Annotated in this window: 53 protein-coding genes (1 of these 53 running past the window's edge); 28 read left to right on the top strand and 25 right to left on the bottom strand. The window is 68.2% G+C overall.

Going from position 1 to position 55,315, the window contains the following annotated elements:
- The 9 genes from J2W36_RS14530 to J2W36_RS14490 form a co-directional block, all read right to left on the bottom strand.
- On the bottom strand, window positions 1-643 hold the beginning of the coding sequence (locus tag J2W36_RS14530; RefSeq protein ID WP_307690458.1) for an acyl-CoA dehydrogenase family protein. The gene continues 1,088 nt to the left of window position 1, outside the view; only the first 643 of its 1,731 coding nucleotides appear in the window; the start codon lies at window positions 641-643; its stop codon lies beyond the left edge, outside the window.
- A 14-nt stretch (window positions 644-657) separates the two neighbouring features.
- Entirely contained in the window at window positions 658-2,370 is a 1,713-nt protein-coding gene (locus J2W36_RS14525) for a tannase/feruloyl esterase family alpha/beta hydrolase (RefSeq protein WP_307690457.1), read from the bottom strand.
- A 97-nt stretch (window positions 2,371-2,467) separates the two neighbouring features.
- Entirely contained in the window at window positions 2,468-3,220 is a 753-nt protein-coding gene (locus J2W36_RS14520; protein WP_307690456.1) for an ABC transporter ATP-binding protein, read from the bottom strand.
- Window positions 3,220-5,043: a branched-chain amino acid ABC transporter ATP-binding protein/permease gene (locus J2W36_RS14515; RefSeq protein WP_307690508.1), complete on the bottom strand. Its 1,824-nt coding sequence runs from the start codon at window positions 5,041-5,043 to the stop codon at window positions 3,220-3,222. The genes J2W36_RS14520 and J2W36_RS14515 overlap by 1 nt, the downstream gene beginning before the upstream one ends.
- A gap of 1 nt (window position 5,044) precedes the next feature.
- Window positions 5,045-6,085, bottom strand: coding sequence for a branched-chain amino acid ABC transporter permease (locus J2W36_RS14510; RefSeq protein WP_307690455.1), 1,041 nt, complete (start codon window positions 6,083-6,085; stop codon window positions 5,045-5,047).
- Window positions 6,086-6,118: 33 nt separating this feature from the next.
- On the bottom strand, window positions 6,119-7,252 hold the full coding sequence (locus J2W36_RS14505; RefSeq protein ID WP_307690454.1) for an ABC transporter substrate-binding protein: 1,134 nt from the start codon (window positions 7,250-7,252) through the stop codon (window positions 6,119-6,121).
- Between the two features lie 50 nt (window positions 7,253-7,302).
- Window positions 7,303-8,088 (bottom strand): SDR family NAD(P)-dependent oxidoreductase, encoded by a 786-nt coding sequence (locus tag J2W36_RS14500; protein ID WP_307690453.1) that lies wholly within the window; start codon window positions 8,086-8,088, stop codon window positions 7,303-7,305.
- 31 nt (window positions 8,089-8,119) lie between these two features.
- Window positions 8,120-10,024: a feruloyl-CoA synthase gene (locus tag J2W36_RS14495; protein ID WP_307690452.1), complete on the bottom strand. Its 1,905-nt coding sequence runs from the start codon at window positions 10,022-10,024 to the stop codon at window positions 8,120-8,122.
- 37 nt (window positions 10,025-10,061) lie between these two features.
- Complete coding sequence (locus tag J2W36_RS14490; RefSeq protein WP_307690451.1) at window positions 10,062-10,835, bottom strand: crotonase/enoyl-CoA hydratase family protein; 774 nt, start codon at window positions 10,833-10,835, stop codon at window positions 10,062-10,064.
- Window positions 10,836-10,947: 112 nt separating this feature from the next.
- Between J2W36_RS14490 and J2W36_RS14485 the strand changes: the two genes are divergently transcribed.
- The 5 genes from J2W36_RS14485 to J2W36_RS14465 all read left to right on the top strand — a co-directional run bounded on the left by J2W36_RS14485 (window position 10,948) and on the right by J2W36_RS14465 (window position 19,990).
- Window positions 10,948-11,826, top strand: a complete 879-nt coding sequence (locus tag J2W36_RS14485) for an amidohydrolase family protein (RefSeq protein WP_307690450.1) — start codon at window positions 10,948-10,950, stop codon at window positions 11,824-11,826.
- Window positions 11,827-12,019: 193 nt separating this feature from the next.
- Window positions 12,020-13,183, top strand: coding sequence for a non-hydrolyzing UDP-N-acetylglucosamine 2-epimerase (gene wecB, locus J2W36_RS14480; protein ID WP_307690449.1), 1,164 nt, complete (start codon window positions 12,020-12,022; stop codon window positions 13,181-13,183).
- A gap of 22 nt (window positions 13,184-13,205) precedes the next feature.
- Window positions 13,206-15,446: a cellulose biosynthesis cyclic di-GMP-binding regulatory protein BcsB gene (locus tag J2W36_RS14475; protein WP_307690448.1), complete on the top strand. Its 2,241-nt coding sequence runs from the start codon at window positions 13,206-13,208 to the stop codon at window positions 15,444-15,446.
- 33 nt (window positions 15,447-15,479) lie between these two features.
- Window positions 15,480-17,177, top strand: a complete 1,698-nt coding sequence (locus J2W36_RS14470) for a glycosyl transferase family protein (protein WP_307690447.1) — start codon at window positions 15,480-15,482, stop codon at window positions 17,175-17,177.
- Complete coding sequence (locus J2W36_RS14465; RefSeq protein ID WP_307690446.1) at window positions 17,174-19,990, top strand: NfrA family protein; 2,817 nt, start codon at window positions 17,174-17,176, stop codon at window positions 19,988-19,990. The genes J2W36_RS14470 and J2W36_RS14465 overlap by 4 nt, the downstream gene beginning before the upstream one ends.
- On the opposite strand, the gene J2W36_RS14460 is transcribed toward J2W36_RS14465, so the two are convergent.
- From J2W36_RS14460 to kefF, 3 genes are read right to left on the bottom strand one after another with little or no spacing between them, the layout of a single operon-like run.
- Window positions 19,984-20,937, bottom strand: a complete 954-nt coding sequence (locus J2W36_RS14460; protein WP_307690445.1) for a DUF4434 domain-containing protein — start codon at window positions 20,935-20,937, stop codon at window positions 19,984-19,986. The two genes, J2W36_RS14465 and J2W36_RS14460, sit on opposite strands and share 7 nt — an antisense overlap.
- Window positions 20,927-22,774 carry a glutathione-regulated potassium-efflux system protein KefC gene (gene kefC / locus J2W36_RS14455; protein WP_307690444.1) on the bottom strand — a complete coding sequence of 616 codons (1,848 nt, stop codon included), beginning with the start codon at window positions 22,772-22,774 and terminating at the stop codon, window positions 20,927-20,929. Before kefC ends, J2W36_RS14460 begins: the two co-directional genes overlap by 11 nt.
- A gap of 2 nt (window positions 22,775-22,776) precedes the next feature.
- Complete coding sequence (gene kefF, locus J2W36_RS14450; RefSeq protein ID WP_370869325.1) at window positions 22,777-23,433, bottom strand: glutathione-regulated potassium-efflux system oxidoreductase KefF; 657 nt, start codon at window positions 23,431-23,433, stop codon at window positions 22,777-22,779.
- Window positions 23,434-23,549: 116 nt separating this feature from the next.
- On the opposite strand from kefF, the gene J2W36_RS14445 reads away from it, so the two are divergent.
- Window positions 23,550-24,011, top strand: a complete 462-nt coding sequence (locus J2W36_RS14445; protein WP_307690442.1) for a MaoC family dehydratase — start codon at window positions 23,550-23,552, stop codon at window positions 24,009-24,011.
- 113 nt (window positions 24,012-24,124) lie between these two features.
- On the opposite strand, the gene J2W36_RS14440 is transcribed toward J2W36_RS14445, so the two are convergent.
- Window positions 24,125-24,406: a DUF4148 domain-containing protein gene (locus J2W36_RS14440; RefSeq protein WP_307690441.1), complete on the bottom strand. Its 282-nt coding sequence runs from the start codon at window positions 24,404-24,406 to the stop codon at window positions 24,125-24,127.
- 186 nt (window positions 24,407-24,592) lie between these two features.
- Here J2W36_RS14440 and J2W36_RS14435 point away from each other — a divergent pair, with 186 nt between their 5' ends.
- The gene (locus tag J2W36_RS14435; protein ID WP_307690440.1) at window positions 24,593-25,504 is read left to right on the top strand and encodes a LysR family transcriptional regulator; all 912 of its coding nucleotides are present in this window, start codon (window positions 24,593-24,595) and stop codon (window positions 25,502-25,504) included.
- A 39-nt stretch (window positions 25,505-25,543) separates the two neighbouring features.
- On the opposite strand, the gene trmL is transcribed toward J2W36_RS14435, so the two are convergent.
- Together trmL and J2W36_RS14425 are read right to left on the bottom strand one after the other, a co-directional pair.
- Complete coding sequence (gene trmL, locus J2W36_RS14430) at window positions 25,544-26,005, bottom strand: tRNA (uridine(34)/cytosine(34)/5-carboxymethylaminomethyluridine(34)-2'-O)-methyltransferase TrmL (protein WP_307690439.1); 462 nt, start codon at window positions 26,003-26,005, stop codon at window positions 25,544-25,546.
- Window positions 26,006-26,037: 32 nt separating this feature from the next.
- Window positions 26,038-26,754, bottom strand: a complete 717-nt coding sequence (locus J2W36_RS14425) for a ComF family protein (protein WP_307690438.1) — start codon at window positions 26,752-26,754, stop codon at window positions 26,038-26,040.
- Between the two features lie 23 nt (window positions 26,755-26,777).
- Between J2W36_RS14425 and J2W36_RS14420 the strand changes: the two genes are divergently transcribed.
- The 8 genes from J2W36_RS14420 (at window position 26,778) to J2W36_RS14385 (ending at window position 33,223) form a co-directional block, all read left to right on the top strand.
- Window positions 26,778-27,704 (top strand): methyltransferase domain-containing protein, encoded by a 927-nt coding sequence (locus tag J2W36_RS14420; protein ID WP_307690437.1) that lies wholly within the window; start codon window positions 26,778-26,780, stop codon window positions 27,702-27,704.
- A gap of 194 nt (window positions 27,705-27,898) precedes the next feature.
- Window positions 27,899-28,375: a DUF2244 domain-containing protein gene (locus J2W36_RS14415; RefSeq protein ID WP_307690436.1), complete on the top strand. Its 477-nt coding sequence runs from the start codon at window positions 27,899-27,901 to the stop codon at window positions 28,373-28,375.
- 69 nt (window positions 28,376-28,444) lie between these two features.
- Entirely contained in the window at window positions 28,445-29,626 is a 1,182-nt protein-coding gene (gene coxB, locus J2W36_RS14410; protein WP_307690435.1) for a cytochrome c oxidase subunit II, read from the top strand.
- 43 nt (window positions 29,627-29,669) lie between these two features.
- Complete coding sequence (ctaD, locus tag J2W36_RS14405; RefSeq protein ID WP_307690434.1) at window positions 29,670-31,313, top strand: cytochrome c oxidase subunit I; 1,644 nt, start codon at window positions 29,670-29,672, stop codon at window positions 31,311-31,313.
- Window positions 31,314-31,332: 19 nt separating this feature from the next.
- On the top strand, window positions 31,333-31,443 hold the full coding sequence (locus J2W36_RS14400) for a cytochrome oxidase small assembly protein (protein WP_307690433.1): 111 nt from the start codon (window positions 31,333-31,335) through the stop codon (window positions 31,441-31,443).
- 13 nt (window positions 31,444-31,456) lie between these two features.
- Entirely contained in the window at window positions 31,457-32,077 is a 621-nt protein-coding gene (locus J2W36_RS14395; protein WP_307690432.1) for a cytochrome c oxidase assembly protein, read from the top strand.
- Window positions 32,074-32,289, top strand: coding sequence for a DUF2970 domain-containing protein (locus J2W36_RS14390; protein WP_307690431.1), 216 nt, complete (start codon window positions 32,074-32,076; stop codon window positions 32,287-32,289). The genes J2W36_RS14395 and J2W36_RS14390 overlap by 4 nt, the downstream gene beginning before the upstream one ends.
- Window positions 32,290-32,341: 52 nt before the next feature.
- Entirely contained in the window at window positions 32,342-33,223 is an 882-nt protein-coding gene (locus tag J2W36_RS14385) for a cytochrome c oxidase subunit 3 (RefSeq protein ID WP_307690430.1), read from the top strand.
- Window positions 33,224-33,297: 74 nt separating this feature from the next.
- Here J2W36_RS14385 and J2W36_RS14380 read toward each other — a convergent pair whose 3' ends face one another.
- The gene (locus J2W36_RS14380; RefSeq protein WP_307690429.1) at window positions 33,298-33,519 is read right to left on the bottom strand and encodes a twin transmembrane helix small protein; all 222 of its coding nucleotides are present in this window, start codon (window positions 33,517-33,519) and stop codon (window positions 33,298-33,300) included.
- 36 nt (window positions 33,520-33,555) lie between these two features.
- Between J2W36_RS14380 and J2W36_RS14375 the strand changes: the two genes are divergently transcribed.
- The 5 genes from J2W36_RS14375 to J2W36_RS14355 are packed head-to-tail and all read left to right on the top strand — an operon-like array spanning window position 33,556 to window position 37,930.
- Window positions 33,556-34,506 carry an SURF1 family protein gene (locus J2W36_RS14375; protein WP_307690428.1) on the top strand — a complete coding sequence of 317 codons (951 nt, stop codon included), beginning with the start codon at window positions 33,556-33,558 and terminating at the stop codon, window positions 34,504-34,506.
- Window positions 34,451-35,170, top strand: a complete 720-nt coding sequence (locus J2W36_RS14370; protein WP_307690427.1) for an SCO family protein — start codon at window positions 34,451-34,453, stop codon at window positions 35,168-35,170. Before J2W36_RS14375 ends, J2W36_RS14370 begins: the two co-directional genes overlap by 56 nt.
- 6 nt (window positions 35,171-35,176) lie before the next feature.
- The gene (locus J2W36_RS14365) at window positions 35,177-36,388 is read left to right on the top strand and encodes a COX15/CtaA family protein (RefSeq protein WP_307690426.1); all 1,212 of its coding nucleotides are present in this window, start codon (window positions 35,177-35,179) and stop codon (window positions 36,386-36,388) included.
- Entirely contained in the window at window positions 36,385-37,299 is a 915-nt protein-coding gene (cyoE, locus tag J2W36_RS14360) for a heme o synthase (protein ID WP_307690425.1), read from the top strand. The genes J2W36_RS14365 and cyoE overlap by 4 nt, the downstream gene beginning before the upstream one ends.
- A 25-nt stretch (window positions 37,300-37,324) precedes the next feature.
- Window positions 37,325-37,930 carry an SCO family protein gene (locus tag J2W36_RS14355; protein WP_307690424.1) on the top strand — a complete coding sequence of 202 codons (606 nt, stop codon included), beginning with the start codon at window positions 37,325-37,327 and terminating at the stop codon, window positions 37,928-37,930.
- Window positions 37,931-37,942: 12 nt separating this feature from the next.
- Here the strand turns inward: J2W36_RS14355 and J2W36_RS14350 are convergent, their stop codons facing one another.
- The 7 genes from J2W36_RS14350 to ftsY all read right to left on the bottom strand — a co-directional run bounded on the left by J2W36_RS14350 (window position 37,943) and on the right by ftsY (window position 46,501).
- A complete protein-coding gene (locus J2W36_RS14350) occupies window positions 37,943-38,929 on the bottom strand; it encodes a Bug family tripartite tricarboxylate transporter substrate binding protein (protein ID WP_307690423.1) in 987 nt (328 codons plus the stop codon).
- A gap of 142 nt (window positions 38,930-39,071) precedes the next feature.
- Complete coding sequence (locus J2W36_RS14345; RefSeq protein ID WP_307690422.1) at window positions 39,072-40,241, bottom strand: GAF domain-containing protein; 1,170 nt, start codon at window positions 40,239-40,241, stop codon at window positions 39,072-39,074.
- An 85-nt stretch (window positions 40,242-40,326) separates the two neighbouring features.
- A complete protein-coding gene (locus tag J2W36_RS14340) occupies window positions 40,327-41,454 on the bottom strand; it encodes an NAD(P)-dependent alcohol dehydrogenase (RefSeq protein WP_307690421.1) in 1,128 nt (375 codons plus the stop codon).
- Window positions 41,455-41,476: 22 nt separating this feature from the next.
- Window positions 41,477-42,940 (bottom strand): benzaldehyde dehydrogenase, encoded by a 1,464-nt coding sequence (locus tag J2W36_RS14335; RefSeq protein WP_307690420.1) that lies wholly within the window; start codon window positions 42,938-42,940, stop codon window positions 41,477-41,479.
- Window positions 42,941-43,002: 62 nt separating this feature from the next.
- Window positions 43,003-44,070, bottom strand: a complete 1,068-nt coding sequence (locus tag J2W36_RS14330; RefSeq protein ID WP_307690419.1) for an alpha/beta hydrolase — start codon at window positions 44,068-44,070, stop codon at window positions 43,003-43,005.
- Window positions 44,071-44,181: 111 nt separating this feature from the next.
- Window positions 44,182-45,123, bottom strand: coding sequence for an RNA polymerase sigma factor RpoH (gene rpoH / locus J2W36_RS14325; RefSeq protein ID WP_307690418.1), 942 nt, complete (start codon window positions 45,121-45,123; stop codon window positions 44,182-44,184).
- A 130-nt stretch (window positions 45,124-45,253) separates the two neighbouring features.
- Window positions 45,254-46,501 carry a signal recognition particle-docking protein FtsY gene (gene ftsY, locus J2W36_RS14320; RefSeq protein WP_307690417.1) on the bottom strand — a complete coding sequence of 416 codons (1,248 nt, stop codon included), beginning with the start codon at window positions 46,499-46,501 and terminating at the stop codon, window positions 45,254-45,256.
- 29 nt (window positions 46,502-46,530) lie between these two features.
- On the opposite strand from ftsY, the gene J2W36_RS14315 reads away from it, so the two are divergent.
- The 7 genes from J2W36_RS14315 to pxpA are packed head-to-tail and all read left to right on the top strand — an operon-like array spanning window position 46,531 to window position 53,162.
- Complete coding sequence (locus tag J2W36_RS14315; protein ID WP_307690416.1) at window positions 46,531-48,045, top strand: M16 family metallopeptidase; 1,515 nt, start codon at window positions 46,531-46,533, stop codon at window positions 48,043-48,045.
- A 30-nt stretch (window positions 48,046-48,075) separates the two neighbouring features.
- Window positions 48,076-49,434 (top strand): M16 family metallopeptidase, encoded by a 1,359-nt coding sequence (locus tag J2W36_RS14310; protein ID WP_307690415.1) that lies wholly within the window; start codon window positions 48,076-48,078, stop codon window positions 49,432-49,434.
- Window positions 49,435-49,491: 57 nt separating this feature from the next.
- Entirely contained in the window at window positions 49,492-50,142 is a 651-nt protein-coding gene (locus tag J2W36_RS14305; protein WP_307690414.1) for an RsmD family RNA methyltransferase, read from the top strand.
- Between the two features lie 46 nt (window positions 50,143-50,188).
- The gene (gene coaD / locus J2W36_RS14300) at window positions 50,189-50,689 is read left to right on the top strand and encodes a pantetheine-phosphate adenylyltransferase (RefSeq protein ID WP_307690413.1); all 501 of its coding nucleotides are present in this window, start codon (window positions 50,189-50,191) and stop codon (window positions 50,687-50,689) included.
- A gap of 43 nt (window positions 50,690-50,732) precedes the next feature.
- Entirely contained in the window at window positions 50,733-51,383 is a 651-nt protein-coding gene (pxpB, locus tag J2W36_RS14295; RefSeq protein ID WP_307690412.1) for a 5-oxoprolinase subunit PxpB, read from the top strand.
- Window positions 51,380-52,435: a 5-oxoprolinase subunit C family protein gene (locus J2W36_RS14290; RefSeq protein ID WP_307690411.1), complete on the top strand. Its 1,056-nt coding sequence runs from the start codon at window positions 51,380-51,382 to the stop codon at window positions 52,433-52,435. Before pxpB ends, J2W36_RS14290 begins: the two co-directional genes overlap by 4 nt.
- Window positions 52,425-53,162 (top strand): 5-oxoprolinase subunit PxpA, encoded by a 738-nt coding sequence (gene pxpA, locus J2W36_RS14285; RefSeq protein ID WP_307690410.1) that lies wholly within the window; start codon window positions 52,425-52,427, stop codon window positions 53,160-53,162. Before J2W36_RS14290 ends, pxpA begins: the two co-directional genes overlap by 11 nt.
- Window positions 53,163-53,210: 48 nt before the next feature.
- Here pxpA and J2W36_RS14280 read toward each other — a convergent pair whose 3' ends face one another.
- Entirely contained in the window at window positions 53,211-53,936 is a 726-nt protein-coding gene (locus J2W36_RS14280) for an alpha/beta fold hydrolase (RefSeq protein WP_307690409.1), read from the bottom strand.
- Window positions 53,937-54,043: 107 nt separating this feature from the next.
- Here J2W36_RS14280 and J2W36_RS14275 point away from each other — a divergent pair, with 107 nt between their 5' ends.
- Complete coding sequence (locus tag J2W36_RS14275) at window positions 54,044-54,718, top strand: histidine phosphatase family protein (protein WP_307690408.1); 675 nt, start codon at window positions 54,044-54,046, stop codon at window positions 54,716-54,718.
- Window positions 54,719-54,764: 46 nt separating this feature from the next.
- Here J2W36_RS14275 and J2W36_RS14270 read toward each other — a convergent pair whose 3' ends face one another.
- Window positions 54,765-55,301 (bottom strand): Rrf2 family transcriptional regulator, encoded by a 537-nt coding sequence (locus J2W36_RS14270; protein ID WP_307690407.1) that lies wholly within the window; start codon window positions 55,299-55,301, stop codon window positions 54,765-54,767.
- Window positions 55,302-55,315: the final 14 nt, after the last annotated feature.

Here is a 55,315-nt window from a genome sequence, read left to right as displayed (position 1 = left end):
GGCACAACACGAGGTGAACGATGTTGGCCGTCAGGTCGTGCTCGCCGCCCGAGATGAAGATCTTGCTGCCGCTCACGCGGTGGCTGCCGTCGGCCTGTGGCACAGCGCGTGTGCGCACCTGGCCCAGGTCGCTGCCGGCGTGGGCTTCGGTCAGGCACATGGTCGCGAGCCATTCGCCGGTGGCGATCTTCGACAGGTAGCGCTGCTGGAGCGCGTCGCTGCCGTGGTGGCGCAGGCACTCGTAGGCACCGTGCAGCAGGCCGGGCGCCATGGTCAGCCCATGGTTGGCACCGCTCATCCATTCGTAGAGCACCGCTTCGAGCACTGCGGGCAACCCCTGGCCGCCATCGGCCGGCGATGCCGCCAGTGCCGGCCAGCCGCCTTCGACGAAGGCCTGGTAGGCGGCGCGGAAGCCCGGTGGCGTGTGGACCTCGCCAGCCTCGAAGCGGCAACCGATCTCGTCGCCGCTGCGGTTCAGCGGCGCAATCACCTCACCGACGAAGCGTGCCGCACCTTCGAGCACCTGGGCCTGCAGTGCGGTGTCGAAGTCGGCGAACGGGGCGAGCGCACTCAGACGTGGCGTGGCGCCGAGCACGGCATTCAGCACGAATTCGACGTCGGCGGGGCGGGGCTGGTAGTCCATGTTTCGATTTTCGTTCAGCCGGGCTGCCGGCAAGTGAAGCTGCCGGCCTTTTCGGTGTCGCCGCCGGTGTAGGCGGCCACTTGCGGGTAAGGGCACAGCGGGCGGGTGCGCTGGGGCGACCAGGACGCTGGCACTTCGGGGTTGGCGTTGGGCGTGCCGGCACCCCGTGCGCTGGCCGTGACCGATGCGGGCGCGTGGCCCTGCTCGACCCAGTCAACCAGCGCGCTGAGCATGTCGAACTGGTCGGTGGCCGGACCGCCGGCGCAATGGTTCATGCCCGGCACTGGAAAGTAGCGTGCAAAGGCCGAGGCGTCGCCGCCATTGGCCGCCTGCACCCGCTCGTACCAGGCGGCCGTGTCGTCCGAGGAGAACACCGGGTCGCTGGTGCCGTGGTAGACGATCATGCGGCCGCCGCGGTCGCGCAGCGCGCTCAGGTTGGCGGCGTCGGGCGGCGTCATGAACGACAGCGCCGATTCGCCGAAGACGCCACTGGTTGCCTGGATGCGCGGTGCATCCCGGTCCATGTCGAAGCCCAATGCAAAGGGCAGGCCCTGCGGCCGGTCGGCCAGCGGCGGCGTGGCGAAGATGAAGCCGACGGCACCGGTGTCGCGGCTCTGCGAGCTGTTGAACTTCCAGTCGCGCCAGTTGCTGCCGCCGATGCCGGCGTCAAAAGGAAAGCTGCTGTAGAGCGGCGCACCTGCGCTGTCGCGCGCGCCGGCGAACACTTTGGCAAGCGCATTCTTCTGCGGCGCGCTCAGGCACTGGCCGTCGCGCGTGCCGGCCGCGCAGGTTGGCACGTCGGTGGCGATGTTGAAGCGTGTCTGGCAGGCCTTGACGTCCGAGACGATGCCGTCGGCCAGGCCGTCGAGCGCGTCGCAGCGCGCGAGCACCCGCTCGGACACCAGCTGGAGTTCGGCCGGCGTGAAGGCGCTTTGCAGGTCGGGCAGGCCGGCGGGCGTCTGCGCACTGGCCACGCTGGCGTACTGCTGGGCGCCGTAGAGCTGGGCCACCGCGGCCTTGGGCAGGTTGTAGCCCGGGTCCCCCGCCAGGATGCCGTCGTAGTCGCCGGCCGAACGCACGGCGGCGACCATCGCGTGGCGCCCACCGTTGGAGCAGCCGCCGAAGTAGGAGCGATCGGGCGGCCGGCCGTAGGCCTTGGCGATGAGGTTCTTGGCCATCGGGGTGAGCTGTGCGACCGCGTTGTAGCCGTAGTCGAGCCGTGCCTGCGGGTCGAGCCCGAAGCGCGGTCCCATTGAGCCGGCATGGCCCGCGTCGGAACTGATCACGGCAAAGCCCATCTCCAGCGCACTGCTGCGCGGGCCGCCACCGCCGATGCCGCCCAGCGCGGGAATGACGACGCCATCGAGGCCACCATTGGCCTGGTAGAAGAAGCGGCCGTTCCAGGCCACCGGCAGGCGCATTTCGAAGCCGATGGCGTAGCGCTGGCCGTCGACCGGACTGGTGCGTTCGTTCATGCGGCCCTGCACCAGGCAGTGCGCAGGCGCGGCCATGGCGGTGTTGCCGACCGTCACATTGCCGGCAGGCATGGCGACAACCTGCGTGTAGACCGTGCCCGGCAGCGCCGCACGCGCGGCGAGGTCCTGGCAGGCCTGCAGCGTGCCGGGGCGCGCGGCGGCCAAGGTCGCAGGCGCGGCCGGTCGTCCACCTCCTGAGCAGGCGGCCAGCAGCGCGGCAGCGCCAAGGGTGCCGGCGCCCAGGGTGAGCATGGTGAATGGGCGTGAAGGGGCTGTCTGTGGTGCCTTGCGCATGGAGTCTCCTTGGCAGCCGAGCCGCCGGTGATGGTGTGTCGTTGCCGTCGGGCGCTCAGCGCGCCTTGGCCGCGCCGAGGTAGGTGTCGATCACGCGGGAATCGACCGCCAGGTCTTCCGCGCGGCCCGACAGGCTCACGCTGCCCATCTCGAGCACGTAGCCCTGGTCTGCGACTTCGAGCGCGGCGCGCGCGTTCTGCTCGACCAGCAGGATGGTCACGCCGGTCGCGCGCAGCGCGTCGACGGTGCGGAAGATCTCTTGCACCACCAGCGGCGCCAGGCCCAGGCTGGGCTCATCGAGCATCAGCAGTGTGGGGCGCGACATCAGCGCGCGGCCTACGGCCAGCATCTGGCGCTCGCCGCCCGAAAGCGTGCCGGCGAGCTGCGCGCGGCGTTCCTTGAGCCGAGGAAACAGGGTGTAGACGTGGTCGAGCTGGTCGCGCCACTGCCGGTTGCGCAGGCGCACCTGCCGAAAACCGCCCAGCACCAGGTTGTCTTCCACCGGCATCGTGCCGAAGAGTTCTCGCTTCTCGGGCACCAGGGCGATGCCCAGCATCACGCGCTCTTCGAGCGACAGTGCGGCGACGGGCTGGCCCATGTACTCGATCGTGCCCTTGGCCGGCAACACGCCCATCAGCGCGTTGAGCAGGGTCGACTTGCCCGCGCCGTTGGGGCCGATCACCGTGACCACGCTGCCCTTGTCGGCTTGCAGGTCGATGCCGTGCAGCACCTCGGCGCGGCCGTAGCCGGCGTGCAGGTCGCGGATGCGCAGCAGCGGTGTGGCCGAAGAAGTGGGGGTCGTCGTCATCAGTGTTCCGTTCCCAGGTAGGCCGCACGCACCTTGTCACTGCGTTGCACGTCGGCCGGCGACCCCTCCATCAGGTGGGTGCCGAATTCCATCACCACGATGTGGTCGCAGATGTCCATCACCAGGCCCATGTCGTGTTCGACCAGCAGGATGCTCATGCCCTCGTCGCGCAGCGTGCGCAGCACCTGGCCGAGCGCTTCCTTTTCCTTGTGGCGCAGGCCGGCGGCCGGCTCGTCGAGCAGCAGCAGGGCCGGGTCGGCGCACAGCGCGCGCGCGATCTCCAGCAGGCGCTGCTGGCCCATGGCCAGGTTGCCGGCGGTCTCGTGCAGGTAGGCGCCCATGCCCACGCGCTGCAGCTGGCGCTCGGCCTCCTTGAAGAGCGCGCGCTCTTCGTTGCGGTCCAGGCGCAGCATCGCCGACACGGCGCCCTTGCCGCCGCGCAGATGGGCGCCCAGCGCCACGTTCTCCAGCACCGTCATGTCCGCCACCATCTTCACGTGCTGGAAGGTGCGCGACACGCCGCGCTCGGCGATCTGCCGTGCGCTCAGGCCCCCGATGGGCTGGCCGCGGAACTGCACAGCGCCGCCCGACAGGCTCAGCACGCCGGTCACCAGGTTGAAGGTGGTCGACTTGCCCGCGCCGTTCGGGCCGATCAGGCCGACGATCTGGCCGGCGCGCGTCTGGAAGCTGATGTCGTTGACCGCCACCAGTCCGCCGAAGGTCTTGCGGATTGCCTGCACGTCGAGCACCACTTCACCCGCGGCGGGCTTGCCGCGGGCGGGCAGCGCGGGCGCGTCCTGCCAGTCGACCGCACGAAAGGGCCTGGGCAGGCGCTGGTCGATGAAGTTCCAGAGCCCGTCCGGGAGGTACTTGAGCACCAGCACGATCATGATGCCGAAGACGATGAGTTCGTAGTTGCCGCTGGTGCCGATGAGCTTGGGCAACAGCACCTGCAACTGGTCTTCCAGCAGCTTGACCACGCCCGAGCCCGCAATAGCGCCCCAGACATGGCCCGAGCCGCCGAGCACCGCCATGAACAGGTACTCGATGCCCATCTTGATGCCGAAGGGCGAGGGGTTGACCGTGCGCTGGAAGTGCGCGAACAGCCAGCCGGAGATCGAGGCGAGCAGCGCCGCCAGCACGAAGATGCCGATCTTGAAGCGCAGCGTGTTCACGCCCATCGCCTCGGCCATCTGTGAACCGCCGGCCAGCGCGCGGATCGCACGGCCGCTGCGCGAGTCGAGCAGGCGGATCACCGCAAAACAGGCCACGATCGCAAAGGCCCAGACCACGCCGTAGAACGCGCGCTGCTGGCCGAACTCGAAGCCGAACAGCGACAGCCCCTTGACGCCCAGGATGCCGTCGTACTTGCCCAGCGCATCGAGGTTGCCCATCAGGTAGTAGAGCGACAGTGCCCAGGCAATGGTGGCCAGCGGCAGGTAGTGGCCCGACATGCGCAGCGTGAGCGCGCCGATCAGCGCCGCGCTCACACCGGTGAGCACCAGCCCGATGAAGAGCGTGAGCCACGGCGAGATGCCGTAGTTCACGCTCAGGTAGGCCGTGGTGTATGCACCGATGCCCACGAAGGCCGCCTGGCCGAAGGAGGTGAGGCCGCCCACGCCGGTCAGCAGCACCAGGCCCAGCACCGGCAGCGTGTAGATGCCGATGTAGTTGAGCTGGATGATCCAGAAATCGGGCAGCGGCAGCAGCGGCAGCGCGATCAGCACCACGACCAGCGCGAGCGGGCCCCAGGTGCGCAGCAGGCTCTTGCGTGGCGCGTTGCCCGCCGGTGCAAGCGAGGATGGATTCACGAGCGCTTCCATTTCAGTGGTCTTCATCGGAATGGCCGCTGCGCAGCGAACGCCACAACAGCACCGGCAGGATGATGGTGAACACGATCACTTCCTTGAAGGAACTGGCCCAGAAGGAGCCGAAGGCCTCGATCACGCCCACGGCGAGCGCGCCGAGCAGCGCGCCGGGGTAGCTCGCCAGGCCACCGATCACTCCGGCGACGAAGCCCTTGAGGCCGATCAGGAAGCCCGAGTCGTAGAACACGGTGGTGGTCGGGCCGATCAGCAGGCCCGAGAGCGCACCGATGAGGCCGGCCATCGCGAAGGTCAGCTGGCCTGCAGCCTGGGTCGAGATGCCCATGAGCCGGGCGCCCAGGCGGTTGACTGCGGTGGCGCGCAACGCCTTGCCGTACAGGCTGCGCTCGAAGAACAGCCACAGCAGCACGATGAGCGCAGCCGAGGCACCGAAGATGATGATCGCCTGGCCACTCAGCGTGAGCGGGCCGAGCGACAGGCGGGTGTCCAGGAAGGGCGGGTTGCGAAAGCCCTCCGCACCGAAGAACAGCAGGCCCAGGCCAGTCATGGCGAAGTGCACGCCGACCGACACGATCAGCAGCACCAGCGAACTGGCGCCCGCCAGCGACTGGTAGGCCACGCGGTAGACCAGCGGCCCGAAGGCCGTGACGATGCAGATGGTCAGCAGCGCCTGCACCGGCAGCGGCAGGTTGCGCGGCCCGGCCCAGGCCGAGACTGCGCACACCACCGCTGGAATGGCAAAGGTGCGCAGCGCCGCTTTCAGCGCGGCAGCCGCACTGGCGCGGTAACGCCAGGTGGTCACCAGATCCATGAGCGCGGCCACGCCGGCGAGGATCAGCAGCAGCCATACCGTGCCCGGCGTCTTGCCGGTCTGGAAGATCGCCAGCGTCAGCGCGCCGTACGCCACGAACTCGCCCTGGGGAATGAAGATGACACGGGTCACCGTGAAGACCAGCACGATCCCGACCCCGAGCAGGGCATAGATCGCGCCGTTGGTGAGTCCGTCCAGCGTCAGGATGCTGGCGATTGAAAAGTCCATGGTGTGAGGCTTTGCGACGCGCCGGTACGGCGTTTACTGTTCGACCTTGAACTTGCCGTCGACGACCTTGAGCATCACGCCCGTCTCGGTCGTGTAGCCCCAATGGTCCTGGGCCGTCCAGTTCAGGACGCCGTGGGCCAGCACGGTGCGGCCCATGCCTTCGAGCGCGTCGCGCAGCGCGGCACGGAACTCCGGTGTGCCGGGCTTGCCCTTCTTGAGTGCGACCGGCACGGCTTTCTCCAGCACCGTGAGCGCGTCGGCGGCATGGCCGGCGAACTGGTTGCGCGAACCGGGACCGTAGACCTTCTCATAGCCCTGCACGAAGGCCACTGCGGAGGCCTTGGACGGATGGCTGTCGGGCAACTGCTCGGCCACGGTCGCCGGGCCGGACACCACATAGGTGCCCTCGGCGTCCTTGCCCGCGGTGCGCATCAGGTCCTGCGTGGCGGCGGCATGTGTCTGATAGACCTTGCCCTTGTAGCCGCGCTCCATCACCGCTTTCTGTGGCATGCCCGCGCCGCTGCCCGAGGCGACGATCAGGATCGCGTCGGGGTTGGCTGCATTGAGCTTGAGCACCTGGCCGGTGACGCTGGTGTCGGCGCGCGCGAAGCGTTCGGTCGCCACGATCTTGATGCCGTTCTTCTCGGCCTCGGCGGTCATGGCCTTGAGCCAGAGCTCGCCGTAGGCGTCGGTGTAGCCCAGGAAGCCGACGGTCTTCACGCCATGCGCCTTCATGTGCTTGACCACTGCGAAGGCCATCACGTCGTTGGACTGCGGCAGGCGGAAGAACCATTTGTCCTTGCCCGGCGGCAGGCCGGCTGGCGAGGTCGCCAGCTGCGGCGTGCCCGATTCGGCGGTGACGTCGGCCATCGGCGTGGCGACCGGCGTCGCGCTGGAGCCGATGATCACATCGGCCTTGTCTTCGGTGACCAGGCGCTGCGTGTTCTTCACGCCCAGCGTCGGGTCCGAGGCGTCGTCGAGCACCACGACCTTGAGCGTTTCGCCCGCGATCGTCTTGGGCCAGATCATGATGCCGTTCTTCACGGGAATGCCCAGGCCCGAGGCCGGGCCGGTCAGCGGCTGCACCACGCCGATGGTGAGGTCGGCATGGGCAGCGCCCATGACCATGAAGGCGAGGGCGGCAAGGGTGGTTTTGGTGAAGGTCATGTCGGTCTCCGGTTTGTTGTGGGCAAGGGTTTGAGGGCAGCAGGCAGGAGTCAGCGCGGCGCCATGCGCAGTGCGCCGTCCAGGCGGATCACCTCGCCGTTGAGGTGGCCGTTGGTCACGATCTGGCAGGCCATTTCGGCAAATTCCGAAGGTTTGCCCAGGCGCGGCGGGAAAGGAATTGATGCGGCCAGCGACTGCTGCACCGCCTCGGGCAGCTCCAGCAGCAGCGGCGTGGCGAACAGGCCGGGCGCCACGGTGCACACGCGAATGCCGTGCTGCGCGAGGTCGCGCGCCATCGGCAGCGTCATGCCCACCAGGCCGCCCTTGGACGCGCTGTAGGCCTGCTGGCCGACCTGGCCGTCGAAGGCCGCGACCGAGGCGGTGAACATCATCACGCCGCGCTCGCCGCCCTCCAGCGGCTCGAGCCGGGCACACGCGGCGGCGAACAGGCGGCTCATGTTGTAGGCGCCGATCAGGTTGACGTTGACCACGCGTACGAAGTCTTCCAGCGGTGCGGCGTTGCCGTCGCGTCCCACGATCCGCTTGGCGCTGCCGATGCCCGCCACGTTCATCAGGATGCGGGCCGGGCCGTGCGCGGCCGCCGCGCGTTCGAGCGCGGCCTCCACGCTGGCGCTGTCGGTGATGTCGCAGGCGCAGGCCACGGCGCGGTCCGCGCCATGGGCCTCCCCGATCTCGCGGGCCACCTTCTGCGCGAGTTCGGCGTTGCGGTCGAGCACCGCCACCCGGGCACCCAGGCGTGCGAGTTCGCGGGCGGTGGCTTCGCCCAATCCCGAGGCGCCACCGGTCACCAGTGCGCTGTGTCCTTCGATCTTCATGCGATGTCTCCTTGTGCGTGTGAGGCTGTGGTCAGTTCGGCTTGAGCGTGAAAGCCAGCGTGTCGGCATGCAGCGCTTCGGCCAGGGCTGCGCGGTGCTTGAGCACGGCGCGCTGGTTGATGGAGCCCTTGTCGGTCACCTCGCCCTTGTCGAGTGCGGGGGGCTCGGCCATCAGGTGCGCGCGCGCAATGCGGTTGGCGCTGCCCGTGGCGTCGCGCGCCAGGTCGTCGAGCACCTGCTGGAAGTGCGCCTGCACGGGCGCGCTTTCCAGCACCTGCTGCAGGGGCGCATCAGCGGGCAGGCCTGCGAGCTGGCGCACGGCCTGTGTCGGGAAGATCAGCGCACCGACCTCCTTGAGGTTGATGCCGGTGAGCACGGCATCGGCCACGTAGGGCGCACCGGCCGCAATGATGCGCGCGCGCAGCGGGCCGACGCTCACGAAAGTGCCGGTGGCGAGCTTGAAGTCCTCGGCAATGCGGCCGTCGAAGCGCAGGCCGCGGTGGATGTCGGCCGGGTCGATCCAGGTCACCGCGTCGCCGCTGCAGAAGAACCCCTCGTTGTCGAAGGCCTCGCGCGTGGCCTCGTCCGAGCGCCAGTAGCCCGGCGTGATGTTGGGGCCGCTGTAGCGCACTTCGGTCTTGCCGTCGACGTCCACCAGCTTCAGGCGGATGCCTGCGGCCGGCAGGCCCAGGTCGCCGGAGGTGACCTGCGGGCCTGTGATGTAGAGGGCAAAGGGCGCGGACTCGGTCATGCCCAGGCCAGTGCCCATGACGATGCGTTCGCCGATGGCCGCCTCCTGAATGCGGTGCAGCTTGTCCCACACCGCCTGCGACAGCGCCGCGCCAGCGTAGAAGAACATCTTCACGCGCGACAGCAGGGTGTCGCGCAGCAGCGTGTCGGTTTCCATCGCGTCGGCGATGGCCTCGAAGCCGGTCGGCACGTTGAAGTACACCGTCGGCGCAATCTCGCGCAGGTTGCGCAGCGTCTCGGCGATGCCGTTCGGCGTGGGCTTGCCCTCGTCGATGTAGAGCGTGCCGCCGTTGTAGAGCGCGATGCCCAGGTTGTGGTTGCCGCCGAAGGTGTGGTTCCAGGGCAGCCAGTCGACCATGACCGGCGGCTCGTCGCCCAGCGCCGGAATCGACTGCAGCAACTGCTGCTGGTTGGCGCACATCATCCGGTGGTTGTTGATGACTGCCTTCGGATTCTTGGTCGAACCCGAGGTGAACAGGAACTTGGTGAGGGTGCCGGGGTGCGTCGCATGCATGGCGGCATCGACGGCCGGCGTGGCCTCGGTGGCGGCGAACGCGTCCCAGGCCAGCGTGGCACGACCGTCGAGTGTGCCTTCGCCGAGCACCACCTCGACATCGTCGCCCAACGTGGCGCGGATGGCTCGGCCATAGCGCTTGGCATCGGCGGCGAACACCAGACCGGGCGTGAGGGTGCCGATGACGTGGCGCAGCTTCTCGAAGTCCTGGCTCACCGTGGCATAGGCCGGCGACACCGGGCTGTAGGGCACGCCAGCGTAGAGGCAGCCGAGTGCCAGCAGCGCATGTTCGATGCTGTTCTCGCTGAGGATGGCCACGGGACGGTTTTCATCGAGCCCGCGGTCGAGCAGGGCCTGGCCGATGCGACGTGCATGCTGCAGCGCCTGCGCGTAGCTCACATGCACCCAGTCGCCGGTGCGGCCGTCGGCCAGGCGCTCCCGGCGTGCGATGAAGGTGCGCTCGGGGGTGGCCTCGGCCCAGTGCAGCAGCCGGTCGGTCAGGCGATGCGCATAGGCGCCCAGTGGCTGTTCGGCCTGCAGGTACTGCACCCCGGCCTCGCCCTGACTCAGCGTGGCGCGTGTGATGCCGAAGGCGAGCGGCCGGTAGCGCGGGCTGGCGGTGGTGGCTGGGCTGGCCAGGTTGGGCCGTGAAAGGGTGCTTGTCTCGCTCATGGTGGATGGTTCCGGTTTTTCTATGAAGCGCAGGACGTCAGTCCTTGGACACCTTGGCCGCGCGCCCTTCGAGGAAGTCGCGCACCCGCTGCTTGGCCTCCGGCGCGTTCTGTGCGATGCCGGCCATCAGCGCTTCGGTGAAGAAACCATGGTCGGCCGGCTGTTCGGCGATGCGCGGCAGGGCGTGCATCAGCGCGTAGTTGGTCAGCGGCGCGTTGGTGGCCACGCGCCTGGCGAGTTCGAGCGCCTTGTCGAACGCGGTGCCTTCGGGCACCAGATACTGGGCGAAGCCGGCACGCTCTCCTTCTTCGGCCTTGTAGACGCGGCCGGTCATCATCATGTCGGTCATGCGGGCCGCGCCAATGAGTTTGGGGATGCGCACCGATCCGCCGCCGCCCACGAAGATGCCGCGCGAGCCTTCGGGCAACGCATAGAACGTGGTGCTGTCGGCCACGCGAATGTGGCAGGCGCTCGCCAGTTCCAGGCCGCCGCCTACCACCGCACCGTGCAGTGCCGCGATCACGGGCACCGGACCGAACTGAACGCGCTCGAGCGCGCTGTGCCACATGCGCGAGTGGTGCACGCCCTGGCCGGCGTCGCGCTCCTGCAGTTCGCTCAGGTCGAGGCCCGCGCAGAAGTGAGGGCCTTCGCCATCGATCACCGCGGCACCGATGGTGGCAGGGAAGTTTTCGAACGCGTCGCGCAGTGCGAGGATGATCCCGTCGGACAGCGCATTGCGCTTGGCACCGCGGGCGAGCCGCACCACGGCGACGTTGTCTTGGAGCTCGATGTGAAGGTCAGGGTGAGTCATGATTGCGTTCCGATCTGGCTTCGATTATGGTTATGAGAGATAACCAATTCAAGCCGCATCGGGCCGCTTGGCATGGGGACTTACCCGCAGTGCAAGGACGCAAGGAGACAGCATGGACCATCAGAATCTGATCGCGATCGACACCCACACGCATGCCGAGGTGAGTTGTTGGAACCCCTTCGACAACTACGGTGAGGAGTACGACCGTGCCGCCGACAAATACTTCAAGGCCGGCCGGCGCCCGACCATCCAGGAAAGCGTCGACTACTACCGCGAGCGCAGGATCGGGCTGGTGATGTTCATGGTCGATGCCGAGTCGAACATGGGCCGGCGCCGCATCCCCAACGAGGAAATCGCCGAGGCGGCGCAGAAGAATTCGGACATCATGATCGCCTTTGCCAGCATCGACCCGCACAAGGGCAAGATGGGCGCGCGCGAAGCGCGCCGGCTGATCGAAGAGTACGGCGTGAAGGGCTTCAAGTTCCATCCGACCGTGCAGGGTTTCCATCCCTACGACCGCATGGCCTGGCCGATCTACGAGGTCATCAACGAATACGGCCTGCCCGCGGTCTTCCACACCGGCCACAGCGGCATCGGTTCGGGCATGCGCTGCGGTGGCGGCCTGCGTCTGGAATACAGCAACCCGATGCACCTGGACGACGTGGCCATCGATTTCCCCGACATGCAGATCGTCATGGCGCATCCGAGCTTCCCGTGGCAGGACGAGGCGCTGAGCGTGGCCACGCACAAACCCAATGTCTGGATCGACCTGTCGGGCTGGAGTCCGAAGTACTTCCCCAAGCAGTTGGTGCAGTACGCCAACACGTTGCTCAAGGACCGTGTGCTGTTCGCCAGCGACTACCCGCTCATCACGCCCGATCGCTGGCTCAAGGACTTCGAGGACGCCGGCTTCAAGCCTGAGGTCATGCCCGGCATCCTGAAAGGGAATGCCGTGCGGTTGCTCAAGCTCGACGTCCCTACAGCTGCCTGAAATCGAGAATTAGTTCACGTAAAGCGCCTGAATGAAGGCGCGGCGCTGGCTTTGTATTGTTTCTTTTGGCAACGATTGTTAAAGTTAGCGTATCGAGGGTCAGTCGGCGCAGATCGTCCCGCCCGCGAGGGGTACTGAAACCCCTTCCATGGTTCGCTAGCGCCGGTATGGGCGCGGCTTTCTGGCGCCTCGAATGCACGTTCTCTCTATCTTCGGGACCCGGCCCGAAGCCATCAAGATGGCACCCCTGGTCATTGCGCTGCGCAATGAACCCCACCTGCGCAGCAGTGTGTGCGTCACGGGCCAACACCGCGAGATGCTGGCGCAGGTCATGCAGCTGTTCGACCTGCATACCGACCATGCCCTGGACGTCATGCGGCCAGACCAGACCCTCAATGGCCTCTATGCACGGCTCATCGCCAGCGTCGACGAGGTGCTGGCGACGGTCCGTCCGGACTGCGTGCTCGTCCATGGCGACACCACCACCGCCACGGCCTGTGCCATGGCCGCCTTCCACCGCCGCATCCCGGTCGGCCATGTGGAGGCGGGCCTGCGCAGCGGCGATCTGCAGTCGCCCTTTCCGGAGGAGATGAACCGCCGCTTCGTCGACGCGGTCGCTACCTGGCTGTTCGCACCCACGGTCACCGCGCGTGACGCGCTGCAGGCCGAGCGGCTGCCCGGCCGGATCTGGGTCACCGGCAATACGGTGATCGACGCGCTGGCCACCACGGTGGCACGGCTGGCCGCCGACGCTGGGCTGGCCCGCACGCTGGCGCAGCGTCATGGCTGGCTCGACCCGCGCCGCAAACTGGTGCTGGTCACCGGCCATCGGCGCGAGAACTTCGGCGAGGGCTTTCGCGGCATCTGCGCCGCACTGCGCACGCTGGCCGGGCGCAGTGACGTGCAGATCGTCTACCCGGTGCATCTCAACCCCCAGGTGCACGACGTGGTCCGAGCTACGCTTTCGGACCTGGACAACGTGCACCTGATCGCACCGCTCGACTACCTCGACTTCGTCTGGTTCATGCAGCGTGCCCACCTGATCCTGACCGATTCGGGCGGGGTGCAGGAAGAGGCGCCGCACCTGGGCAAGCCGGTGCTGGTGATGCGCGACGTGACCGAGCGGCCCGAGGCCGTGGCGGCCGGCACGGTGCGACTGGTGGGCACCTCGCCCGAGCGCATCTTGACCGAGGCCGCGCGCCTGCTCGACGACGACGCGGTGCATGCCGCGTTCGGTGATCGAGGCAACCCCTACGGGGACGGCCATGCCTGCGGACGCATCGTCGACGCGCTGTGCGGGCGCCCGGTGGCCGAGCTTGCAGCCACCCCCACACCGAACCGGGTTCGATTTTCCTGAGATTTTTGGCGGAGTTGTTCTGATGGTTTTGCGTTTTCTGTCTTTGCGGCGCCCGGCGGCACTGCTCGCCGTGGCCGGCTTCACGGTCTCATTCGCGGCATCGGCCAGTCCGGCCGGCGACGCGCTGCTGCGCCTGCGCAGCGAGCCCTGGATCACCCGCAGCTACACCCTGGCCGACCTGGGCATCACCGAGCCGGTGGTGCTCAGCGGCAGCGACGCGCGCCAGGAGTTCTTTCTGCCGGTGCCGCGCAGCCTGCCTCTGAGCGACGCGACGCTGGAATTCAGCGGCCGTTTCCAGAAGACCGAAGAGGGGCGCACTTCTCTGTTGCTGTACGTGGCCGGCAAGCCGGTGTTCTCGCGCCGCGTCGAGGGCGCCGAGGGCGACGCGAGCCAGACGGTGAAGCTCGATGCGCTGGCGCGCGGCACCGGCTTCGTGCGCCTGGGCGTGAACTGGTCATCGACCGTCAAGCTCAATGCCTGCGAGGCCGATCGGCCGACCGGCAACGTGCTTTCCATCGGTCCGGACACGCGTCTGAGTTACCGCTTCCACAACGATGCGCTCACCAGCCTGGCCGACGCCTGGGTCACGCTGCCGGCCCGGCCCGTGCTGCTCGTCGCATCCCGCCAGGTGTCCAAGGAAAGCTTCGACACGGCCTGGCGCCTGGGCGTGGCGCTCGACCTGGCACGCCGCCAGGTCGAGGTGCGTGCCTTTCCGGCGGCGGGTGACGTCATCGACACCAGTGGCCTAAAAGTGCCGGCCCCGCTCGCCGCGCTGCCCGCCTTCGCGGGACTCGCTGCGGGCGACCCCCGCTACGTGCTCAAGGACGCGGCCGAAGCGGGTGCGCTCGTGGTCCTCGGCGCCTCGGTGGCCACCGGCGACATCGCCGTGGCCGATGCCGCGTTGCAGCAGCAGACGGCGCAGGCGCTCGACGCACTGGGTGCGCAGTTCGCCGGCGACGCGGATGCGATCCGCGCGCTGGCCGAGTGGCGTGGCGCCCAGACGGCGCTGTCCGGCGGCGCGCTGGCCAGCCACCAGATTCGCCTGGGCACGCTCGGCACGCGGCCCGTCATCCAGGTGGCCGAGGACGCCGGCGCGCAGGCTGCGGGGGTGTTCGCCGAGGCCTGGCGCGGCATCCTGAATGCGCGCCAGGTCGGTGTCGAGCGTGCCGATGTACCGCAGGGTGGCGACGGTGCGGCGATCCGACTGAGTACATTGGGTGGCAGCGACGCCACCTTCGACGTGACCGTGCGCGGCGACTGGACCGCCACGCTGGGCTTGGGCGCCGTGGGCGGCAAGGGCGGCGTGCCGTCGGCCCTGGTCGTCGATGTGGCCGCGGCGCCAGGCGCCTCGTCGACCCGCCCCGTGGCATCGGTGTATTGGAACAACATCCTGCTGTCGGCCAAGCGCCTCGATGCCGACGGCCGGCCTGAGCGGCTGGATGCGCGCATCCCCGGTTATGCGCTCGGGTTGAGCAATGTGGTGCGCGTGTCTTTCCAGCGCCAGCCGTATTCCAACGACTGCAACGAGACGCCCCAGGGTTATCCGGTCAGCGTGCTGCCCACCAGCCTGGTGCGTCTGGGCGACTCCCACCCCGACGGCACCTTCGTCGGCCTGATGCCGTTGATGTCGGCGGCGCCGCAGCTCATCGTGCCGCAGGCCTACCTGGCCGACGCGCCCACCCACCTGGCGCGTGTGGTGCGCATGGCGCTGGCCGGCGGCGTGACGCCGCTGCGCGCCGAGCTTCTGGTGGCCCCGGCGGGCAAGGCCGTCACGCCCAGCCGGCCCTTCATGTCGCTGGAGGTTCCGGTGGATGGCGCCAGCACCAAGGTCGAGGTCGAAGGCGAGCGCCTGCGCATCAACGGACGCGACACGCCCTGGCTGGATGTACGCGGCCTGGCGGGTCTGAGTGCCGTCGAAGTGACGCGCGCCCATGGCCACGACGGCCTGCGCTGGCAAACGCTTGGGGCCTCGCCTGGTGCACCTGCCGCGGTCGCCGTGTCGGGTGTGATCGCCGAGCAGAAGCCTTTCGTGCTCAACCGCGGCGATATCGCGCTGCTGGGCCCGCAGGGCCCCGTGAGCTGGATCGACAGCAGCGACCCCGACGCAGGCCAGCCGCCGCGCGCCGGCGAGAGCGTGTTCCACGAATGGCGGCGCTACCTGTCGTGGGGCGTGCCCCTTGTCGGCCTGGGCCTGCTGGGCTTCCTGGTGATCATGGTGCTCGCCTACCGCGCACGCAGCCGGTCTGAAAAGAAGGCGCCCTGAGCGCGCATCCCACGCATCGACGACGGTTGTGGCATGGACTCGCCCCTGAACTCTCTCTACTGGCCCTACTTCTTTGCAGACTACTACCGCGGGCTCGAACTCGTGACGGCAGTCGTCGGAGTGACCATCCTGCTGTCGAGCATCGACGATCTGTTCGTCGACGCCTGGTACTGGATCCGCGAGGTCTTCCGCGCGCTCACGGTACGGCGAAAGCACAAGCGCCTGACGGCCGCGCAACTGCGCGCGCCCGACGAGCAGCCGATGGCGATCATGGTCCCGGCCTGGCTCGAATACGACGTGATCGCGCCGATGCTCACCAGCATGGTTGCCACGCTGGAGTACAAGAACTACACGATCTTCGTGGGCACCTACCGCAATGACGCACGCACCATCGCCGAGGTCGAGCGCATGCGCCGGCGCTATCGGCAACTGGTGCGCGTGGAGGTGCCGCACGACGGCCCCACCTGCAAGGCCGACTGCCTGAACTGGGTGGTGCAGGCGATCTTCCGCCACGAACAGCAGCTGCCGGCACCCTTTGCTGGCGTGGTGCTGCACGACAGCGAAGACGTGCTGCACCCGCTGGAGCTCAAGTATTTCAACTACCTGCTGCCTCGCATCGACTTCATTCAGTTGCCGGTGTCCTCGTTGGAGCGCAACTGGTTCGAGCTGGTGGCCGGCACCTACATGGACGAGTTCGCCGAATGGCACAGCAAGGACCTCGTGGTGCGCGAGAGCCTGTCGAACATGGTGCCCTCGGCGGGCGTGGGGACCTGCTTTTCGCACCGTGCGCTGTACGACCTGTCGGTGGAAATGGACAACCAGCCCTTCAATGCCGACAGCCTGACCGAGGACTACGACATCGGCGCACGGCTGGCACGGCGCGGCATGCGGCAGATCTTCGGCAAGTTCAACGTGGAGTACGTCACCCGCCGCATTTCGTGGTTCGGCCTGGGCCGCGAGAAGGTCGGCAGCATCCGCATGCCGATGGGTGTGCGCGAGTATTTCCCTGACACCTTCCGCACCGCCTACCGGCAGAAGGCACGCTGGACGCTGGGCATCGGCCTGCAGGGCTGGGAGCAGGTCGGCTGGGCGGGTTCACTGGCCACGAAATACCTGCTGTTTCGCGACCGCAAGGGTCTGGTGACGGCCTTCGTGGCGTTGCTCGGCTACCTGCTCATGGCCAATTTCCTGCTGTTCTTCGCGGCCGAGTTGCTCGGCTGGTGGACGGTGCACTATCCGCCCCTGTTCCAGGTCGGCGGCTGGCTCATGACGGTGATGGGCCTCAACGCCGTGGCGCTGGTGCTGCGCGTGGTGCAGCGTGTGTACTTCGTGTCCAGCATGTACGGCTGGGAGCACGGCCTGCTCTCGATGCCCCGCATGATCATCGGCAACTTCATCAATGCCATGGCGGCCGCGCGCGCCTGGCGCCTTTTCTTTGCGCACAAGTTTCTCGGCGCACAGCTGGTTTGGGACAAGACCATGCACGACTTTCCTTCGGCCGACCAGCTCACGCGCCAACACCAGCGGCTGGGCGAACTGCTGGTGTCCTGGCGCGCCATCGACGAGGACCATCTGAAGCAGGCGCTCGACCAGCAGCAACGCTCGAAGCGACCGCTGGGCGCGATCCTCATCGAGAACGGCTGGCTCGACACGCGCACGCTCGACGAGGCGATTTCCTTCCAGCGCAGCGACGACATGGGGGCCGCACCGCTGGAGGTGGCGACGGCATGAGCGGCATCCGCACGCCCGCCTTGGCGTCCTTGAAGCGGCACGCTGCCTCTCACACGCCATGCCTGCCCTGGCTGGCCGCGCTCGCGGCCGTCTGTTCGGCCACGGCGGTGCAGGCTGCGCCCGCGGTGGCGCCTGCATCGACCCCGGCCCCGATCCAGAGTGCCGACAGCAGCCAACGTCGACCGCGCCCCGCGCCTGCGTTGCAGGGCCGCGCCTGGCAGCTCGCCGACGCGGCGGACAAGGCCTATGCGCGCGGCGACTACGGCACCGCGCTGGCCCGCGCCGATGCGGCCTTGCGGCTGCGCCCCGACGTGCCCCGGCTTTACCAGTTGCGCGTCTACGCGCTGCAGCAGCTCGGCCGCACACCGGAGGCGGTCGCCACGGCGGCGCAGGCCCTCGCCGCCGGTCACGGCAGTCCCGCCCTGCAGGCCGCGCTCACCAATCTCCAGCCGGCCAGCTCCGGTGGCGCGGGCGCGGCCAGCGATGCCTACCGGCGCGCCTTTCCGCTCGCCGCGCAGGCCTACGCCGACGACGCACGTGGCAACGCCGCCGCGGCGGCGAAGAATGCCGAGGCTGCCTTCCGCATCGATCCCACGCAAGGCGACTGGGCCCTGCTGTGGATCGACGCACTGCAAAAGCAGAACCGCTTCGGCGAAGCGGTGGACGCCGCCCGCACCGCCATTGCGGCCGGTGCGCCCAACCCCGACGCGATCCATGCGCGCGTAGACGCCGCCCAGCGCGCGACCGCTTCGCGCCACGCCGAGGCGGCCTATCAGGCCATCGCGCGGGGCCAGCCTGGCGAAGGCGTGCAGCAGGCGCGTGACGCGCTGCGGCTGGCACCGACGGTTTCGGCCTATCGCTGGCTGCTGCTCGACCAGCTGCGTTCGACCGGCCAGCCCATGGCTGCGGAGCAGGCCGCCACGCAGATGCTGCAGGGCGATGCCGGCCAGACGGCGGTGCGGCTGCTGCGCAGCGTTCTGCGCCAACAGCTCGGCCGCGCCGACGCGGCGCAGGAAGACATCGACGTGCTGCTGCGTCGGGACGACCTGACCGACGCCGCACGGCGCGATGCACGGCTGATCGGCGCCGATCTCGCGCTGGTCGCAGACCGACCCGCACGGACGCTGGCGTTGCTCGCGCCGCTGCCGGCCGACGATGCACAGGCCATCGCCCGACGCCACATGGCCGATGCGGCGTCGGGTTGGCGCGCACCTGGCGCACCCGCACTGGCGGCCGTCCTGCCGCTGCAGCTGTGTCACGACGGCGGGAGTGGCACCGTCTGCGAGCTCAAGCCCTGGGACGATCCCGGTACCGACCAGCCCGTGGCGCGCGCCAATGCCGCCTACGGCCAGAAGCGTTACGCGCAGGCCATTGCCTTCGCGCGCGCCGCGGTGGGGGAAGACCCGTCCGACGCGTCTCGCCAGACCCTGCTGACCACCACGCTCGCCGCGGGTGACCTGTGGCAGCGCGACGAGGCGCTGCAACGCCTGAACCGCGCGATCGCCGCGCGGCCCGGCGATGCCACCTTGCTGCGTCAGCGCGCTTTCCTGCACCAGGCCGACGGCCATCCCGCGCTGGCGCTGGCTGACTTCGTCGCCGCTCGCGCCACTGGCCATGCACCGCCCCAGAACGTGCTCGACGAAGCCTACGCACGCGCGGCCATCGGCGACCGGCCCACCGCCGCCGCGCTGCTGCACCAGGCGCTCGACGCCGCCGCGCTCGGCACGCTGCCGCTGGACGCGCAGCAGCGCTACGACACCCGCAGCAGTGCCACTGCCTTCGCGCGCGAGTGGGGCGCGTCGGTCACGGTGGGCTATCGCGGGGCGCGCGCTGCCTCCAGCGGGCTGTTCGGCCAGCCGGTCTCGGTGCCGGGCAATCCGGTGTTCAGTACCACCGAGCTGTTCTGGCGGCCGCCTGCCTTCCTGAATTCGTCCAGCCGCACCTTCGAGGTCTATGGGCGCATGCTCCAGACACTGCGCAGCGGCACCGACACCTTCACCTCGCAGGTGGTCGACAACCCCTGCGGCGGCTCCTTCCAGGTCGCGCAAAGCCAGAGCCGCGGCATCGCCGGCCTGCCGACGACCACCGGCGCACTGGGCGTGCGCTTCACGCCGTCGACCGAGATGAACGTCGTCTTCGGGCTGGAGCGCCAATTCATGATCGGCAGCGCGACGCGGTCGGGCGCGCTCGACCCCGAACCTGCCGCAGTGCGCTGCCAGTTCAACACGCGCGGGCAGACACTGCGCTACCAGAGCGATACCGGCAGTGGGGGCTGGCAGGCCTATGTGGCCTACGGTGTCAACCAAGGCACGGCCATCCGCATGGACACCAACCAGTGGTTCACGATGGAAGGCTATGTGCAGGCCGGCTACGCGTGGCGCGACATGCCGGCGCATTTCACGCTGCAGGACAGCGCCAGTGGCGCCGTCGAGGCCAGCGGCGATGGGCGACTGCGGCGCGGCCAGGGCTTTGCGTCGGGCGAACTGCGCGTGGGCCGCAGCTACATGACCGCCTACAGCGACCGCCTCGTGATCTTTCCGCATGTCGTCGCGGCGGCCGACTGGTCTTCCGTCCGTCAGCGCGTGCAAGGTGTGCCCGTCAGCGGTTTCGACCGCTTCGACCTGCAGGGCAACGGTGCGTCGTGGTCGGCCGGCGCGGGCCTCGGGGTCAACCTGCGCTACTGGCTGCGCGAAGACCGCTACAACGCGCAGCGCTCACGCCTGGACGCCAGCCTGCAGTACCGCGCCAGCCTCGGCGGCGGCCAGGCCGATCGCGCCAAGGGCCTGTTCCTGACGGTGTCGCTGAGCTATTGAGCCGCCTGGCCGAGCATCCAGGGGTCGACGGCGAAGGCAATGACGCGGTCCGCGCCCGAGCGCCGCGCGAGCTGCAATTGCTGGCGCACGCGCGCGGTCGTGGCCGCGCGCGCGTGGAACGCGCTGCTGCCGTCGGCGGCTGGCAACTGCTCGAACAGTTCCACGATCCAGTCGAAGGCCACGCCGCGCTGGCGAAGCATCGCGCTCAGCGAATCGAGCCCCGCGGCGTGGTCGAGTCCGGCCACGCCCACGCCGTCCTGCAGCATCGGGCGCAGGGGCATGCGATCGAGCAGGGTGGTCCACACGGCGGTGAGGCGGCCTTCGGTCTGCAACTGGCTGTGGAAGGTCGATACCGCCAGCGGCGGGCGGCCCTCGGCGCGGGCGGTTTCGGCCATGGGCTGCAGCCAGTCCGCGAGCATCCGCTGGCGCGCGGGCGTGGCCCAGTTGTAGGCGTCGATTTCGTAGGGGAGGTACCAGCCGCGAAAGCCGGGCTGGCGCGTCCAGCGGGTGTCCTGCATCGCCTGCAGGCTGCGGCCTTGCGTCGCGCGAAGGAAGTCGCCTCGCGCATCCGGTGCCGTGGCCGCAAGCACGGGCCACCAGCGCTCGTCATAGGGCAGGCCCAGGCGGATGCCCATGCCGGCGCGGCCTGCTTCGTCGAAGAGCGACTGGAGCAGCGGCTCGGGCAGCACCCAGGGGTTCGCGCCGCCTTCGTGGCCGCTCCACTGCAGCACGATCTCCTCGCAGCCCAGCGCGCGTGTGGCCTGAAGGCGCCGGCGCCATTCGGTCTCAGGCAAGGCGGCGTAGCTTTCCCACGGTTGCAGGAAGCTGCCCTCAAAGCGCAACGGCGCGGCACAGCCGGCCAGCAGCGCCGCTGCCATGGCACCTCCCAGACCGCCCAGGCGCAGCCAGCCGCGCCGGGTCATGCCCGCAACGGACTCATTCCGCATGGTGGCCCCAGTCCGAGCCGCCGCGCTTGTGGCGCTCTTCGCGTTCTTCGCGCTCGCGCGCGATCTGCTCCTGGAACTGCTGACGGCCTTGCTTGGCGACGGCGATCAGCTTGGCGCGGTCCTTGTAGTGCGGGTAAGCGTCGGCGGTGATCTGAAGATTGCGATGGCGAAAGCGCAGGGTCGATTCGCGCGCCTCATGCGCCGGCCAGCCCAGCACCTCCAGCACCGAGCGTGCACTGCGCAACGACGACTCGAACAATTCGCGCTCGATGTGTTCGACGCCGCGGTCCCGGAGCTTGTAGAAGTGAGTCACGTTGCGCGCCCGCGCCACCAAGGCGGCCTGCGGAAAATGCGCACGCGCCAGGTCGACGATCTCCAGCGACTGGTCGATGTCGTCCACCGCCACCACGATCGCCCGGGCGCTGCCCGCGCCCGCGATGCGCAGCAGATCCAGCCGCGTGGCGTCGCCATAGAACACCCGAAAGCCGAACTCGCGCAGGCCTTCGACCGTGTCGGGATCGTGGTCGAGCACCGTCACCTTCAGGCCCTGTGCGCTGAGCACGCGGCCCACGATCTGCCCGTAGCGGCCGAAGCCGCAGATCACCACCTTGGCGTCCTGCGGCTCGGAGATCTCGGCCAGGCCCTGGCGCGCGCCCTTGGCCTGGCTGTAGCGCGGCAGCACGAACTTGTCGATCAGCACCAGCAGCAGCGGCGACACCAGCATCGAGAGCGCAACCGCACCGATCAGGAACGACGACACCGCGGGCGGCAGGACGTCCGGCCCGGCGGACTGGAACACCACGAATGCGAATTCGCCGCCCTGCGCCAGCAGCAGCGTGAACACCGGCCGCTGCTGGAAGGGCACGTCCATCGCCATGCCGATGCCATAGATGACCGCGAACTTCAGCACCAGGAAGCCCGCCACCACCAGCGCCATCAGGCCCGGGTGGGCCATCAGCACGCCGAAGTCGATGCTCATGCCCACCGCGATGAAAAAGAGGCCGAGCAGCAGGCCCTTGAAGGGCTCGATGTCGGTCTCCAGTTCACGCCGGTACTCGCTCTCGGCAAGCAGCACGCCGGCCAGGAAGGCGCCGAGCGCCATCGACAGGCCGACGACCTGCATGAGCGCGGCGATGGCCACCACCAGCAGCAGCGAGGCCGCAGTGAAGATCTCCGGCGTGTTGCTGCGCGCGATCCAGCGCAGCAGCGGGCGAAGCAGCAGCCGGCCGCCCAGCACGATGGCCGCGATCACGCCGACGATCTTCGCCGCCTGCAGCGCGCGGGCGGCGCCGGTGATCGGCTCGTGCGCGTTCGAGCCATCGGCCAGGAGCGGCAGCAGCGCGAGGATCGGAATGGCGGCCACGTCCTGGAACAGCAGGATCGAGAAGCCGGCCTGGCCGCTTGCCGTGGGCAGCAGGTTGCGTTCGCCGAACACCTGCAGCGCGATGGCGGTGGACGACAGCGCGAGGCCGAGCGCGCCCACCAGCGCCACCTGCCAGCTCGCGCCGGCCAGCCAGCCGACCAGGAAGAGCACCGCTGCGCACCCCATCACCTGCGCCGAACCCCAGCCGAAGATCGGACGGCGCAGGCTCCAGAGCCGGTCGGGTTCGAGTTCGAGCCCGACCAGGAAGAGCATCAGCACGACGCCGAATTCTGCGAAATGCAGCACCTCCTGCACGCTCGACACCAGGCCAAGGCCCCAGGGGCCGATGGCGATGCCGGCGGCCAGGTAGCCGATGATCGAGCCCAGGCCGAGCGCCTTGGAGAGCGGCACGACGATGACGGCGGCGCCCAGGTAGATGAGCGAGGCCAGCAGCCAGGCGGGAGCGTGTTCCATGCCTAGGCCACCTTTCTGGTCGTAGGCGGGGCAGCGTCCGCGGGACGGTCCCGCGGCGGCACGATGCAGGTCGGGCAGGCCTCGATTTCGTCCATCTCCGGCCAGTCGGGATAGCTCGCGAGCCGTTGCGTGAAGGCGTCGACGTGCGCCGATACCTCCGCTTCGCTCGCGCCGCGCGCGCCGTGCAGGATCATCGGCGGCAAAAAGCGCATGCCGCAGAGCGCGGCCGTCTGTTCGTAGGGCGGCAGGAAGGCATCGAAGAAGTAGCGGTTGTAGCTTTGCGGGTGGTAGCTGGCCTCCGGACCGCCGGTGGTGGCGACCAGCCAGCAGTCCTTGCCCTGCAGCGCGGTGCCACCCTCGCCGTAGGCCCAGCCGTAGCCCAGAACGTCGTCGAGCCAGAGCTTCTGCAGCGGGGGCATGGTGTACCAGTGGATCGGATGCACCAGCACCAGCAGTTGCGCGCGGGCCACGCGGGCGCGTTCGGCCTGCACGTCGACCAGATAGTCGGGGTAGCTGCCGTAGAGGTCGTTCACGTCCACGCTGCCGACCGAGCGCGCGGCGGCGAGCAGGCAGCGGTTGACGCGGGAATCGCGCCAATGCGGATGCGCGGCAATCACATAGATCGCTGCGGGAGGGTCCACTTCTGTTGTTATCGTCATGCCGCGAACATAGCGCAGGTGGCCGCGCCGTGTGCGGCGCGACCCGAGGAAATCCCTAGGCGCGCTTGTCGCGGTCCCGACAGGCGTCGGTGCGGCACCGGCGATAGAGTGGCGGCATGGCCACCCTCACTTTCCAGACCCTTCAGGATCTTGCCGCCTGCGTCGGCCAGGAGGTCGCCGTGAGCGACTGGATCACCGTGACGCAAGCGCAGGTGAACCAGTTCGCCGAGGCGACCGGCGATCACCAGTGGATCCACGTCGATGTCGAGCGCGCCAAAAGCGGCCCGTTCGGCGGGCCGATCGCGCATGGCTTTCTCACCTTGTCGCTGCTGCCGCGCTTCTACGAAACGGCCTTCGAGGTGGTCGAGTCGCGCATGGGGGTGAATTACGGGCTGAACCGCGTGCGCTTCATGTCGCCTGTGTTGGTGGGCAGCCGGCTGCGGGGACGGATGAAGCTGCTGACGGCCGAGCCGATCGACAACGATGGCCTGCAGATGACCTGGGAGACGATCATCGAGCTCGAAGGTGCGACCAAGCCGGCCTGCGTCGCGGAGTCGGTGGTGCGGCGCTACCGCTGAGCTGCGCGCCTTCCCTCACGACAATGCGAAAGGCCGTCCGGCATCTGCCGGACGGCCTTTTTTTCAGGTTGAACGAGATGCCGGCGCCGGGCTAATCCGGGACGCCCGGTCTCTCACATGTCCGAGACTTCCCCGTAGTTGGCGGACCCGTCGCGCGTGGCGGCCACCGCAGCGGCACGAACCGTGGCGCGGTCCGTGGTCGACTGGACGGCCAGAACGCCGGTGCCTCCATTCGTGATCTGCACCGGACGCAAGGCCTGCGCGCGGACGTCTGCACGCGACTGCGTCGACTGGAATGGCTGAGGCGGCAACGGGCTCAGTTCGCCCTGAAAAGCCTGAGCGCCGAGCGCGGCGAATGCGGCAATGGCCGAAATGGCGATGTGCTTGGTGTTCATGAGGGACTCCTGAAGAGATACGTTGAAAAAGCCAAAAGGGACGAGGGCTGAAAACGGGGGGTCTCGATGCCTGCGGTCATGGGGTCTCGCAGCACCGATGGCTTGAATTTAGACTGATTGGTATGCAGAGTAAACTTAAAAGTCATCAATTGAACGTTCCGGTAATTGCAATGATGAGGTGTCGAAATGGACCGATTGCTTTCCATGCGCGTGTTCCAGCGCGTCATCGACGAGGGTGGCTTCGCTGCTGCGGCGCGTGCGCTTGAACTCTCTCCCGCTGCGGTCACACGGCTCATCGGCGACCTGGAAACGCATCTGGGTGCCCGGCTGATCCAGCGCACCTCGCGGCGCCTGAGCCTCACCGATGCGGGCGAGCGCTACCTGGACAGCGTGCGCAACATCCTGCGGGAGATCGAGGACGCCGAGTCCGCCGCGGTGGCCAGCACGCGTGAGCTGCACGGCACGCTGCACATCCTGTCGACGCCGGTACTCGCCACGCACCTGCTTGCGCCCCGCATTGCACGCTGGCGGGCGCTGCATCCGGGGGTGTCGCTGGACATCGTGGTCGACCCGTTTCCGCAGCACCGGGTGGAATCCTTCGACGTGAGTTTCCTGCTGCTCGAGGACGGTGTCGACTTGAACGTGGTGGCACGGCCGCTGGCCCACACCGACATGATCGTCTGCGCCTCGCCGGCGTACCTGGCGCGCGCGGGCACGCCGCTGCGGCCCGAAGACCTGGTCTCGCACCACTACCTCAAGTTTCCTTGGCAGCTGGTCAACGGCCTGAGCGCAAGGCGCTTGCGGCTGAAGCCGGCCGACGGTTCGTCGCCTCCGGTGGAGGTCGACATGCCTGTCGCGCTGCAGTCGGCCAGCTTCGACGTGCTGTATCGCGCCACGCTGGAGGGTGCGGGCATTGCCGCGCTGTCGACGGCCCTGGTGCGCGCGCAGTTGGAGAGCGGCGCGCTGGTGCATGTGCTGCCCGGCTGGATTTTCGGGCGCTTCACCATCTACGCCGCGTTGCCGACCCGCAAGCTGCTGCCGGCGCGGACGCGCGCTTTCCTCGACTTCCTGGGCGACACGCCGCCGCGCCGAAGCTGAGGCGCCACAGCTTTTTTCGTGCGGATCGGGCCCGGCCGCTCAGGCGAAGCCGTTCTGACGCCAGGCTTCGAACACCGTCACCGCCACGGCGTTCGACAGGTTCAGGCTGCGCTGGCCCTCGCGCATGGGCAGGCGCAGGCGTTGGGCTTCGGGAAAGCGATCGCGCAATTCAGGCGCCAGGCCGCGCGTCTCGGCGCCGAACACCAGCCAGTCGCCCGGCCGGAACGCGAGCTGGTGCGCTGGCGTGCTGCCACGGGTAGTCAGCGCAAACATGCGGTCGGCCGCAGGCTGTTCGGTGTCGATCAGCGCCTGCCAGTTGGCATGCCGACGCACGTCGGCGTACTCGTGGTAGTCGAGGCCGGCGCGGCGCAGCAGCTTGTCGTCCATCGAGAACCCGAGCGGCTCGACCAGATGCAGGGTGCAGCCGGTGTTGGCCGCCAGCCGGATCACATTGCCGGTGTTGGGAGGGATTTCGGGCTCGACCAGGACGATATGGAACATGGCGGCGATTGTCGCGCCGTGCGCCGCGGCGCTCAGTGGGGGAATTCGGTGCGCGCGATCACCAGGGCAGTGATGTGGCGGGCGCCCCCTTCGCGCAGCACCCGGGCGGCAGCGAAGAGCGAGGCGCCGCTGGTCATCACGTCATCCACCAGCACGATGCGGCGACCGGCGATCTCCTGTGAACGCAGGGGTTCGAGCGCGAAGGCATCCTGCAGGTTGCGCAGCCGCTCGGCGCGGGCCAGGCCGCTCTGGGCGGGCGTGTGGCGCACGCGCAGCAGCAGGCCGGGGTCGCTGCGTCCAGGCGCCAGTCGGCGTGCCAGCTCGTGGGCCTGGTTGAAGCCACGCTCGCGCAGACGCTCGGCCGCGAGCGGCATCGGCAGCACCAGATCGCATTGCTCGAGCGCCGGCTCGGCCCAGGGCGCACTGCGCATCAGCGTGGCGAAGGCGCGGGCCCAGCCGGCCTCGCCGCGGAACTTGAAGTCGCCGATGCAGGCCGACCAGGGCCAGGCATAGCTGCAGGCGGTCACGCAGCGGTCGAGTGGTGGCGGCTCCCGCAGGCAGTCGGCGCACTGGAGGGCGCCGGACGCCACTGGCAGCGCACAGGTGGTGCAGCGCGCCGCTGGTGGCGCGAAACGTGCCACGCAGCCGTCGCAGACGGGCCGCGATGGCCAGGCGCGACACACCGCGCATTGGCTGGGCACATGGGCGCGCAGCGCATCGAAAAGGCCAGAGGCATGCCGGGACAACATGCCGTCAATATACTGACGCCGCCATGCTCCACGAATCCGCCCAGCGCCCGCCGACCATCGACCCCTCGGCTGCGCACCGCTGGGCACGCCTGCCCGTGGCGGGCGGTTCGCCGTGGCTGCACGAGGAGGTGGGCCGGCGCATGGAAGAGCGCCTGCAGTGGATCACCGTGCCGCCGCGCAGCTGGGCCGACTGGTCGCCATTGCGCGGCGGGCTCGACGCCCATGCGCTGGTGGCGCGCCGCTACAAGGAGGCAACCGCCTTCGTGATCGAACGCGATCCCGCGCTCGCCGCCCGCACCGCCGAGGCGCTCGCCGTGCCGTGGTGGCATGCGCGGCGCTGGCAGGCCGGCGGGCAGGTTCGGCTCGACGCGCTGCCCGAAGAGGGCGTCGGCATGCTCTGGGCCAACATGGCGCTGCACATGGCCGCCGATCCGCAGGCCCTCATCGCCCAGTGGCACCGCAGCGTGGCGACCGACGGCTTCCTGATGTTCTCCTGCCTGGGTCCGGACACCGTGCGCGAGTTGCGTGCGCTGTACCAGCGCATGGGTTGGCCGCCCGCCTGCCACGAGTTCACCGACATGCACGACTGGGGCGACATGCTGGTCGGTGCCGGCTTTGCCGAACCGGTGATGGACATGGAACGCATCGTCCTGACCTGGGCCACCCCCGAGGCGGCGCTGGCCGAGCTGCGCACGCTCGGGCGCAACCTGCATCCTGCGCGTTTCGCGGGCCTGCGCGGGCGGCGCTGGAAATCGGCGCTGCAGCAGGGTCTGGCCGGACTCGCCGGGCAACAGGATGGGCAAGGCGAGGGGGACGGACGCATCGCGATGACCTTCGAGATCACCTACGGCCACGCCTTCAAGCCGGCGCCGCGCGTGGCGCTGGCCGCTGAAAGCGCCGTTTCGCTGCGGGAGATGCGCGAGATGCTGCAGCGGGGACGTCCCGGCTGAGCTCGATTGCCGGCTTGGATGGAGGGCGCTGTGGCGGGCCGTCCATCAGGGTTTCCAAGGCGACATCAAAGGGTTAGCCCGCAGTCTCCAGCCGGTACAATCCGCCCTTGCGTGAACTTCCGGGTGTTCCTGGGATCGAGGCAGCCGGGCGCAAGCCCGGCGGTCACCTGAAAACCGATTGACCGAACTCGTCTGTGCCGACTTCCGTGTTTCGCTTCGCCAATGTTTCGGGCCAGAACATCCACTGGTTCCTCAAGCGCAATTGCTCGGTCACGCCCAGCCAGTTGTGCTGGATGTACGCGTCGCTGTGCGTGGTGTCGCTGGGCATCGGCACGGGATTCTGGCTCCACGGTGCCCGGCTGGTCCTGCCGTTCGCCTGGATCGAGCTGGCGGCTGTCGGTTTTGCGTTCATGGTGTATGCACGGCATGCGACCGATGGTGAAAAGATCGCATTGCAGGGCGGTCGGCTGGTGGTGGAGCTGGAACACGGCGGGCACTACGAGCGCATGGAATTTCTGCCGCACCAGGTGCGGGTCGAGCCTCAGGCCAGCGACCGGTCGCTGATCGAGGTCTCGGCGCAGGGTCGTTCGGTCAGGGTGGGGCGCTATGTGCGCCCGGAGCTGCGTGCGGCGCTGGCGCGCGAGCTTCGCATGGCACTGCGCGGCGTGTGAGCGTGCTATGCACGCCGGGCAATGCGTGGCAGGTCGATGGGTTCAACGGACATTGAAGAAGTAAACACGATGAAGAGCAATTGGCGCAACAAGTTCAGGCCGGCACATCTGCTGCTGGCCGCCGGCGCGGCATTCGGCGGCGCGGCGCATGCGGTCAACGACCTGCCCGGCGGTCCGTCGGTGCGCCAGCTCAACATGCCCGTGGGCGTGACCAAGATTGCGCAGGAGCAGCATCTGCTGCACACCTGGATGATGATCCTGTGCACGGTGATCTTCGTCGCCGTGTTCGCGGTCATGTTCTATTCGATCTGGAAGCATCGCAAGTCGGTCGGCCACAAGGCCGCGAACTTCCACGAATCGGTGGTGGTCGAGGTCATCTGGACCGTCGTGCCCTTCCTCATCGTGATCGTGATGGCGCTGCCTGCCACCAAGGTGCTGGTGGCCCAGAAGGACACCACCAACGCCGACCTGACCATCAAGGCCACCGGCTACCAGTGGAAATGGGGCTACGACTACATCACCGGCGAAGGCCAGGGCCTGGGCTTCATCTCCACGCTCGACAGCTCGCAGCGCGCCATGTCCGACAACGGCGCCAAGGGCGAGATCCCGGTCGACTACCTGTTCAAGGTCGACAACCCGCTGGTCGTGCCGGTCGACAAGAAGATCCGCATCATCACGACCGCCAATGACGTGATCCACGCGTTTGCCGTGCCGCAGTTCGGCATCAAGCAGGATGCGATCCCCGGTTTCGTGCGCGACACCTGGTTCCGTGCCGAGAAGGTGGGCGACTACTACGGCCAGTGCCAGGAACTCTGCGGCAAGGAACACGCCTACATGCCGATCCACGTGAAGGTGGTCTCCAGCGCCGACTACACGGCCTGGGTTGACGTCAAGCGCAAGGAAGCGGCGGCCAAGCTGGACGACCCGAACAAGGTCTGGGCGCTGCCCGAGATCCTGGCGCGCGGCGAGAAGGTCTATGCAGCCAATTGCGCCGCCTGCCACCAGGCCAACGGCAAAGGCGCCGGGCCGATCAAGCCGCTCGACGGCTCGCCCAAGGTGCTCGACCCCGACCACACCGACCAGATCAATGTGCTGCTCAAGGGCCAGGCCGGTGGTGCCATGCCGTCCTGGAAGCAACTGAGCGACACCGACATCGCTGCCGTGATCAGCTTCACGAAGAACAGCTGGTCGAACAAGACGGGCCAGCTCGTGCAGCCCGCCGAAGTGAAGACCGAACGGGCCAAGCTGTAAAGCGCCTGCGCCCCGCGACGAAGCCATTGCAAGGAACAACGACATGAGTGCAGTCCTCGACCCCCACGGTCACGTCCAGCCGGACCATGATGGCCACGCGCACGACGACCATCATCACGACATCCCCACGGGCTGGCGCCGCTGGGTGTTCGCGACCAACCACAAGGACATCGGCACGCTGTACCTGCTGTTTTCCTTCACCATGCTGATGATCGGCGGCATCCTGGCGCTGCTGATCCGCGCCGAGCTGTTCCAGCCCGGTCTGCAACTGGTGAATCCGGAGCTGTTCAACCAGTTCACCACCATGCATGGCCTGATCATGGTGTTCGGCGCGATCATGCCGGCCTTCGTGGGCTTCGCGAACTGGATGATCCCGCTGCAGATCGGCGCCTCCGACATGGCCTTCGCCCGGATGAACAATTTCAGCTTCTGGCTGATGATCCCGGCGGCGCTGATGCTGGTCTCGTCCTTCTTCATGCCCGGCGGCGCACCTGCTGCTGGCTGGACGCTCTACGCGCCGCTCACGCTGCAGATGGGCCCGTCGATGGACGCCGGCATCTTTGCGATGCACATCCTGGGTGCCTCGTCGATCATGGGCTCGATCAACATCATCGTGACCATCCTCAACATGCGCGCGCCCGGCATGACGCTGATGAAGATGCCGATGTTCTGCTGGACCTGGCTCATCACCGCCTACCTGCTGATCGCCGTGATGCCCGTGCTCGCCGGCGCCATCACGATGACGCTGACCGACCGCCACTTCGGCACCAGCTTCTTCAACCCCGCCGGTGGCGGCGATCCGGTGATGTACCAGCACATCTTCTGGTTCTTCGGTCACCCCGAGGTCTACATCATGATCTTGCCGGCCTTCGGCATCATCAGCCAGATCGTGCCGGCCTTCGCCCGCAAGCGCCTGTTCGGCTATGCGTCGATGGTGTACGCCACCTCGTCGATCGCCATCCTGTCCTTCATCGTGTGGGCGCACCACATGTTCACCACCGGCATGCCGGTGACGGGCCAGCTGTTCTTCATGTACGCGACCATGCTGATCGCCGTGCCCACGGCCGTGAAGATCTTCAACTGGGTCGCCACCATGTGGCAGGGCTCGATGACCTTCGAGACACCGATGCTGTTTGCCGTCGGCTTCATCTTCGTGTTCACCATGGGCGGCTTCACCGGCCTGATCCTGGCCGTCGCGCCGATCGACATCCAGCTGCAGGACACCTATTACGTGGTGGCCCACTTCCACTACGTGCTGGTGGCCGGTTCGCTCTACGCCATGTTCGCCGGCTTCTACTACTGGTGCCCGAAGTGGACCGGCGTGATGTACAACGAAACGCGCGGCAAGATCCATTTCTGGTGGTCGCTGATCTCCTTCAATGTCACCTTCTTCCCGATGCACTTCCTTGGGCTGGCCGGCATGCCGCGTCGCTATGCGGACTACCCGATGCAGTTCGCCGACTTCAATGCGGTGGCTTCGGTGGGTGCCTTCGCCTTCGGTTTCGCCCAGGTCTACTTCTTCCTGTTCGTTGTGCTGCCGGCCATGCGCGGCAAGGGCGAGCCTGCCCCGGCCAAGCCGTGGGAAGCAGCCGAGGGCCTGGAATGGGAAGTGCCGTCGCCCGCACCGTTCCACACCTTCGAGACCCCGCCGCGCCTGGATGCGACGGCGACCAAGGTGATCGGTTGATCGCCGGAGCACGCCTGTCATGACCCCCGAGCAAAAGAAAAACAACCGCCGCATGGGGCTGACCCTGGCGTCCATTGCGGTCCTGTTTTTCATCGGTTTCTTCGTGCGCATGGCGTGGCTGGGCCACTGACAAGAAAAAGCGCATGGGCATTGGTCAACGCATCCGCAAAGAGAACGTCCGCATGGTCGGCAAGCTGGCCGTGGTGGCCGCCGGCATGTTTGCGTTCGGCTATGCGCTGGTGCCGATGTACCGTGCCATCTGCGAGATGACCGGCATCAACATCCTGGCGCTGTCCGAACTGGACGTGCCCGGCGGTGCGGCGGGCGGCAGGAACGTGCGCGTGCCCGACAACACGCAGGTCGACATGAGCCGCACCATCACGATCGAATTCGATGCGAACGTGCGCGGGCTGTGGGACTTCAAGCCCGCGCAGGCCACGATGCAGGTGCACCCGGGCCAGCTCAACACCGTGATGTACGAATTCCAGAACGTGCAGAACCGTCGCATGGCTGCGCAAGCCATTCCGAGCTATGCACCCCAGCAGGCCGCACCGTACTTCAACAAGCTCGAGTGCTTCTGCTTCAACCAGTACACGCTGGATGCGGGCGAGAAGAAGCAGTGGCCGGTCGCGTTCGTGATCGACCCGAAGATTTCCAAGGACGTGAAGACCATCACGCTGTCGTACACCTTCTTCGAGGTGGGCGGCAAGACGCCGCCTGCGCCGACGGCTGCGCTGCAGGCCGCCGGGGAGCCGCGTTCGTGACCCGACCCGATGTCCCGGCTGGCAGCAAGGGCTCGTTCTGGCGCACGGCGCGGGCCGTGGCCTGGGGTTTCTTCGGGGTGCGTCGCGACAAGGACTACCAGGAAGACATCGCCAAGCTGAGCCCATTGCACATCGTGGCCATGGGTTTCGTCGGCGTGTTGCTGTTCATCGGACTGCTGATCGTGCTCGTCAAGTTCGCGGTGGCGTCCTGATCCGCACCATGTCCCATAGATTCGAATCGAGAGAAGAAAGCCAGGAGCTGATATGAGTGCAACCCCCCACGGCATGGCGCCCTATTATTTCGTGCCCGGACCTTCGCGGCACCCGGTCATGGCGGCGATTGGCCTGTTCTTCGTGATCCTCGGCGCAGGCCAGTGGATCAATGGCCATGAATGGGGCGCCTACGCGCTGGCGTTCGGCCTGCTGTGGTGGTGGACGGTGCTCTTCCAGTGGTTCCGCGACGCGATCGGCGAGAGCGAGGCCGGCCAGTACAGCCACAAGATCGATCTGTCCTTCCGCTGGAGCATGAGCTGGTTCATCTTCTCGGAGGTGATGTTCTTCGGCGCCTTTTTCACCGCCCTGTGGTGGACGCGCACCCATGCGCTGCCGTCCCTGGGCAGCCTGGACAATTCGCTGCTCTGGCCCGGTTTCAAGGCGGTGTGGCCCAGCGTGGCCGCCGGCATGACCGGCTCGCCGGCCAACATTGTCGAACCCTTCCAGACCGTGGGTCCGTTCTGGCTGCCGACCATCAACACGGCGCTGCTGCTGAGCTCGGGTGTGACGCTGACCATCGCCCATCACGCGCTGCGTGCCGATCATCGCGCGCAGTGCGTTCGCTTCATGTGGCTGACGGTGTTGCTGGGCATCGTGTTTCTGTGCGTGCAGGGCTACGAGTACTACCACCTGTACACTGAGCTGAACCTCAAGCTCAGTTCGGGCGCCTACGGTTCAACCTTTTTCATGTTGACCGGCTTTCACGGCCTCCATGTGTTCATCGGCATGCTGATGCTGCTGTTCATTACCTTGCGCCTCCAGAAGGGGCATTTCACGCCGGAACGCCACTTCGGCTTCGAGGGAGCCGCCTGGTACTGGCACTTCGTCGACGTCGTGTGGCTCGGCCTCTACGTATTGGTTTACTGGCTTTGAGTACGACAGACAACAGCTCCCGCAAAAAGCGCCGCGAGGCGCTTTTTTCATGGCGCCTATGGAACGAGCACGATCTACTTGCCGACGGGGAGTCCGCCGGGCTGGATGTAGCCCAGCTTCCACGCAATCAGGATGCAAAGGAACAAAAGGACCGAAAGACCGATCCGAACGGTCAGGGCACGCGCCATGCCGCCGCTCTTGGCGCGTCCGTCGCGCCCGTCCTTGAGCATGAAGAACAGCGCGCCGGCCAGGCTGGCAAGAATGCCCACGAACGCAAGGGCGACGACGTATTTCATGAACCCGATTATCTGTCGCCCGACGAACGGCGTGTGATGAACGAAACGCCCACACCCACACCCACACCCACACCCGCCCCCGAGGCCGACGCGGCGTCGGTCGCCGGCCGGCGCCGCCTGCGCTTCTGGGTCATCACCATTGCAGCCGTCGCGACCCTCGCGGCGACCGCCTCGCTCGGCCGCTGGCAGCTGTCGCGGGCCGCGCAGAAGGAAGCGTTGCAAGCGGAAATCGACGCGCAGAAGCTGCTGCCGCCGATCGATGCCGCCGAATTGCTGGCCATGGACAAGGCAACGGCTGCGCTGCACCGTCCGCTCACGCTGCGCGGCCTGTGGCTGGCACCGCAGACCGTGTACCTCGACAACCGTCAGATGAACGGTGTGCCGGGCTTCTACGTGGTCACACCGCTGGCCATCGAGGGCAGCCAGCAGACCGTGATGGTCCAGCGGGGCTGGGTCCAGCGCAACTTCAACGACCGCACCCGGCTCGAGCCGGTCGAGACCCCCGCTGGCCTGGTGGAGGTGACCGGGCTGATCGTTCCACCACCGGCGCACCTGCTGTCGCTTGGCAAGGATGCGCCGGCCCCGGGCGCTGCCGTCGGGCCCGCTCCCGCCGCGGACACCGCTGCGCTGGCCGCCAGCGCACCGGGTGCTGCCGATGCACCCGTCACTGCGCCACTCGCCGCTGCCTCTGGCTTGGCGACCCCGGCGGGACCGGGTAGCGTGGGGTCTTCGCCCATCCGGCAGAATCTGGACCTCGACGCATTCCGCGCCGAGACCGGGCTGCCCCTGCGCACCGACTTCTCGTTGCAGGAAACGGGTCCGGCCTCCCAGGGTCTGCAGCGCAACTGGCCGCAGCCCGCGTTGGGCATCGAAAAGCACTATGGCTATGCATTCCAGTGGTTCGGGCTCTCCGCGCTCGTCGTCCTCCTCTATGTCTGGTTCCAGCTCATCGCGCCCTGGCGCAAGGCCGCCCGTGTCCGGCGCTGACGAGCCGCTGGGCCTGACGGTGCACTCCATGCCTTCGCCCGAAGGGCTTGACGCCGAGGCGGGCCGCCGCACGGTGATGGGCCGCTGGAAGATGATCGTCGTGATGCTGTGCTGTGCCGCACCGGTCATCGCCTCCTATTTCACCTATTACGTGATCCGACCGGAAGGCCGCAGCGTCTACGGCGAGCTGATCAACCCGCAGCGACCGTTGCCGGCCCTCAATGCCACTGCGAGTGACGGAACGACCGTGCCGCTGACCACCCTCAAGGGCCAGTGGCTGCTGATCGCCGTGGCGGGTGCGGCCTGCGATGCGCTGTGCGAGCAGCAGTTGTACCTGCAGCGGCAACTGCGCGAGAGCGTGGGCCGCGAAAAGGACCGTGTCGACCGCGTCTGGCTGGTGAGCGATGCCGCACCGGTGCCCGCGCGCCTGGCCAATGGCCTGCATGGCGCGACGGTGTTGCGCGTGCCTGAAGCCGAGCTTGCCGGCTGGCTTGCACCGTCGGCCGGCCATGCGCTGGCCGAGCATCTGTATGTGGTCGATCCGTTGGGCAACTGGATGATGCGTTTTCCGGCGCGCATGGACACGCAGGGTGCCTCGCGCGCCAAGCGCGACCTCGACCGCCTGCTGCGTGCTTCTGTTTCCTGGGACGAGCCTGGCCGCTGAATCGACATGGAATCCAGCGCTCTCTACGACCTTTCTCCGATCGCCTGGCTGCTCGCCATGGGTGTGGTGCTCGCGCTTGGCCCCTTGCTGTGGGTGTGGCGCCGCCACGCCGGTGCCGGCGCGGCGCGGCGGCTGCACGCACTCACCGTGCTCACCCTGTTTCTGACCTTCGACCTGACCCTCTTCGGCGCCTTCACCCGGCTCACCGACTCCGGGCTCGGCTGCCCTGACTGGCCCGGCTGCTACGGCAATGCCAGCCCGCTCGGCGCACGCCATGACATCGCGATGGCCCAGGCCGCACAGCCGACCGGCCCGGTCACGCATGGCAAGGCCTGGGTCGAGATGATCCACCGTTACCTGGCCACCACGGTCGGCTTCCTCATCCTCGTGCTGGCGGTGGCGACCTGGATCGTGCGGCGCCGCCAGCGGCGCGCGCCAGTGGATGATGCCCCCGCCGGGGCCGCGCTCAGCGCCTGGTGGCCCGCCGCCACGCTCGTCTGGGTCTGTGTGCAAGGCGCCTTTGGCGCGTTCACCGTCACGCTCAAACTGTTCCCGGCCATCGTCACGCTGCACCTGATGGGCGCCATCGTGCTGCTGGCGTTGCTGTGCATCCAGGCCGTACGCTACCAGCAGGCCGCGGTGGCGCGCGTGCCCGTGGCCCTGGCGTCACCTGTACGCATCCTGCTGGTGGCCACCACGGCATTGCTGGTGCTGCAGATCGCGCTCGGCGGCTGGGTCAGCACCAATTACGCGGTGCTTGCCTGCACCCAATTCCCGACCTGTCAGGGCAGCTGGTGGCCGCCGATGAACTTTGCGCAAGGCTTCCAGCTCTGGCGCGAACTGGGCCTGACGGGTGCGGGCGCGCCCATCGACTTCAGTGCACTGACCGCCATCCACTACGCGCACCGGCTCATGGCCTATGCCGTGTTCGTCGCGCTCGGCGTGCTGGCGTGGCGGTTGCGCAAAACCCCGGCGCTGCACACGCAGGCAAAGTGGCTGGCCGGGCTGGCCCTGCTGCAACTGGCCACCGGCCTGGGCAACGTGCTGCTCGGCTGGCCGTTGGCTGCTGCTGTCCTGCACACCGGTGGCGCCGCCGCGCTGGCCGTGGTTCTGGTGTGGACGCTCTGCGAGAGCCGGCGCGCAGCTGCCCACGACCTGCAGGGCTTGCGCCCTGAGGTGGCAGGGGCTTCGCGTTCAGGCACCATGGGGGCAGCATGAGTACACCGGTCCCTACGCCCGCCACTGAGGCCACACGCACCGCCAGCGTGTTGCGGCAGTTCTATGCGCTGACCAAGCCGCGTGTGGTTCAGCTCATCGTCTTCTGCGCGCTGATCGGCATGGTGCTGGCCGTGCCCGGCGTGCCCGGCTGGGAAGAGGTGCAGCGCGGCGTGCTGGCCTGCATCGGCATCTGGCTCGTGGCCGGTGCTGCAGCGGCGTTCAACTGCCTGGTCGAGAAGGGCATCGATGCCAAGATGAAGCGAACCGCCTGGCGGCCGACCGCGCGCGGGCAGCTCAGCGACTGGCAGGCGCTGGTGTTCTCTGCGCTGCTGTGCGCGGCCGGCTCGTTGCTGCTGTGGTTCACGGTGAATCCGCTGACGATGTGGCTGACCTTTGCCACCTTCGTCGGCTATGCGGTGATCTACACCGTGATCCTCAAGCCGCTCACGCCGCAGAACATCGTGATCGGCGGCGCCTCGGGCGCGATGCCACCGGTGCTTGGCTGGGCTGCGATGACGGGCGATGTCGGCCCGGAGGCGCTGATCCTGTTTCTCATCATTTTCCTGTGGACCCCGCCGCACTTCTGGGCGCTGGCACTCTACCGTGTCGAGGACTACCGAAAGGCTGGCCTGCCGATGCTGCCGGTCACCCATGGCAATGCGTTCACCCGGCTGCAGGTGTTGCTCTATACGTTCGTGCTGTTCGCGGCCTGCCTGATGCCCTTTGCGTACGGCATGAGTGGCTGGCTCTACCTCGTGGTGGCCATTGCGGTCAGCATCGGGTTCACTGGCTATGCCTTCGCGCTGTGGCGCCACTACTCCGATGCGCTCGCGCGCAAGACCTTCCGTTTCTCGCTGATCCACCTGAGCGTGCTGTTTGCCGCGTTGCTGGTGGACCATTACCTGCTCTGAAGACGACGACGACGAAGTGAAGATCATGAACAAGCGACATGCACTCCAGGCGCTGGCTCTGGCAACCGGCGCCCTGCTTGGCCTGCAAGTCACGGGCTGCACCGAGGCCAAGCCGGCCTTCAATGCGGTCGACATGACCGGGGCCGACTATGCGAAGAACTTCTCCCTCACCGATGCGGATGGGAAGGTCCGCACGCTGGCCGACTTCAAGGGCAAGGTGGTCGTGCTGTTCTTCGGCTACGCCCAGTGCCCCGACGTCTGCCCGACCACCATGAGCGAAATGGCGCAGGTCAAGCAACAACTTGGCAAGGACGGCGACAAGCTGCAGGTGCTGTTCGTCACCGTCGATCCGGAGCGCGACACGCCGGTCGTGATGAAGGCCTACATGAACGCCTTCGACCCCGGTTTCGTCGCATTGATCCCCACGCCCGAACAGCTCGCCGCGATGGCCAAGGACTACAAGGCCTATTACAAGAAGGTCGAAGGCAAGACCCCGACGAGCTACTCGATGGACCATTCGGCCGCGAGCTACATCTACGACACCCAAGGCCGCCTGCGGCTTTACGCCCGCTACGGCGCCGGGGTGGCGCCGATGGTGGCGGACGTGCAGGCGCTGATCAAGCAGGGGTGACGGTCGCCGCGGTCAGTCGTTGCGGATGCCGCGCGCCTTGATCACACCGCCTAGCAGTGCCGTGTCGGTCTTGATGCGGTTGGCCAGGCCTTCGGGCGACGAGCCCACCACCTGCCAGCCCTGAACGAACAGCTTGGCGCGCACATCGGGCGTGCGCACGATATCGCCGATCAGGCCGGCAAGCTTGTCGACGATGGGCTTGGGCATCGACTTCGGCGCCGCAACTGCGTTCCAGATCTCCAGCTGAAAGCCCGGCAGGCCCAGCTCGCTGAGGCTCGGCAGCTCCGGCACCAGCGTGCTGCGGCCGGCCGACGTCACCCCGATCGCGCGCAGCTTGCCCGCGCGCACCTGCGCCATGGCGAGTGCGGGCGGCAGCAACGCCCATTGCAGCTGTCCGCCAATGATGCCGTTGATGACCTGCGGATAGCCGGGGTAGGGCACATGCACCGACTGCGTCTTGAGCGCACCGTTGAGCAGTTCCATGCCCAGGTGGCCGACCGTGCCCACACCTGGCGTGCCGTAGCTCCAGCTGCTGCCCGAGGCGCGTGCCGCGGCCAGGAATTCCTTGTCGGTGGCACCCGGCGCGCCAGCCGGCGCCGCCAGCACCAGCGGGGCGGTGCCCACCAGCGTGATCGGCTGCAGGTCGGTCAGCGGGTCGTAGCCGAGCTTGCTGTTGAGCAGCTTGGCGATGGTCATGTTGCCGTTGATCATCACGCTGATCGTGTGGTCGTCCGTAGCATGTGCGACGATTTCGCCTGCAATGTTGCCGCCCGCGCCGACGCGGTTGTCCACGATCACCGGCTGGCCCAGTGCCCTGGACAGCGGTTCTGCAATCAGGCGCGCGGTGAGGTCCGGCGTCGAGCCGCCCGGAAAACCCACCACGATGCGCACCGGCCGGTGCGGCCAGCCGTCCAGCGGCGATGCCGCGAAGGCGGGGCCGGCAAGCAAGGTGGCTGCCGCGAGTGCGGTGAAGGAGCGGCGGGAGTGGGAGGCGGGCATGAAGTCTTGTCTCTGGTTGATCGGGTGCGGGAGGCAGCAAGCGCCGACAGTATAGAGATCGCGGATGCGCGCCTCAGGCCGGGCTGGCGCGTCGCTTCTTCCTCGCTGCCGCCTCGTCGAACAGGGCTCAACAGGCGCTCTGTCAGGGCACCGACAGCGCACCGCGCTGGCGCAGCGCACGCAGCCGGGCGTAGACGGTCGTGCGCGACAGGCCGAGCTGGCGCGCCATCGCGGCCACATTGCCCTCGTGCAGGTGCCAGGCTTGTTCGACGACGTCCAGCGATTGCTCGCGCCACGAGACCGGTGGCTGAATCTGCGTCTTGGCGCCAGACGGTGGCTTCAACGACACCTCGCCATCGGGCAATGGCTTGTCCATCGGCGCGCGCACGTGCTGCAACCAGACGTGGGAACCATCGGCCTTCGCGATGCGCAGCGGTTGGCGGGCAGGCTGCATCAGTCGCCGACGCTGCGCCGGCAGTGCCCCTGCGAACAGCCGCTGGAGGTGCAAGTCCGGCAGCGGAACGTTCAACGGCAGGTCCAGCATGCGGCGCGCCGGGCGGCTGATGGCTCGCACCGTGCCGTCGTCTTCCACCGCGATCACGCCGGCCAGCGGTCCGTCCATCAGGCGCGGGTCCAACTGCAGGCGCAGCAGATGGCAATGGCGCAGGCGTGCGAACAGCTGCTGCTCGATGCGCAGCGCGGCCAGCCGGAAATGCTCGTGCATCAAGCCTGCGTCCCGTTGGCCCGTGCCGGTGATGTCGAGCACGCCGGCCACGCTGCCGTCCACGCCATGCACCGGCACCGCCAGGCAGAAGACGTCGGAGAACGCATCCAGGTAGTGCTGGCCGCCAGCCACCACGATCTCGGTGCCTTCATGCAGCGCGCAGGCCGGGGCGGTGGTACCCACGTGGCCCTCGCGAAGGCGGCGGCCGGCTTCGATGGGGGCCAGCACGCTGTCGCGCTCCGCCAGATGGCGACGCGCATACAGGATGAGGCCTTCCCGGTCGGCGCAGAAGACGATCCAGCGGTCGCCGCCAAAGGCGCTCCACAGTTGTTCGACCTCGTCGCGTGCGCAGCGCCACAGCGCGGACCTGGCGGCATCGGTGGCCTTCTCGGCCGTGTCGTATTCGGGCGCATCGCCAGGGCGCAGCCCGGCCGCCAGAGAGCGTTGCCAGGAGCGTTCGACGCAGGCGGGAAGGCCGTCCAGCCGATGGGCGGGCAATCCCGCGCCATCGGCAAAGGCATGGCGGACCGCTCGCAGCGCCGGACTCGGTCCGGACGCTGAAGCGCTGATATGGGGCACAGGGGACACGGCAACTCCTATCGCTCAACGACAGCAGAGTGCCATCATGCCCTGTCCGGCGGGCCCGCGGTGTCGAGCGGATACCTCTCGGTGCTCAGGCCGCGATGCGCAGAATGGGCTTGAGCGTGATGCCCTTCGTGCTGTCCTCGGCGGCCTGGTTGATCTGGTCGAGCGGATAGAACTTGACCAGCTTGTCGAACGGGAAACGCCCCTGCTGGTAGAGCTGCACCAACTGCGGGATGAAGATCTGCGGCACGCTGTCGCCTTCGACGATGCCGCGGATGGTGCGCCCGCCCAGCAGCAGGTTGTTGACGTCGAACTCGGCCTTGGTGCCCAGCTTGGGGGCACCGACCACACCCATGGCGCCGAGCGCACCGAGCGCCTCGATGCCAGCGGCCAGCACGTCCGGGCGACCGGTCGATTCCAGCGCGAAGTCGGCGCCGCCGCCGGTGATGGCGCGCACCGCCTCGGTCACATCCTGCTCGCGGCTGTTGATGGTGTGAGTGGCGCCCAGTTCCAGGGCCAGTTCCAGCCGCGAGGGCACCACGTCGATGGCGATGATGGTGGTGGCGCCGGCCACGCGTGCGGCCATCACTGCGCTCAGGCCCACCGCACCAGCGCCGTAGGCCGCGAAGCTGCTGCCTGGGCGCACCTTCAGCGAGTTGATCACCGCGCCGGCGCCGGTCTGGATGCCACAGCCCAGGGGGCCGAGCAGTTCCAGCGGGGCGTCCGCCGGCACCTTGATGGCGTTGTTCTCGCGTGCCAGCGCATAGGTGGCAAACGACGACTGCGCGAAGAAGTGGTCGTGCAGCGGTTGGCCGTCGAGGGTCTGCAGCGCGGTGTGGCCATGGGCATCGCCGCCGCCGAAGTTGCGCGGGAAGAACTCGGCGCAGTAGGCGCCGTGCCCGCCGGTGCACGGGTTGCAGTGGCCGCAGGCGCCATAGGTGAGCACCACGTGGTCGCCGACCTTGAGATCCTTCACGTTCGGCCCGAGCGCCTCGACCACGCCAGCACCTTCATGGCCGAGCACCGCCGGCAACGGCACCGGGTAGTACTGGTCGCGCACGATCAGGTCGGTGTGGCACAGGCCTGTGGCGACGACGCGCACCAGCACCTCGTCGCCCTCGGGGCCGCGCAGGCGCGCCTGCTCGATGGTGAAGGGCTGCTCGGGGGCGTGGGCCACCGCCACGGTGACGTCGCGCAGGTTGGGGGTTGCATTCATGGTGTTCTCCTGTTCTTTTGAGTCAAAGGGGGTAGGCGGGCGCTTCGCCCTGGATGGTCAGCCACTGCCACTGGGTGAATTCCTCCCAGTTGGCCGGGCCGCCGATGCTGGTGCCGTTGCCAGAGGCGCCGACGCCGCCGAAGGGGTTGACGACGTCGTCATTGACGGTCTGGTCGTTGATGTGCAGCAGACCGGTGCGCAGGCGCTCGCCCAGGCGCATCGCGCGGCCGACATCGCGCGAGAGAACGGCCATCGACAGCCCGTACTCGGTGTCGTTGGCCAGGGCGATCGCGTCTTCGTCCGTGTCGAAGGGCACCACCGCCGCGACGGGGCCGAATATTTCCTCGCGGAAGGCCGGGTTGTCCGGGCCGACGCCGCTGAGCACGGTGGGCTCGAAGAACAGGTCCCGATGGCCGCCGCCGGTCTCGATGCGGGCGCCGGCCGCCTGGGCCTGCTGCAGCACGCGTGCGGCATGGTCGCGCTGGGCCGCGTTGATCAGCGGGCCGATGGCGACATCGTCCTTCGCAGGGTCGCCGACCTTGAGGCTCTTCGCCTTGGCGACCAGCTTCTGCAGGAAGGCATCATGGATGCCGCGCTGGACCAGCACCCGGCCGGTGGACATGCAGATCTGGCCCTGGTGCAGGAACACGCCCCAGGCGGTGTTGGCAATCGCCAGGTCCAGGTCGGCGTCGTCCAGCACGATCAGCGAGTTCTTGCCGCCCAGCTCCAGCGACACCTTCTTGAGATGGCGCCCGGCGGCCTCGCCGACCTTGCGCCCGGCCGCGGTGGAGCCGGTGAACTGGATCATGGCCACATGCGGATCGGCGGTCAGCGCGGCACCCGCGGCGCCATCGCCCGGCAGCATCTGCAGCAAGCCCTCGGGCAGGCCAGCCAGCTCGAACAGGCGTGCGATCACGACGCCGCCGCTCACGGCGGTGCGCGGGTCCGGCTTGAGCACCACCGCGTTGCCCAGCGCCAGCGCCGGCGCCACGGCGCGCATGGCGAGGTAGAGCGGGAAATTGAACGGTGCGATCACGCCGACCACGCCCAGCGGTCGCCGCCGCGCCAGGCTCAGCCGTCCCGGTGTGGACGGCAGCACCTCACCCTGGCTGCGCGAGGGCAACCCTGCCGCCTCGTGCAGCGCCTTGGCATTGATGGAGGCCTCGAAGCCGGCCTTCAAGCGGGTCGAGCCGCTCTCGCGCACGATCCAACCGGCAATCTCGTCGAGGTGCTGTTCGGCCAGTTGTGCGGCGCGGCGCAGGACCTGGGCGCGCTGCTCCCAGGGCGCATTGGCCCAGGCACGCTGGGCTTGGGCGGCGCTGGCGGTAGCCAATGCGATCTGCGCGGGGTCGGCCAGGCCCACGCGGCCCAGCGTCTGGCCGGTGGCCGGCTCGACCACGTCGGCGCCCGCCGCGGCACGCTCCCAGCGGCCGGTGAACAGCGCACCGTGCCAGAAGTCGCCTTGGAGAAGAGAGGAGTCTTGCATGCTTGTCTTTCGTTCTTTGGGTTGGATCGCCAGCCGGCCGCAACCGGGCGCGGCTGGCCAGGTCAGGCGAAGTGCTTTCGCAGGAAGGTGCCGGTGCGCGTCATCAGCGGCTCCACGACGGCCGGCAGCGCGCCGGCCATCTCGATGAAGCCGTGGACCATGCCGGGCACTTCGACATGGTCGACCGGCACGCCTGCCGCCTCCAGCGCATTCCGGTAGAGCCGGCCGTCGTCGCGCAGCACGTCGCAGGCGGCGGTCACGATCAGGGCCGGCGGCAGGCCGCGCAGGTCGGTGGCGCGCAGCGGCGAGACGCGCGGATCCGTTCGATCGAAGCCGGCGACGAAAGGCCCCGCCAGTCCGGCCATCAGCGCCAGGGTCAGGGGTGGCACGGCGCCGTTCTCGCGTCGCGAGGGAAACTTGTCGCTGGCCGGGCTCAGGTCGGTCGACGGGTAGAACAGCACCTGCGCGCGCAGGGCCACCTCGCTGTCACGCAGCTGCTGCGTTGCCACCGCCGACAGGCTGCCGCCGGCGCTGTCGCCTGCCAGCGCCATGCGCGCGGCGTCCAGGCCCAGCTCGGCGGCGTGAAGGGCCAGCCAGCGCAATGCGGCCACGACATCGTCAGGGCCGGCGGGTGCCGGGTGTTCCGGCGCCAGCCGGTAATGCACGCCGACGACCGCACAGCCCGCCGCCTGGGCCAGTCGGCGGCAGACCTTGTCGTGGCTGTCGAGGTCGCCAAGCACCCAGCCGCCACCGTGCAGGTAGACGGTGACTGGCAGCGGCGCATCGGTCGGGGCCGGGTCGTTGCCCTCGGCCAGCGGAAGGTAGAGCCGCAGCGGGATCGGGCCGGCAGCGCCCTCGGCCTTGAGATCGCGCACCTGGCGCACGGGCAGGGGTGCGCCGCCGAGCAGGGCGCTCATCTGTTGGTAGGCCTCGCGCGCCTGGGGGATCGGCAGCGATTCCATCGGCGGGGCGCCGCTGGCGGCCATGGCTGCCAGGACGGCCTGGACGTCGGGTGCCAGGCGGGTGATGTCGAAGGGGTCGACTTTCGGCAGATCTGCCGAGCTTTGGGGAGGTGGATGCCGCTTGCCGATCATGGCGGCATCGTAGGCAGGGCGCGCTGCCAGGCCCATCCGGGTTTGCAGGCGGCCCGCCAGGCCTTGTCTGGTGAGGCCAGTGCCCGCTCATGTGTCCAGAAACTGGACATGCGGCAGGCGCGATGCGCCGTGCCGTGCCGCGGAGGATCAGGCGAATTCCGCCAGTGCCTTCTTCATCTTCTTCATGGCGGCCACTTCGATCTGGCGAATGCGCTCGGCCGAGACGCCGTAGTCAGCCGCCAGTTCGTGCAGCGTCATCCCGCCCGAGCCGTCGTCGTTGACCTTGAGCCAGCGCTCTTCCACGATGCGGCGGCTGCGCTCGTCCAGCGCTGCCAGCGCCGTCGAAATGCCGTCGCTCGACAGGCGGTCGCGCTGGCGCGATTCGAGTTGCGCGGTCGGCTCCTGCGTGGCGTCGGCCAGGTAAGCGATCGGGCCGAACGCCTCGCCACCTTCGTCCGCGGGCGAGGGGTCGAGCAGCACGTCGCCGCCCGACAGGCGCATTTCCATCTCCAGCACTTCCTCGCGCTTGACGTTGAGCTTTTCGGCCATCTGCGTGACCTGGCCTTCCGTCAGCGTGGTGCGGTGGGTGTCGCCATCGGCCGCGGCATCGTCGGCCTTGAAACCCTGTTTCATTGAGCGCAGGTTGAAGAACAGCTTGCGCTGGGCCTTGGTCGTCGCGACCTTGACCATGCGCCAGTTCTTCAGGATGTACTCGTGGATCTCGGCCTTGATCCAGTGCATGGCGTAGCTCACCAGCCGCACGCCCTGATCGGGGTCGAAGCGCTTGACGGCCTTCATCAGGCCGACGTTGCCTTCCTGGATCAGGTCGCCATGCGGCAGCCCGTAGCCCAGGTACTGGCGGGAAATGGAGACGACCAGCCGCAGGTGCGACAGCACGAGCGCACCGGCGGATTCGAGATCGTTGTGGTCGCGCAGCTTGCGCGCAAAACCCTGCTCTTCTTCGAGCGTCAGCATCGGCAGGCGGTTGGCTGCCGAAATGTAGGCGTCCAGGTTGCCCAGCGGCGGCACCATCGACCATGGATTGGCGACCGCGAGTTGGGTGGCAGAGGCTCCAGACAGTGTTGTCATTGGGGAAACTCCTTGGTTGGCATCATATTAGCACTCGGTTAGAGGGAGTGCCAAGTGCAGGGTTCCCCAAAATTCCTATCGGGGTGATAGACGGCGGGCATGGGGGCCGGGCCCTGTCTTGGACCCCCGTTCAGCCCAGCAACGCGTTTGCGAACTCCCGCGCGTTGAAGGTTTCCAGGTCTTCCAGCTTCTCGCCGACACCGATGAAATAGACCGGCACCGGCCGTTCCCGCGCAATGGCGCAGAGCACGCCGCCCTTGGCGGTGCCGTCGAGCTTGGTCACGATGAGGCCGGTCAGCCCCAGGATTTCATCGAAGGCGCGCACCTGCGCCAGTGCGTTCTGGCCGGTGTTGCCGTCGATCACCAGCAGCACCTCGTGCGGCGCGGTGGCGTCGGCCTTGGTGACCACGCGCTTGATCTTCTTGAGCTCGTCCATCAGGTGGAGTTGCGTGGGCAGGCGGCCGGCCGTGTCGACCAGCACCACGTCCTTGCCACGCGCCCTGCCTGCATTCACGGCATCGAAGCTCACAGCCGACGGGTCCCCGCCCTCGTTGCTCACGATTTCCACCGTGTTGCGGTCGGCCCAGACCAGCAATTGTTCGCGGGCGGCGGCACGGAAGGTGTCGGCCGCGGCCAGCAGCACCGAGGCGCCTTCGTTGGCCAGGTGCTTGGTCAGCTTGCCGATGGAGGTGGTCTTGCCGGCGCCGTTGACGCCGGCGACCATGACCACGGTGGGTGTGAACTCGCCGATGACCAGCTGCTTTTCCAGCGGCTTGAGCAGGTCGGTGACAGCGTCGGCCAGCAGCACGCGCACTTCCTGGGCATTGCGCGGCATCTGGCTCTTGACGCGGCGGCGCAGGTCTTCGAGCAGGTAGTCGGTCGCCTTGACGCCGGTGTCGGCCATCAGCAGCGCGGTTTCCAGTTCCTCGTACAGCGCCTCGTCGATCTGGGCATTGACGAAGACGGCCTGGATGCCGGTGCCCGTCTTTCGCAGGCCGGTCTTGAGTTTGTCGAGCCAGCCGGTGCGCTCGGGCACGGGCGCCGGGGCCGGCGCGGCGGTGATCGGTCGCAGGGCCGGCGGCGGTGCGACCACAGGCAGGGGCACGGGCACGGCGGGCTGCGGCGCAGGGGGTGAAGGAACGGGTGCAGGCGTGGGGGCCGGCGAAGCCGCAGGCGCGGCGGCGGGGGCTGGCGGCGGCACCGGCACCACCGGTTCGGGCGCCGCTGCGGGCTTGCCGCCGAACCAGGTCGATGGAGAGAACACCGATTTGGCCGGCGCGGGCGGCTCCGCCGACGCAGGGGCCGCATCGGCCGGTGGAGGGGCCTGGGCGGGCGCAGGGCTGTCGGCCGGTGGTTTTTTCTTGAAGAAACTGAACATCTGATGGTTTTTACAATCGGACCCATTCTATGAAACACCCCAAGCCACGCCACACAGCGTTCGGTGCGGTCCTGGCTTTGGCGTTTGCCGCGCCCTGGACATGGCCCGCTTTTGCCCAGACCCCCGTGTTACCCGGTGCCGTGCCGGTCGCATCCGACGCCAGTGCCTCCGCTGCCGTCGCGGCCCAGCAGTTCACCCTGTCCAATGGCATGACGCTGATTGTGCAGCCCGATCGGCGCGCGCCCACGGCGGTCCAGATGGTCTGGGTGCGTGTGGGTTCGCTCGACGAGGTCGACGGCACCTCCGGCGTGGCCCATGCCCTTGAACACATGATGTTCAAGGGCAGCAAGACGGTGAAGCCAGGCGAGTTCTCGCGCCGCATTGCCGCCCTCGGCGGCCAGGAAAACGCCTTCACGACGCGCGACTACACCGGCTACTACCAGCAGATTCCGGCTACGCGGCTGGAAGACGCGATGAAGCTGGAGTCCGACCGCTTCGCCAACAACCAGTGGCCCGACCTGGAGTTCCAGCGCGAGATCGAAGTGGTCAAGGAAGAGCGCCGCATGCGCACCGAAGACCAGCCGCGCGCGCTGCTCGGCGAGCAACAGAACGCGGCCGTCTTCAATGCCTCGCCCTACCACCGCCCGGTGGTCGGCTGGATGAGCGACCTCGACGCCATGACGCCGGACGACGTGCGCGACTTCCATCGGCGCTGGTACGTCCCGGCCAATGCCGCCATCGTGGTGGCTGGCGACGTGGACGTCGCCAAGGTGCGGGCGATGGCCGAGACGTATTACGGCCGTATCCCGGCCCGTGCCCTGCCGGTGCGCAAGCCGCGCATCGAACCCGAACAGCGCGGCATCCGCCGCATCGAATTCAAGGCGCCCGCCGAGCAGTCGTACGTGTCGCTCGCCTTCCGCGTGCCGCAGTTCAACCCCGACGTGCTTCGGCCTGCCGCCGCCGGTGGTGCTGCGGGCACCATGCCGGCCGCGAGCCCGCAGAGCGATGACGCGCTGGCGCTGGTCGTGCTGTCGGCGCTGCTCGACGGTTACACCGGCGCGCGACTGGAGCGCCATCTCACTCAAGGCCCCGACCGCGTGGCCGACTCCGCCGGCTCTTACGCCGGATTCATCGGCCGTGGCCCGCAGCTCTTCATGCTCGAAGGCGTGCCCGCCACAGGCAAGACGCCCGAGGCCGTCGAAGCTGCGCTGCGCGCCGAGATCGCGCGCGTGGCCCGCGATGGCGTGGAGGCGGCGGAGCTGGCGCGCGTGAAGACGCAATGGGTGGCCAGCGAAACCTACAAGCGCGACTCGGTCATGGCCCAGGCGCGCGAACTCGGCAGCAACTGGGTACAGGGCCTGCCGCTGGATGCCGACGCACGCTTGATCGAACGCCTGCAGGCCGTGACGCCTGCGCAGGTCCAGGCCGTGGCCGGCAAGTACTTCGGCGACGACCAGCTCACCGTCGCCACGCTGCGGCCCCTGCCGCCCGAGAAGAACCGCCGCGCGCGCGGTTTCGCTGCCCCCGCGGGCGACCTGCGCTGACCCGCGCCGTGTTCTGAAAGAGCTCTCCCTATGTTGTTGAATCTCCCGAAATCCACCGTCGGCGGTCTGTTGGCGGGCGCGGCGCTGCTGTGCGGACTGAACGCCCAGGCCGCCATCCCGATCGAACATTGGACGCTGGCCAATGGCGCCAAGGTCTATCTTGCGGCCACCCAGGCGCTGCCCATCGTCGATGCGCAGATCGACTTCGATGCGGGCAGCCGTCGCGACCCGGCCCCGCAGGCCGGCCTCGCCAGCGTGAGCGCCAGCATGCTCGAGAAGGGTGTGCGCGCCAGCGGCGGCGACCCGGCGCTCGACGAGAACGCACTGGGCGAAGCCTGGGCCGACCTGGGCGCGAGCTTCGACGCGAGTGCCGGCCAGGAGCGCACCAGCTTCACGTTGCGCACGCTCGCCGACCCGGCGCTGCTCGGAAAGGCCGTGCAGCTCGCGGCGCGCGAGATCGGCGAACCCGCCTTCCCCGACGAGGTCTGGCAACGCGAACGCGCGCAGATCGGCGCGTCGATCAGGGAGGCCAACACCCAGCCCGCCACCGTGGCGGCCAAGGCCTTTGCGCAGGCCGTGTACGGCGCGCATCCCTACGGCGTGGAGACGACCGAGGCGACGCTCGCGCAGATCGACGTGGCAGCCATGCGCGCCCGCCACGCCCAGTTGATCCAGCCCTGCCGGGCCAAGATCAGCATCGTGGGGGCGGTCACGCGCGCGCAGGCCGACGTCATTGCCACGCAATTGCTCTCGCGCCTGCCCGCACCCGCGGCAGGCGAGGGCGGGTGCGCGCCACTGCCGCCAGTGGCAGAGGTCGCGCCACTGGCCGCGCCGCAGGACCTGCGCATTCCGTTCGCCTCGGCGCAGGCGCATGTGCTGATCGGCCAGCCGGGCTACGTGCGCCGCGACCCGCAGCACTTCGCGTTGAACCTGGGCAACTACATCCTGGGCGGCGGCGGTTTCGTCTCGCGCCTGACCGAAGAGGTGCGCGAGAAGCGCGGCCTGGCCTACAGTGTCTACAGCGGCTTTTCGCCCGGCCTGCAGGCGGGCGCCTTCCGCGTGGCGTTCCAGACCCGGCCCGATCAGGCTGACGAAGCGGTCAAGGTGTCGCGCGAGGTGCTGCGCAAGTTCGTCGCCGACGGACCGACCGCCGCCGAACTCAAGGCCGCCAAGGACAACCTGATCGGTGGCTTTCCGCTGCTGCTCGACAGCAATCGCAAGCTGCTGGGCAATGTGGCCAACATCGCGTGGAACGACCTGCCGCTCGACTACCTGGACACCTGGACGGCCCGCATGAACGCCGTGACCGCAGCCGAGGTCAAGGCCGCGTTTGCAGCCAAGTTGCAACCCGATCGCATGGTCACGGTGGTGGTCGGCGGCAAGGACTGAGCCCGGGGCATGCACCTTCATCGGCGGCGCGGGGCTGGCACGCGCTAAGCTCGGCCCATGAAGAAGGCTCCCTTTCCCACTACACCCACCACCCCCAAGACACCCAAGCACGACAAGCGCCCGCACGAGGTGCGCATCATCGGCGGCCAATGGAAGCGTACGCGGCTGGCTGTCGCCGACAAGCCCGGCCTGCGGCCCACCCCCGACCGCGTGCGCGAAACGTTGTTCAACTGGCTCGCGAGCCTGGCGGCCGTCGGCGGCGGCGAACTGCCCGGCTGGCAGTGCGTCGACGCCTTTGCCGGTACAGGCGCCCTCGGTCTCGAGGCTGCCTCGCGCGGTGCCGGCGCCGTGCTGCTGTGCGAGCAGGACCCTGCGCTGGTCGCGCAGTTGCTGACGATCAAGGGCAAACTCGGCGCCGATGCCGTGCGCGTGGAGCGGGGCAATGGCCTGACGGCCATCGAGCGTTCGGTCGCTGGCAGCCTGCACGTCGTGTTCCTCGATCCGCCTTTCGAAAACCCGGCGCTGTACGAGCCGGCCTTGCGTGCGGCCGCCCGCGCCCTGCGCCCTGAAGGTGCCGTGTACCTCGAGGCGCCGCGCAAGTGGAGCGACGAAGAACTCGCCGCGTACGGCCTGGAAAGCTATCGCTATCTGAAAGCCGGTGCGGTGCATGCGCATTTGCTGCGGCCGCGTGCGGAGGGGACTGCATAATTCCCATGGAACGTGGCCGCCCCGGCTGCGCAAACAAGGGAACACGATGTCCAGCGTGATCGCGGTATACCCAGGCACTTTCGACCCCATGACGCTGGGCCACGAAGACGTGGTTCGGCGTGCCACCCAGCTTTTCTCCAAGGTGGTCGTCGCCGTGGCGGCAGGCCACCACAAAAAGACGCTGTTCTCGCTGCAGGAACGCATCGAGATGGCGCGGCAGGTGGCCGAACCTTTCAAGGACCAGGTCACGGTGGAGAGCTTCTCCGGGTTGCTGCGCGACTTCGTGGTTGGCCGTGGCGGCAAGGCGATGGTGCGCGGATTGCGCGCGGTCACCGATTTCGACTATGAGTTCCAGCTCGCCGGCATGAACCGTTCGCTGATGCCCGACGTCGAAACCGTGTTCCTCACCCCCAGCGACAAGTACCAGTTCATCTCCAGCACCTTCGTGCGCGAAATCGCGATGCTCGGCGGCGAGGTCGACAAATTCGTCTCTCCCTTTGTGCAGGAAAAGCTCGCAGAGAAGGTCCGCAGCCTCGAACGGGAATGATGGCCATGGGCAGGTGCGCAGCACGCAGCGCCGGGACATGCCGATGAAGCTGCGCCTGCATGCGCTCGGCGACGCTGCACTGCTGTGCGAACTGCCGCCGCCGGCCACGCTGGCGCGTCAGCAGAAGATCTGGGCGCTCGCCGCCGAGGCGAGACAGTGGCGCGGCGTGCGCGAGGTGCTGCCCGGCATGAACAACCTCACGCTCGTGTTCGACCCCGTGGCCACGGAACAGGCCGAGCTCGAAATGCAGGTGCTCACCGCCTGGCCGCAGCTTGCGGGCGCGGCCATCGAGGGCCGCGACATCGTGGTGCCCGTGGCTTATGGCGGTGACGACGGTCCCGATCTCGGCGCCGTCGCTGCCCACACGGGTCTCTCGCCCGCGGAAGTGGTGCGCCGCCATACCGGCGGAACGTACACCGTGTATCTCGTCGGCTTCCTGCCGGGTTTCGGTTTCCTCGGCGGCCTGCCGCCTGAACTCGCAACCCCCCGGCGGGCCGAGCCACGCACCGCCGTGCCCGCGCGCTCGGTGGGCATCGGCGGCGAGCAGACCGGCATCTATCCGCTGGTGTCGCCCGGCGGCTGGCAACTGATCGGCCGCACACCGCTGGCGCTGTTCGACCCGCTGGCGGCTGAGCCGACCTTGCTGCGGCCCGGCGACCGGGTGCGCTTCGTCGCGGAAAGCGTGCACACATGATCGTCATCGCCAAGCCGGGCATGCTGGCGTCGGTGCAGGACCTGGGTCGGTACGGCCATCGTGAGCGCGGCATCTGCCCGGGCGGTGCCCTCGATGCCCTGGCGCTTGCGCTGGGCAACCGGCTTGTGGGCAATGCCGACGGCGCGGCCGGGCTCGAGCTCACGATGGGCAACTGCGAACTGCGCTTTGAATGCATGACGCGCATCGCCCTGACCGGCGACGATTTCGGCGCCACGCTCGACGGCCTGTCGGTGCGTGCGAATTGGAGCTTGCCCGTGCGCGCCGGCCAGACGCTTCGGCTGGGCGCTTTGAACACCGGCAGCACCAAGGCCGGGCTGCGCAGTTGGTTGGCCGTTGCCGGCGGCATCGACGTGCCCGAGGTGCTCGGCTCGCGCAGCACCGACCTGAAGGCGGGCTTCGGTGGTCATGAGGGGCGGGCGCTCAAGAAGGGCGACCGTCTGCCGCTGGGCCGCTCGTCGCTCAATGCCTTGCAAACGGCGCAGCGCAGCTTCGGCCTGCGCGGGCCGGCCTGGGCCATGGAAGGCCCGGATGCGGCGCCAGCGGCCGAGGCCATCGCCCTGCGTGTGATGCCCGGCCCGGAGTACGCGCAGTTCACGGCAGCCGCGCACCGGGCACTGTGGAACGACCCCTGGCACATCACCCCTCAGAGCAACCGCATGGGCAGCCGGCTCGAAGGCACGGCGCTCCAGCGCGAGCGCCCGCTGGACATGCTCTCGTCGGGCGTCATTCCCGGGACGATCCAGGTGCCGCCTTCGGGCCAGCCGATCATCCTCATGGGCGATGCCCAGACCACCGGCGGCTATCCGCGCATCGGCGTGGTGATCCGTGCCGATCTCTGGAAGCTCGCCCAGGCGCCGCTCAAGGGGCGCCTGCGGCTGGTGCAGGTCGATGGCACCCAGGCACAGCAGGCCTGGCTCGCACAGGAACGCTATCTGCGCCAGGTGGCCCAGGGGCTGGCGTCCGCCGGCTGGCCCGTGGCGGCCGCCTCTTTCTCTCCATCCTCAGCAGCAGGAGCACACGATGCAGATTGACTTGAATGCAGACTTGGGCGAAGGCGCAGGCAGCGACGAAGCCCTGTTGCAACTGGTGAGTTCGGCCAACATCGCCTGCGGCTGGCATGCGGGTGATGCAAACACCATGCGCCAATGCGTGCGCTGGGCGCTCGATCGGGGCGTGGCCATCGGCGCGCACCCGAGCTTTCCGGACCGGGAGAACTTCGGGCGCAGTCCCATGAACCTGCCGCCCGAGGAGATCGTCTCGGGTGTGCTCTATCAGATCGGCGCGCTGGCGGCCATCGTCAAGGCTGAAGGCGGTGCGCTTTCGCACGTCAAGGCGCACGGTGCGCTCTACAACCAGGCGGTCAAGGAGCCTGCGCTGGCCGAGGCGCTGTGCGAAGCGGTGCGGCGCTTCGACCCGAGCCTGAAGTTCTTCGGCCTGGCCGGCAGCCCGATGATTGCCGCGGCCGAACGCGCCGGGCTGCAGCCCGTCGAGGAAGTGTTTGCAGACCGCGGCTACATGCCCGACGGCAGCCTGGTGCCACGCAGCCAGCCGGGTGCGCTCCTCGTCGACGAAGCGCTGTCGCTGGCGCAGACACTGTCGCTGGTGTGCGACCACCGGGTCACGGCCATCGACGGCAGCTCGGTGTCGGTCAATGCACAGTCGGTCTGCCTGCACGGCGACGGGGCGCATGCGCTGGCCTTTGCACGCCGCATCCGCTCGACGCTCGAGCGCGAAGGCATTGCGGTGATGGCCGTTTGATGGCGGTCGCCCGCACCATTCGCGCCACCTGAGTGGGTAGCGACGCGCTCAGCCGAGCGCAGCCCGCACCTGTGCCAGCCATCCGTTGAGCGTTGCATTCACCGCCTCGGGTTTTTCCATGGTCAGCATATGGCCGCAGTCGCTCACCCACACCAGTTCGGCTTGTGGAATGAGGGCGGCCAGCTCCCTCGAAGCCTCCGGGGGGCAGATGCGGTCGCCGTCCCCGCACAGCACGAGCACCGGGCAACGCAGCGCGGGCAGGTGCGTGCGCGCATCGGGCCGGACCATGACCGCGCGGTTCTGGCGCACCAGCGATTCGACGCCTGCATCGAGCACCATGTCGACGTAGCGCTTGACGAGCACCGGGTCGGCCGCCTGCAACGGATGGAACGCGAAGCCCGCGTTGAGCTCGATCAGGCTGCGTGCTTCGCCGCGCTCGAAAACCGCGATCGCCGATTCGCGCAGCTGGTAGAGCGCCTCGGTCTCCGGCTGTGCATTGGTGCCCAACAGCGCCAGTCCGGCGATGCGCGACGGCGCCTGTCGCGCCGCTTCCATCGCGACCATGCCACCCATCGACGCGCCGCAGAGGATCAGCGGGCCCTCCTGCTCGGCGAGCAGGAGGGCAGCCATGTCCTCGATGCGGGCCGCCCGGGTGTGCACGTCGGCAATATGCACCTGCAAGTCGGCGGGCAGGGCGGCGAGCTGGGGTTGCCACAAACGCGCGTCGCAGGCGAGGCCGGGAAGCAGGATGAGGCGAGGAGCGGAACGGGTCATGGCCTCGATTCTGCGTGAACTCTGCGTGAATTCGGACCTGTGTGTCCGGCCATGCTGCTGGGACATCGACGCCGCAGGCGCCGGACCGCGGACAATGGTGAACATCCATGCCCACACCCACCGACCTCATCCTGATTCGCCACGGCGAGACTGACTGGAACCGCGAACTGCGCTTCCAGGGTCACATCGACGTGCCCCTCAACGACACCGGCCATGAGCAGGCACGCCGGCTGGGCCTGCGGATGGCCGGCGAGGCGGTCGATGTGCTGTTCTGCAGTGACCTGCTGCGCACCCAGCAGACGGCGGCGCCCGCGGCCCAGCAGTTGTCGCTCTTGCCGATCACACAGGCCGCGCTGCGCGAGCAGAATTTCGGTGTGGTCGAGGGCATGCGCGCTGAAGAGATCCAGGCCCTGCATCCGCGGGCCTGGGAAGACTGGCTCGAATTCCACGAGGACAAGGGCATGCCCGAGGGGGAATCGGCGCGGCAGTTCCATGCGCGCATTCTGGAGGCGCTGGGCCGTATCGCCATGGCGCATGCAGGGCGCCGGATCATGGTCGTCACGCACGGTGGCGCGCTCGACATGGTGTGGCGCACCGCGCAGGGGCTGGGCCTGCACGGGCCACGCCAAAGCGACATTCCCAATGCCGGCTTCAACCGGATCCGCATCGCCGATCCGGCGGATCCGTCGACCATCGACATCCTCGACTGGGCCGACACGCGGCATCTGGCGGACATGCCGCCCCAGCCGTCGTACGACCAGTCACGCCACCTGCGCAAGTAGGCCCCTCGACCCGTGCAGGCCGCGTGGCGGCACGGGCTTTCGAGGCTCAGCGCTTGGCCAGTGCGTGCATGCCCAGCGCGAACACCGAATTCGGCGCGTTCACGCGCATCGGCTTGGGCGCCGGGCGGTTGAACAGGCGGCGGGGCGCCGGCTTGGTCTCGACCTGCACGCCCTTGGCGATCTGGTCGTCGACCAGACTCTTGAGCGTGACCGAATCGAGAAATTCGACGGCGCGCAGGTTGACCGAAGCCCAGAGCTCCTCGGTCGCATACCGGCCGGCAGGGGCGGCCTCGTCGGCGCTCTGCTGGCGGGCGGCTTCGTCGACCGGATCTTCGATCGACAGCACGATGTCAGCGACCGAGATGGCCTCTGTCTTGCGCGCCAGCGAGTAGCCGCCGCCGGGGCCGCGGGTCGACTCGACCAGCTTGTGGCGGCGCAGCTTGCCGAAAAGCTGCTCCAGGTAAGACATGGAGATGTGCTGGCGCTGGCTGATGGCCGAGAGGGTCACCGGACCCGAACGCCCGTGCAGCGCCACGTCGATCATGGCAGTGACCGCAAAGCGGCCTTTGGTGGTGAGTCGCATGGATGATTCTTTCT

This window comes from Variovorax ginsengisoli, assembly GCF_030811835.1.
Lineage (GTDB): Bacteria > Pseudomonadota > Gammaproteobacteria > Burkholderiales > Burkholderiaceae_C > Variovorax > Variovorax ginsengisoli_C.
The sequence above is the reverse complement of the archived record's forward strand: the minus strand, read 5'-3'. Positions and strand labels throughout refer to the sequence as shown.

What these genes read in the sequence shown, in the direction of transcription:
- J2W36_RS14525 (WP_307690457.1), bottom strand. Translation starts at nt 2,370, where the DNA reads ATGCTCACCCTGGGCGCCGGCACCCTTGGCGCTGCCGCGCTGCTGGCC.
- J2W36_RS14520 (WP_307690456.1), bottom strand. Translation starts at nt 3,220, where the DNA reads ATGACGACGACCCCCACTTCTTCGGCCACACCGCTGCTGCGCATCCGC.
- J2W36_RS14515 (WP_307690508.1), bottom strand. Translation starts at nt 5,043, where the DNA reads ATGGAAGCGCTCGTGAATCCATCCTCGCTTGCACCGGCGGGCAACGCG.
- J2W36_RS14510 (WP_307690455.1), bottom strand. Translation starts at nt 6,085, where the DNA reads ATGGACTTTTCAATCGCCAGCATCCTGACGCTGGACGGACTCACCAAC.
- J2W36_RS14505 (WP_307690454.1), bottom strand. Translation starts at nt 7,252, where the DNA reads ATGACCTTCACCAAAACCACCCTTGCCGCCCTCGCCTTCATGGTCATG.
- J2W36_RS14500 (WP_307690453.1), bottom strand. Translation starts at nt 8,088, where the DNA reads ATGAAGATCGAAGGACACAGCGCACTGGTGACCGGTGGCGCCTCGGGA.
- J2W36_RS14495 (WP_307690452.1), bottom strand. Translation starts at nt 10,024, where the DNA reads ATGAGCGAGACAAGCACCCTTTCACGGCCCAACCTGGCCAGCCCAGCC.
- J2W36_RS14490 (WP_307690451.1), bottom strand. Translation starts at nt 10,835, where the DNA reads ATGACTCACCCTGACCTTCACATCGAGCTCCAAGACAACGTCGCCGTG.
- J2W36_RS14485 (WP_307690450.1), top strand. Translation starts at nt 10,948, where the DNA reads ATGGACCATCAGAATCTGATCGCGATCGACACCCACACGCATGCCGAG.
- wecB (WP_307690449.1), top strand. Translation starts at nt 12,020, where the DNA reads ATGCACGTTCTCTCTATCTTCGGGACCCGGCCCGAAGCCATCAAGATG.
- J2W36_RS14475 (WP_307690448.1), top strand. Translation starts at nt 13,206, where the DNA reads ATGGTTTTGCGTTTTCTGTCTTTGCGGCGCCCGGCGGCACTGCTCGCC.
- J2W36_RS14470 (WP_307690447.1), top strand. Translation starts at nt 15,480, where the DNA reads ATGGACTCGCCCCTGAACTCTCTCTACTGGCCCTACTTCTTTGCAGAC.
- J2W36_RS14465 (WP_307690446.1), top strand. Translation starts at nt 17,174, where the DNA reads ATGAGCGGCATCCGCACGCCCGCCTTGGCGTCCTTGAAGCGGCACGCT.
- J2W36_RS14460 (WP_307690445.1), bottom strand. Translation starts at nt 20,937, where the DNA reads ATGCGGAATGAGTCCGTTGCGGGCATGACCCGGCGCGGCTGGCTGCGC.
- kefC (WP_307690444.1), bottom strand. Translation starts at nt 22,774, where the DNA reads ATGGAACACGCTCCCGCCTGGCTGCTGGCCTCGCTCATCTACCTGGGC.
- kefF (WP_370869325.1), bottom strand. Translation starts at nt 23,433, where the DNA reads ATGACGATAACAACAGAAGTGGACCCTCCCGCAGCGATCTATGTGATT.
- J2W36_RS14445 (WP_307690442.1), top strand. Translation starts at nt 23,550, where the DNA reads ATGGCCACCCTCACTTTCCAGACCCTTCAGGATCTTGCCGCCTGCGTC.
- J2W36_RS14440 (WP_307690441.1), bottom strand. Translation starts at nt 24,406, where the DNA reads ATGAACACCAAGCACATCGCCATTTCGGCCATTGCCGCATTCGCCGCG.
- J2W36_RS14435 (WP_307690440.1), top strand. Translation starts at nt 24,593, where the DNA reads ATGGACCGATTGCTTTCCATGCGCGTGTTCCAGCGCGTCATCGACGAG.
- trmL (WP_307690439.1), bottom strand. Translation starts at nt 26,005, where the DNA reads ATGTTCCATATCGTCCTGGTCGAGCCCGAAATCCCTCCCAACACCGGC.
- J2W36_RS14425 (WP_307690438.1), bottom strand. Translation starts at nt 26,754, where the DNA reads ATGTTGTCCCGGCATGCCTCTGGCCTTTTCGATGCGCTGCGCGCCCAT.
- J2W36_RS14420 (WP_307690437.1), top strand. Translation starts at nt 26,778, where the DNA reads ATGCTCCACGAATCCGCCCAGCGCCCGCCGACCATCGACCCCTCGGCT.
- coxB (WP_307690435.1), top strand. Translation starts at nt 28,445, where the DNA reads ATGAAGAGCAATTGGCGCAACAAGTTCAGGCCGGCACATCTGCTGCTG.
- ctaD (WP_307690434.1), top strand. Translation starts at nt 29,670, where the DNA reads ATGAGTGCAGTCCTCGACCCCCACGGTCACGTCCAGCCGGACCATGAT.
- J2W36_RS14400 (WP_307690433.1), top strand. Translation starts at nt 31,333, where the DNA reads ATGACCCCCGAGCAAAAGAAAAACAACCGCCGCATGGGGCTGACCCTG.
- J2W36_RS14395 (WP_307690432.1), top strand. Translation starts at nt 31,457, where the DNA reads ATGGGCATTGGTCAACGCATCCGCAAAGAGAACGTCCGCATGGTCGGC.
- J2W36_RS14385 (WP_307690430.1), top strand. Translation starts at nt 32,342, where the DNA reads ATGAGTGCAACCCCCCACGGCATGGCGCCCTATTATTTCGTGCCCGGA.
- J2W36_RS14380 (WP_307690429.1), bottom strand. Translation starts at nt 33,519, where the DNA reads ATGAAATACGTCGTCGCCCTTGCGTTCGTGGGCATTCTTGCCAGCCTG.
- J2W36_RS14375 (WP_307690428.1), top strand. Translation starts at nt 33,556, where the DNA reads ATGAACGAAACGCCCACACCCACACCCACACCCACACCCGCCCCCGAG.
- J2W36_RS14370 (WP_307690427.1), top strand. Translation starts at nt 34,451, where the DNA reads ATGTCTGGTTCCAGCTCATCGCGCCCTGGCGCAAGGCCGCCCGTGTCC.
- J2W36_RS14365 (WP_307690426.1), top strand. Translation starts at nt 35,177, where the DNA reads ATGGAATCCAGCGCTCTCTACGACCTTTCTCCGATCGCCTGGCTGCTC.
- cyoE (WP_307690425.1), top strand. Translation starts at nt 36,385, where the DNA reads ATGAGTACACCGGTCCCTACGCCCGCCACTGAGGCCACACGCACCGCC.
- J2W36_RS14355 (WP_307690424.1), top strand. Translation starts at nt 37,325, where the DNA reads ATGAACAAGCGACATGCACTCCAGGCGCTGGCTCTGGCAACCGGCGCC.
- J2W36_RS14350 (WP_307690423.1), bottom strand. Translation starts at nt 38,929, where the DNA reads ATGCCCGCCTCCCACTCCCGCCGCTCCTTCACCGCACTCGCGGCAGCC.
- J2W36_RS14340 (WP_307690421.1), bottom strand. Translation starts at nt 41,454, where the DNA reads ATGAATGCAACCCCCAACCTGCGCGACGTCACCGTGGCGGTGGCCCAC.
- J2W36_RS14335 (WP_307690420.1), bottom strand. Translation starts at nt 42,940, where the DNA reads ATGCAAGACTCCTCTCTTCTCCAAGGCGACTTCTGGCACGGTGCGCTG.
- J2W36_RS14330 (WP_307690419.1), bottom strand. Translation starts at nt 44,070, where the DNA reads ATGGGCCTGGCAGCGCGCCCTGCCTACGATGCCGCCATGATCGGCAAG.
- rpoH (WP_307690418.1), bottom strand. Translation starts at nt 45,123, where the DNA reads ATGACAACACTGTCTGGAGCCTCTGCCACCCAACTCGCGGTCGCCAAT.
- ftsY (WP_307690417.1), bottom strand. Translation starts at nt 46,501, where the DNA reads ATGTTCAGTTTCTTCAAGAAAAAACCACCGGCCGACAGCCCTGCGCCC.
- J2W36_RS14315 (WP_307690416.1), top strand. Translation starts at nt 46,531, where the DNA reads ATGAAACACCCCAAGCCACGCCACACAGCGTTCGGTGCGGTCCTGGCT.
- J2W36_RS14310 (WP_307690415.1), top strand. Translation starts at nt 48,076, where the DNA reads ATGTTGTTGAATCTCCCGAAATCCACCGTCGGCGGTCTGTTGGCGGGC.
- J2W36_RS14305 (WP_307690414.1), top strand. Translation starts at nt 49,492, where the DNA reads ATGAAGAAGGCTCCCTTTCCCACTACACCCACCACCCCCAAGACACCC.
- coaD (WP_307690413.1), top strand. Translation starts at nt 50,189, where the DNA reads ATGTCCAGCGTGATCGCGGTATACCCAGGCACTTTCGACCCCATGACG.
- pxpB (WP_307690412.1), top strand. Translation starts at nt 50,733, where the DNA reads ATGAAGCTGCGCCTGCATGCGCTCGGCGACGCTGCACTGCTGTGCGAA.
- J2W36_RS14290 (WP_307690411.1), top strand. Translation starts at nt 51,380, where the DNA reads ATGATCGTCATCGCCAAGCCGGGCATGCTGGCGTCGGTGCAGGACCTG.
- pxpA (WP_307690410.1), top strand. Translation starts at nt 52,425, where the DNA reads ATGCAGATTGACTTGAATGCAGACTTGGGCGAAGGCGCAGGCAGCGAC.
- J2W36_RS14280 (WP_307690409.1), bottom strand. Translation starts at nt 53,936, where the DNA reads ATGACCCGTTCCGCTCCTCGCCTCATCCTGCTTCCCGGCCTCGCCTGC.
- J2W36_RS14275 (WP_307690408.1), top strand. Translation starts at nt 54,044, where the DNA reads ATGCCCACACCCACCGACCTCATCCTGATTCGCCACGGCGAGACTGAC.
- J2W36_RS14270 (WP_307690407.1), bottom strand. Translation starts at nt 55,301, where the DNA reads ATGCGACTCACCACCAAAGGCCGCTTTGCGGTCACTGCCATGATCGAC.